Annotated in this window: 51 protein-coding genes (1 of these 51 running past the window's edge); 22 read left to right on the top strand and 29 right to left on the bottom strand. The window is 70.4% G+C overall.

Translation table 11 applies throughout. The features are described 5' to 3' along the window. Positions 1-786, bottom strand: partial view of a transcriptional regulator gene (locus tag AB0D57_RS17020; protein WP_362072485.1) — the 5' portion only. The gene continues 600 nt to the left of window position 1, outside the view; 786 of the gene's 1386 nt are visible here — the first part of the coding sequence; its start codon is at positions 784-786; the stop codon falls past the left edge of the window. 306 nt (positions 787-1092) lie between these two features. On the opposite strand from AB0D57_RS17020, the gene AB0D57_RS17015 reads away from it, so the two are divergent. From AB0D57_RS17015 to AB0D57_RS17005, 3 genes are all read left to right on the top strand, one after another. After that, on the top strand, positions 1093-1746 hold the full coding sequence (locus tag AB0D57_RS17015; RefSeq protein WP_362072483.1) for a bifunctional DNA primase/polymerase: 654 nt from the start codon (positions 1093-1095) through the stop codon (positions 1744-1746). A gap of 124 nt (positions 1747-1870) precedes the next feature. Beyond that, positions 1871-2662: an ABC transporter ATP-binding protein gene (locus AB0D57_RS17010; RefSeq protein WP_362072481.1), complete on the top strand. Its 792-nt coding sequence runs from the start codon at positions 1871-1873 to the stop codon at positions 2660-2662. Beyond that, the gene (locus AB0D57_RS17005) at positions 2659-4269 is read left to right on the top strand and encodes a transporter (RefSeq protein ID WP_362072479.1); all 1611 of its coding nucleotides are present in this window, start codon (positions 2659-2661) and stop codon (positions 4267-4269) included. The genes AB0D57_RS17010 and AB0D57_RS17005 overlap by 4 nt, the downstream gene beginning before the upstream one ends. A 269-nt stretch (positions 4270-4538) precedes the next feature. On the opposite strand, the gene AB0D57_RS17000 is transcribed toward AB0D57_RS17005, so the two are convergent. Next, complete coding sequence (locus tag AB0D57_RS17000; RefSeq protein WP_362072477.1) at positions 4539-5468, bottom strand: alpha/beta hydrolase; 930 nt, start codon at positions 5466-5468, stop codon at positions 4539-4541. A gap of 810 nt (positions 5469-6278) precedes the next feature. Beyond that, on the bottom strand, positions 6279-6971 hold the full coding sequence (locus AB0D57_RS16995; RefSeq protein WP_362072475.1) for a metal-dependent transcriptional regulator: 693 nt from the start codon (positions 6969-6971) through the stop codon (positions 6279-6281). A 341-nt stretch (positions 6972-7312) separates the two neighbouring features. Between AB0D57_RS16995 and AB0D57_RS16990 the strand changes: the two genes are divergently transcribed. Next, the gene (locus AB0D57_RS16990; protein WP_362072473.1) at positions 7313-8068 is read left to right on the top strand and encodes an SIS domain-containing protein; all 756 of its coding nucleotides are present in this window, start codon (positions 7313-7315) and stop codon (positions 8066-8068) included. Between the two features lie 29 nt (positions 8069-8097). On the opposite strand, the gene AB0D57_RS16985 is transcribed toward AB0D57_RS16990, so the two are convergent. Beyond that, positions 8098-9498: a PAS domain-containing protein gene (locus AB0D57_RS16985; protein WP_362072471.1), complete on the bottom strand. Its 1401-nt coding sequence runs from the start codon at positions 9496-9498 to the stop codon at positions 8098-8100. A 668-nt stretch (positions 9499-10166) separates the two neighbouring features. Here AB0D57_RS16985 and AB0D57_RS16980 point away from each other — a divergent pair. Next, complete coding sequence (locus AB0D57_RS16980) at positions 10167-11198, top strand: 2-oxoglutarate and iron-dependent oxygenase domain-containing protein (protein WP_362072469.1); 1032 nt, start codon at positions 10167-10169, stop codon at positions 11196-11198. 24 nt (positions 11199-11222) lie between these two features. On the opposite strand, the gene AB0D57_RS16975 is transcribed toward AB0D57_RS16980, so the two are convergent. Beyond that, the gene (locus AB0D57_RS16975; RefSeq protein WP_362072467.1) at positions 11223-12323 is read right to left on the bottom strand and encodes a citrate synthase 2; all 1101 of its coding nucleotides are present in this window, start codon (positions 12321-12323) and stop codon (positions 11223-11225) included. A 321-nt stretch (positions 12324-12644) separates the two neighbouring features. Here AB0D57_RS16975 and pdxH point away from each other — a divergent pair, with 321 nt between their 5' ends. Continuing rightward, positions 12645-13337, top strand: a complete 693-nt coding sequence (gene pdxH / locus AB0D57_RS16970; protein WP_362072603.1) for a pyridoxamine 5'-phosphate oxidase — start codon at positions 12645-12647, stop codon at positions 13335-13337. Between the two features lie 60 nt (positions 13338-13397). Here pdxH and AB0D57_RS16965 read toward each other — a convergent pair whose 3' ends face one another. From AB0D57_RS16965 to AB0D57_RS16895, 15 genes are all read right to left on the bottom strand, one after another. Beyond that, positions 13398-14069 (bottom strand): TetR/AcrR family transcriptional regulator, encoded by a 672-nt coding sequence (locus AB0D57_RS16965; RefSeq protein ID WP_362072465.1) that lies wholly within the window; start codon positions 14067-14069, stop codon positions 13398-13400. Then, complete coding sequence (locus AB0D57_RS16960) at positions 14057-14809, bottom strand: enoyl-CoA hydratase family protein (protein WP_362072463.1); 753 nt, start codon at positions 14807-14809, stop codon at positions 14057-14059. Before AB0D57_RS16960 ends, AB0D57_RS16965 begins: the two co-directional genes overlap by 13 nt. Next, complete coding sequence (locus AB0D57_RS16955; protein ID WP_362072461.1) at positions 14806-16380, bottom strand: 4-coumarate--CoA ligase family protein; 1575 nt, start codon at positions 16378-16380, stop codon at positions 14806-14808. Before AB0D57_RS16955 ends, AB0D57_RS16960 begins: the two co-directional genes overlap by 4 nt. 194 nt (positions 16381-16574) lie before the next feature. Then, complete coding sequence (locus AB0D57_RS16950; RefSeq protein WP_362072459.1) at positions 16575-17708, bottom strand: acyl-CoA dehydrogenase family protein; 1134 nt, start codon at positions 17706-17708, stop codon at positions 16575-16577. Positions 17709-17812: 104 nt separating this feature from the next. Continuing rightward, positions 17813-19663 (bottom strand): biotin carboxylase N-terminal domain-containing protein, encoded by a 1851-nt coding sequence (locus AB0D57_RS16945; RefSeq protein ID WP_362072457.1) that lies wholly within the window; start codon positions 19661-19663, stop codon positions 17813-17815. An 11-nt stretch (positions 19664-19674) separates the two neighbouring features. Continuing rightward, the gene (locus AB0D57_RS16940; RefSeq protein ID WP_362072455.1) at positions 19675-21282 is read right to left on the bottom strand and encodes a carboxyl transferase domain-containing protein; all 1608 of its coding nucleotides are present in this window, start codon (positions 21280-21282) and stop codon (positions 19675-19677) included. Then, positions 21279-23015, bottom strand: a complete 1737-nt coding sequence (locus AB0D57_RS16935; protein WP_362072453.1) for an acyclic terpene utilization AtuA family protein — start codon at positions 23013-23015, stop codon at positions 21279-21281. The genes AB0D57_RS16940 and AB0D57_RS16935 overlap by 4 nt, the downstream gene beginning before the upstream one ends. Then, the gene (locus AB0D57_RS16930; RefSeq protein ID WP_362072450.1) at positions 23012-23821 is read right to left on the bottom strand and encodes a TIGR03084 family metal-binding protein; all 810 of its coding nucleotides are present in this window, start codon (positions 23819-23821) and stop codon (positions 23012-23014) included. Before AB0D57_RS16930 ends, AB0D57_RS16935 begins: the two co-directional genes overlap by 4 nt. Before the next feature lie 224 nt (positions 23822-24045). After that, on the bottom strand, positions 24046-24306 hold the full coding sequence (locus tag AB0D57_RS16925; RefSeq protein WP_362072448.1) for a hypothetical protein: 261 nt from the start codon (positions 24304-24306) through the stop codon (positions 24046-24048). Next, on the bottom strand, positions 24303-24665 hold the full coding sequence (locus AB0D57_RS16920; protein ID WP_362072446.1) for a DUF6247 family protein: 363 nt from the start codon (positions 24663-24665) through the stop codon (positions 24303-24305). The genes AB0D57_RS16925 and AB0D57_RS16920 overlap by 4 nt, the downstream gene beginning before the upstream one ends. Before the next feature lie 168 nt (positions 24666-24833). Continuing rightward, positions 24834-25808 (bottom strand): EamA family transporter, encoded by a 975-nt coding sequence (locus tag AB0D57_RS16915; RefSeq protein ID WP_362072444.1) that lies wholly within the window; start codon positions 25806-25808, stop codon positions 24834-24836. Between the two features lie 112 nt (positions 25809-25920). Continuing rightward, positions 25921-28101: an ABC transporter ATP-binding protein gene (locus AB0D57_RS16910; protein ID WP_362072442.1), complete on the bottom strand. Its 2181-nt coding sequence runs from the start codon at positions 28099-28101 to the stop codon at positions 25921-25923. Between the two features lie 135 nt (positions 28102-28236). Beyond that, on the bottom strand, positions 28237-28368 hold the full coding sequence (locus tag AB0D57_RS16905) for a hypothetical protein (RefSeq protein ID WP_362072440.1): 132 nt from the start codon (positions 28366-28368) through the stop codon (positions 28237-28239). Between the two features lie 236 nt (positions 28369-28604). Further along, positions 28605-29738 carry a peptidoglycan bridge formation glycyltransferase FemA/FemB family protein gene (locus AB0D57_RS16900; protein WP_362072438.1) on the bottom strand — a complete coding sequence of 378 codons (1134 nt, stop codon included), beginning with the start codon at positions 29736-29738 and terminating at the stop codon, positions 28605-28607. A 72-nt stretch (positions 29739-29810) separates the two neighbouring features. Then, on the bottom strand, positions 29811-32663 hold the full coding sequence (locus AB0D57_RS16895; RefSeq protein ID WP_362072600.1) for an FAD-binding and (Fe-S)-binding domain-containing protein: 2853 nt from the start codon (positions 32661-32663) through the stop codon (positions 29811-29813). 420 nt (positions 32664-33083) lie between these two features. Here AB0D57_RS16895 and AB0D57_RS16890 point away from each other — a divergent pair, with 420 nt between their 5' ends. From AB0D57_RS16890 to serC, 7 genes are all read left to right on the top strand, one after another. After that, on the top strand, positions 33084-34811 hold the full coding sequence (locus AB0D57_RS16890) for an ATP-binding protein (RefSeq protein ID WP_362072436.1): 1728 nt from the start codon (positions 33084-33086) through the stop codon (positions 34809-34811). Then, entirely contained in the window at positions 34808-35215 is a 408-nt protein-coding gene (locus AB0D57_RS16885; RefSeq protein ID WP_362072434.1) for a roadblock/LC7 domain-containing protein, read from the top strand. Before AB0D57_RS16890 ends, AB0D57_RS16885 begins: the two co-directional genes overlap by 4 nt. Beyond that, positions 35212-35559, top strand: a complete 348-nt coding sequence (locus AB0D57_RS16880) for a DUF742 domain-containing protein (protein WP_362072432.1) — start codon at positions 35212-35214, stop codon at positions 35557-35559. Before AB0D57_RS16885 ends, AB0D57_RS16880 begins: the two co-directional genes overlap by 4 nt. Beyond that, positions 35540-36178, top strand: coding sequence for an ATP/GTP-binding protein (locus AB0D57_RS16875; RefSeq protein WP_362072430.1), 639 nt, complete (start codon positions 35540-35542; stop codon positions 36176-36178). The genes AB0D57_RS16880 and AB0D57_RS16875 overlap by 20 nt, the downstream gene beginning before the upstream one ends. Beyond that, on the top strand, positions 36175-37398 hold the full coding sequence (locus AB0D57_RS16870) for a cytochrome P450 (RefSeq protein ID WP_362072428.1): 1224 nt from the start codon (positions 36175-36177) through the stop codon (positions 37396-37398). Before AB0D57_RS16875 ends, AB0D57_RS16870 begins: the two co-directional genes overlap by 4 nt. Beyond that, positions 37395-38618, top strand: a complete 1224-nt coding sequence (locus AB0D57_RS16865; protein WP_362072426.1) for a cytochrome P450 — start codon at positions 37395-37397, stop codon at positions 38616-38618. The genes AB0D57_RS16870 and AB0D57_RS16865 overlap by 4 nt, the downstream gene beginning before the upstream one ends. A 345-nt stretch (positions 38619-38963) precedes the next feature. Further along, a complete protein-coding gene (serC, locus tag AB0D57_RS16860) occupies positions 38964-40082 on the top strand; it encodes a phosphoserine transaminase (protein WP_362072424.1) in 1119 nt (372 codons plus the stop codon). 87 nt (positions 40083-40169) lie between these two features. Here serC and AB0D57_RS16855 read toward each other — a convergent pair whose 3' ends face one another. Together AB0D57_RS16855 and AB0D57_RS16850 are read right to left on the bottom strand one after the other, a co-directional pair. Then, positions 40170-40991, bottom strand: coding sequence for an ABC transporter permease (locus AB0D57_RS16855; protein WP_362072422.1), 822 nt, complete (start codon positions 40989-40991; stop codon positions 40170-40172). Continuing rightward, entirely contained in the window at positions 40988-41971 is a 984-nt protein-coding gene (locus AB0D57_RS16850; RefSeq protein ID WP_362072420.1) for an ATP-binding cassette domain-containing protein, read from the bottom strand. The genes AB0D57_RS16855 and AB0D57_RS16850 overlap by 4 nt, the downstream gene beginning before the upstream one ends. Before the next feature lie 97 nt (positions 41972-42068). On the opposite strand from AB0D57_RS16850, the gene AB0D57_RS16845 reads away from it, so the two are divergent. Then, entirely contained in the window at positions 42069-42824 is a 756-nt protein-coding gene (locus AB0D57_RS16845) for a TetR/AcrR family transcriptional regulator (RefSeq protein WP_362072418.1), read from the top strand. A gap of 29 nt (positions 42825-42853) precedes the next feature. Here the strand turns inward: AB0D57_RS16845 and AB0D57_RS16840 are convergent, their stop codons facing one another. After that, positions 42854-43834 carry a WD40 repeat domain-containing protein gene (locus AB0D57_RS16840; RefSeq protein ID WP_362072416.1) on the bottom strand — a complete coding sequence of 327 codons (981 nt, stop codon included), beginning with the start codon at positions 43832-43834 and terminating at the stop codon, positions 42854-42856. A gap of 128 nt (positions 43835-43962) precedes the next feature. Here AB0D57_RS16840 and AB0D57_RS16835 point away from each other — a divergent pair, with 128 nt between their 5' ends. Next, positions 43963-44637 (top strand): SGNH/GDSL hydrolase family protein, encoded by a 675-nt coding sequence (locus AB0D57_RS16835; RefSeq protein ID WP_362072597.1) that lies wholly within the window; start codon positions 43963-43965, stop codon positions 44635-44637. On the opposite strand, the gene AB0D57_RS16830 is transcribed toward AB0D57_RS16835, so the two are convergent. Further along, on the bottom strand, positions 44625-45539 hold the full coding sequence (locus AB0D57_RS16830; protein WP_362072414.1) for a MerR family transcriptional regulator: 915 nt from the start codon (positions 45537-45539) through the stop codon (positions 44625-44627). The two genes, AB0D57_RS16835 and AB0D57_RS16830, sit on opposite strands and share 13 nt — an antisense overlap. Before the next feature lie 140 nt (positions 45540-45679). On the opposite strand from AB0D57_RS16830, the gene AB0D57_RS16825 reads away from it, so the two are divergent. Further along, a complete protein-coding gene (locus AB0D57_RS16825; RefSeq protein ID WP_362072412.1) occupies positions 45680-45916 on the top strand; it encodes a hypothetical protein in 237 nt (78 codons plus the stop codon). Positions 45917-45947: 31 nt separating this feature from the next. Here the strand turns inward: AB0D57_RS16825 and AB0D57_RS16820 are convergent, their stop codons facing one another. After that, positions 45948-47573 carry a protein kinase gene (locus AB0D57_RS16820; RefSeq protein WP_362072410.1) on the bottom strand — a complete coding sequence of 542 codons (1626 nt, stop codon included), beginning with the start codon at positions 47571-47573 and terminating at the stop codon, positions 45948-45950. 210 nt (positions 47574-47783) lie between these two features. On the opposite strand from AB0D57_RS16820, the gene AB0D57_RS16815 reads away from it, so the two are divergent. From AB0D57_RS16815 to AB0D57_RS16805, 3 genes are all read left to right on the top strand, one after another. Further along, complete coding sequence (locus tag AB0D57_RS16815; RefSeq protein ID WP_362072408.1) at positions 47784-48137, top strand: hypothetical protein; 354 nt, start codon at positions 47784-47786, stop codon at positions 48135-48137. A 138-nt stretch (positions 48138-48275) separates the two neighbouring features. Beyond that, the gene (locus tag AB0D57_RS16810) at positions 48276-48863 is read left to right on the top strand and encodes a Uma2 family endonuclease (protein WP_362072406.1); all 588 of its coding nucleotides are present in this window, start codon (positions 48276-48278) and stop codon (positions 48861-48863) included. Between the two features lie 60 nt (positions 48864-48923). Next, the gene (locus AB0D57_RS16805; RefSeq protein WP_362072404.1) at positions 48924-49916 is read left to right on the top strand and encodes an aldo/keto reductase; all 993 of its coding nucleotides are present in this window, start codon (positions 48924-48926) and stop codon (positions 49914-49916) included. Between the two features lie 155 nt (positions 49917-50071). On the opposite strand, the gene thpR is transcribed toward AB0D57_RS16805, so the two are convergent. The 3 genes from thpR to AB0D57_RS16790 form a co-directional block, all read right to left on the bottom strand. Continuing rightward, the gene (thpR, locus tag AB0D57_RS16800) at positions 50072-50641 is read right to left on the bottom strand and encodes an RNA 2',3'-cyclic phosphodiesterase (protein WP_362072402.1); all 570 of its coding nucleotides are present in this window, start codon (positions 50639-50641) and stop codon (positions 50072-50074) included. Between the two features lie 132 nt (positions 50642-50773). Further along, positions 50774-52141 carry an MFS transporter gene (locus AB0D57_RS16795; RefSeq protein WP_362072400.1) on the bottom strand — a complete coding sequence of 456 codons (1368 nt, stop codon included), beginning with the start codon at positions 52139-52141 and terminating at the stop codon, positions 50774-50776. Between the two features lie 91 nt (positions 52142-52232). Then, complete coding sequence (locus tag AB0D57_RS16790) at positions 52233-52670, bottom strand: MarR family transcriptional regulator (protein WP_362072398.1); 438 nt, start codon at positions 52668-52670, stop codon at positions 52233-52235. Positions 52671-52813: 143 nt separating this feature from the next. On the opposite strand from AB0D57_RS16790, the gene AB0D57_RS16785 reads away from it, so the two are divergent. Next, entirely contained in the window at positions 52814-52996 is a 183-nt protein-coding gene (locus tag AB0D57_RS16785) for a hypothetical protein (protein WP_054235178.1), read from the top strand. A gap of 9 nt (positions 52997-53005) precedes the next feature. On the opposite strand, the gene AB0D57_RS16780 is transcribed toward AB0D57_RS16785, so the two are convergent. Beyond that, entirely contained in the window at positions 53006-54457 is a 1452-nt protein-coding gene (locus AB0D57_RS16780) for an NCS2 family permease (protein WP_362072396.1), read from the bottom strand. Positions 54458-54733: 276 nt separating this feature from the next. Between AB0D57_RS16780 and AB0D57_RS16775 the strand changes: the two genes are divergently transcribed. After that, positions 54734-55030, top strand: a complete 297-nt coding sequence (locus AB0D57_RS16775; RefSeq protein WP_362072394.1) for a DUF2530 domain-containing protein — start codon at positions 54734-54736, stop codon at positions 55028-55030. A 112-nt stretch (positions 55031-55142) separates the two neighbouring features. Further along, positions 55143-57542, top strand: coding sequence for an HAD-IC family P-type ATPase (locus tag AB0D57_RS16770; RefSeq protein ID WP_362072392.1), 2400 nt, complete (start codon positions 55143-55145; stop codon positions 57540-57542). Positions 57543-57671: the final 129 nt, after the last annotated feature.

The raw sequence follows: 57671 nt of genomic DNA, 5'->3' as shown, positions 1-57671 counted from the left end.
CACATACGCGCCGTACCCCCGGTCCCCGGCCGCCTGGGCGAGCCGCAGCGCCTGGATGTAGTACCGCTGCGCGAGGCCTGGCTGCCCGGTGTCGATCGCCATATAGCCGGCGAGTTCCGTCAACCGGGACACCGCGGCGAACAGTTCGCGCCCGACCGCCTCCCGGTAGGAGCCCGCGAGCAGCCCGGAGACGACGCTGTTGAGGTAGTGCACGACGACCGGACGTACATGCCCGCTGCCGTACTGGTGGTCCAGATCCACGAGTGCCTGGGTCATCGCGCGGACCGCCGCCACGTCCGAGAGGCCCACCCGCGGCCCGGCCGCGCGCGCCACCTGCGAGTCCGGCCCGGAGATCAGCCAGTCGCGGCTGGGCTCGACGAGCGCGGAGGCGGCGACGGACGAGCCGGAGAGGAAGTCCCTGCGGCCGACGTCACTGCGCCACAGCTCACACACCTGCTCGATGGCACCGAGGACGGTCGGTGAGAACTGCAGCCCCACACCCGACGCCAGGTTCTTGCCGTTGGCCATGCCGATCTCGTCGATCGTGACCGTACGGCCCAGCTTGCGCCCGAGTGCCTCGGCGATGATCGCCGGAGCGCGTCCACGCGGCTGCTGACCGCGCAGCCAGCGCGCCACCGACGTCTTGTCGTAGCGCAGATCGAGACCGTGCTCCGCACCGCACATGTTGACCCGGCGGGCCAGCCCGGCGTTGGAACAGCCCGCTTCTTGGATGAGCGCCTGCAGCCGTTCGTTCGGCTGCCGCGCGACGAGAGGCCTTGCGGCCATGGCGTACCCCCTGTGGCTGCGGTGCCTGCCCACGCACCGAGTTGATGTGTCCTCATCGGCCGACCCCACCGAAAGAAGTCGGCCATGAAGATCAATGCCCCGCAGACATAACGAAGATGCGGGACATGTGAGGCTTGCCGGGGTAAAGGCGGTTGCCCGGCCCCTTCCTTGGTTACCCCGCCCCCGCTGCCGTTCCCCATGCGCGCCCCCGCCCATGCATCCATGCGCCCCAGGTGCGAAAACGATGCTCCTCCCCCGCGCATATGACGCCCGTAACCCAAGGTGGTCCCCAGAGTTGAGTTCTTCGTGGACAAGACCATCGCGAGGCCCGAGACCGCCCAGATCCCGAAGCAGCGCGGCGAATCGCTGCTGGACACCGCCGTGCGTTATGCCGAGGAGCGCCACTGGGACGTGTCCCCCGGCACCTGGCTGGAAGACGTCGACGGGGTGCAGTGCTGCTCCTGCGGCAAGGCCTCGTGCTCCACTCCCGGCGCACATCCGGCGCGCGAGGACTGGGCGACCCAGGCGACCGGCAGCGCGACCGTTGCGCGCCGCATGTGGTCGAAGCAGCCGACGGCGTCGATCCTGCTGCCCACGGGGCGTACGTTCGACGCGATCGACGTGCCCGAGACGGCCGGCTTCCTCGCGCTCGCCCGCATGGAGCGCATGGAGCTGACGCTCGGGCCGGTCACCTGCACCCCGGACCGGCGCATGCATTTCTTCGTGCTCCCCGGTGCGGCGGCGAAAGTCCCTGATCTCGTGCGCAAGCTGGGCTGGCCGCCGGCCTCGCTCGACCTCGTCACGCTCGGGGAGGGGTCGTATGTGGCGGCTCCGCCGACGCGGTTCGGATCTCGGGGTGCGGTGCAGTGGGCCTGCCGCCCGACTCCGGCGAATCGATGGCTGCCGGATGCGGAGGAATTGATCTCGCCGCTCGCCTATGCGTGCGGGCGGGATCGGTGACGGTGGCTCCGCGCCGTCTTCGTCCGCCGGTTCGCCGTGACTGATCGCGCCCACTCTGCGGTGCCGCAGAGTGCCGCAGTCCCGCACCCCTGAAGACCGGCCTGCTTGCCCTTAGGGTGCACACATGACCGAGCGAGCAGGGGCGGCTGCGCCCGCCGTACGCGTGCAGGGGCTCTGGAAGCGGTTCGGGGAGCAGGTTGCCGTCGCCGGGATCGATCTGGCGCTGCCCGCGGGGCGGTTCATCGGGCTCGTCGGTCCTAACGGGGCCGGAAAGACCACCACCCTCTCGATGGCGACCGGGCTGCTCAGGCCCAACCAGGGCACCGTCGAGGTCGTCGGCCACGACGTGTGGCGCGACCCCGCGGCGGTGAAGGCCCGGATCGGCGTCCTGCCCGAGGGCCTGAGGCTCTTCGAACGGCTCTCCGGACGTGAACTCCTCGCGTACACCGGCCGGTTGCGCGGCCTGCCCGGCGCCGAGGTCGACAAGCGCGCCACCCAGCTCCTCGACGTGCTCGACCTCGCGGGCGCCCAGCACAAGCTCGTCGTCGACTACTCGACGGGCATGCGCAAGAAGATCGGTCTCGCCGCCGCGCTCCTCCACAACCCCGAAGTTCTCTTCCTCGACGAGCCGTTCGAGGGCGTCGACCCCGTCTCCGCGCAGACCATCCGCGGTGTCCTGGAGCGCTACACGGGATCGGGCGCCACGGTCGTCTTCTCCTCCCATGTGATGGAGCTGGTCGAGTCGCTGTGCGACTGGGTCGCCGTCATGGTCGCCGGCCGCATCCGCGCCCACGGCCCGCTCGCGGACGTCCGCGGCAGCGCGCCCTCGCTCCAGCAGGCGTTCCTGGAACTGGTCGGCGCGCACGGCCGCGACGCCGGAGCCGACCTGGACTGGCTGGGCGGCGGGGCGCGATGAGCACCCCCGACGTCAGGGCTCCCGGCATCACACCGGTTGTCGTACGGCTGAAGCTGTCGCTCCTGCGCAACGGGCTGCGGCGGTCGGCCGGACGGCGGGCCGCGTACATCGCCTCGGCCGTCCTCGTCCTCCTCTTCGCCGCCCTCCAACTGCTCGGCCTGATCGCCCTGCGCGGCAACGCGCACGCCGCCTCCGTCACCGTCCTGCTCGTGGCGATCCTGGCGCTCGGCTGGGCCGTGATGCCGCTGTTCTTTCCCAGCGGTGACGAGACGCTCGACCCGACCCGGCTGGTGATGCTGCCGCTGCAACCCCGTGCGCTGGTCCGCGCACTGCTGGCTGCCTCGCTGGTGGGCATCGGGCCGCTGTTCACCTTGAGCCTGCTCGCCGGCTCCGTCATCTCCGTGGCGCACGGCGCGGCGGCGTACGTCACCGCCGTCGTCGCCCTGGTCCTGGCCCTGCTCGTCTGCGTGGCCCTCGCACGGGCCGTCGCGGCCGCCAACATCCGGCTGCTGTCCAGCCGCAAGGGCCGCGACCTGGCGGTGCTGAGCGGTCTCGGCATCGCGATCGGTGTGCAGTTGGTCAACTTCGGTGCGCAGCAGCTCGGTTCGTCGGGCGGACTCTCGCAGCTCGACCCGGCGGCGGACGTCCTGCGCTGGCTGCCGCCCGCGTCGGCGATCGGCGCGGTGGATTCCGTGAGCGAGGGGTCGTACGGGGTCGGAGTCGTCCAACTGGCCTTGAGCGTGGCCGCGCTGGTGGGACTGCTGGCGCTGTGGTCGCGGAGTCTGACCCGGTTGATGACCTCACCGGACGGGTCGACGCTGCAGGCGGCCGAGCCCGCGGCCCGGGAGAGGACGTCGACGGGCCTGAGCCGGCTTCTGCCCGCCGGGCGCACCGGGACCGTCATGGAGCGCAGCCTGCGGTACGTGTGGCGCGACCCGAAGACCAAGGCGGCGTGGGTGACCTCGCTGGCGATCGGTCTGATCGTGCCCGTCTTCAACGCACTGCAGGGCACCGGCTCGATCTACTTCGCGTGCTTCGCGGCCGGGATGCTCGGCATCCTGATGTACAACCAGTTCGGGCAGGACACGTCCGCGTTCTGGATGGTCGCGATGACGATCGCGTCCCCGCACGACGCGTACGTCGAACTGCGCGGGCGCGCACTGGCGCTGCTGGTGATAACCCTGCCGTACGCGACCCTCGTGACCGTCCTGACGACCGCGCTGCTCGGCGACTGGCCCAGGCTGCCCGAGGCGCTCGGCCTGTCCTTCGCGCTGCTCGGCGCGATGCTGGCCACCGGCGCGTGGTCCTCGGCCCGCTTCCCCTACTCGATCCCGCAGGAGGGCTACAAGAACGTGGCCCCGGGGCAGGCCGGACTCGCCTGGATCTCCGTCTTCGGCGGGATGGTCTCGGCGGCCCTGCTGTCCGCCCCCGTCATCGCGCTCACGATCTGGCTGAACGTGACGGCGGACGGGGACCGGTGGAGCTGGCTGCTGCTGCCGCTGGGAGCGGGGTACGGGGCTCTGCTGACGGTGCTCGGGCTGCGGCTGGCGGCGCCGCGAACGGCTCGGCGGCTGCCGGAGATCCTGGCGGCGGTGAGCAAGGGCTGAGCCGGGGTGTGCCCGGGTGAGCCTGGATGCGCCCGGGTGGGTCCGGCTAGGGCCTGTCCGGCGGATCATGCCGCAGACGCGGGGCCTGGCACGCCCACCTGCGGCGTTGTCGTCGGTTGCCGACTCCCCCACTCTCGGCTTCGCTCGAGCGGGGGGACCCCCATCGCGTCGACGCCCTCCTCCGCCTTGCAACTGCACGCACCAAGCCCCGCTCACCGGCGATTATCAGGCGCCGTTGCTTCCCTGCGACCTGATCCGCCGGACAGGCCCTAGCGGCTGGTGAAGACGCCGTCCAGGAACGGCTCGATCGCCGCGCGCCAGGCTTCCGGTTGGTCGTAGTGCACAAGGTGACCGGCGTCGGCCACCTCGGCGTACTGGCCGTTCGGCAGGACGCGGACCATCTCCTGGGACTCGGCCCGGCCGAGCTCGCCGTCGAGGCCCCGTACGACCAGCGCGGGGCACTGGACCTGCGCGAGCTCCTCCCAGTGGGCGTCGTACACCCAGGTCTGGCGGGACTTGAGCATCTCCTCGGGTTCGAAGACCGGGCGCCAGCCGTCGGCGGACTCGTGCATCACCTCGGCGTAGAACTCGCCTCGGGACGGGTTCGGGCGCTCCACCCAGGGGTCGTCCTCGCCGAACCACTTCCGTACGTCGGCGAGCGTGGCGAAGGGCATGGGCCAGGCCTTGAACCAGTCCTCCCACTCACGCTGAGACGCGGCGCCTAACGCCGAGGCCCGCATGTCGCAGATGATCAGGCCACGGACGAGGTCGGGGCGCTTGGCGGCGAGTTGCCAGGCGGTCAGCGCGCCCATGGCGTGACCGATGAGGACGGCCGGGCCGAGGCCGAGCTGTTCGAGGGCGGCCTCGGCGTCCTCGATGTACGCCTCGCGGGTGTACTCCGCCTCGGATGCCTTGTCGCTCTGGCCGTGACCGCGCTGGTCGAGCGCGACCGCGCGGTGCCGCTCGGAGAGCCAGCGGGCGGTGGACGCCCAGTGGGAGGCGCGGCCCATGAGGCCGTGCAGCAACAGCACGCCGGGGGGCGACGAGGTCCTGGAGAGTCCGTTCGTCGCGGGGTCGGTCCTGGAGGAATCAGCCTGGGAGGGATCAGCCTGGGAAGGAACAATCTTGGGAGCTTCCGCGAACTCCCACGCGGCCAGGCGAAGGCCCCCCGCGCCCGTCACTTCGATGCGCCGCACCATAGGTCTGGCACCCCCCTAGCTCGCTCGGACCGCTCGCTCCCGCTCGAGTCGACCGGTCCACTCGTACCGTTTCCTACCGCTGTCGTACCACTGCTCCTGCTGTTTGTTGCTCTACATGTAACCCGATATGCCCGTGCTTCGCCGCCACGTTATCGAATGGGCATTCGAAAATGGTCTTCTTGGCGAGAACACCCCTCGTACGAGTGACCACGCCCAAGGATTGACCGCCGCCGCCGAGGGGAGATCTTCAGCGGGAGGCGGACCGCTCGGGGAAACCGGTCCGAAGGGGATGACCCTGGGAGCTCGGGGCTCCGGGTCAGCACAGGGGAGGACAGGCCCCGGCGCCAGATGGCGCCGGGGCCCTCTCCATGTCTGCGGCACATCTTCCCGTCCCCCCAGCCCTAGGGTCATATGCCTCACGCGCCAGCCTCGCACGCAAACGGTCCCGGCGCTGCGATTCCGCACACTGTTTTTTGGTTTCGGTGACGTCGCGAAAACATCACAACTGCCAATGTGGTCACGGGAGTTGACGGAATTGAGATCGCCGGGTGACAGGTGAGCGACCTGGGGCTCCGGGCCGAACGCCGCGCCACGCGGCGGATGCCGAACGCCCCCCGCCCCGGCGGGCTCCCGGGAGCCGACCCCGGGGTTCGGCCGATGCCGGACCCCGCGGCCCGCCCCCGGGAGCTGCCCCTCGCGGGCCCAGGGCCGGATGCCGGCGCCGCGCGCCGAACACCGCTCGACACCACTCTTGTCCGTGCCTGCCGACCACCGGCCGTCCGCTCCCGCCCGGCGGCGATCAGCCGGACGTCAGCGCTTCGCGACGAACACGTGGGACGCGACCTCCGACTCCAGCTCCGCCGCCTCGCCACCGCTGCCGACGAGCACGCCGCCCGCCGACTCCGTCACGCTCACCACGGAGCCGGGCTGCACGCCCGCCCGCCGCAGTGTGTACATCAGCTGCGCATCCGTCTGGATCGGCTCGCCGATACGCCGTACGACCACGGTCTTGCCGTCCGAACCCGGGTCGAGCTCGGCCAGCGACACCATGCCCTCGTCCAGGAACGGGTCGGCGCCGTCCTTCTCGCCCAGCTCCTCCAGACCCGGGATCGGATTGCCGTACGGCGACTCGGTCGGGTGACGCAGCAGCTCCAGGACGCGCCGCTCGACCGCCTCGCTCATCACGTGCTCCCAGCGGCACGCCTCGGCGTGCACCTGCTCCCACTCCAGGCCGATCACGTCGACGAGCAGGCACTCCGCGAGTCGGTGCTTGCGCATCACGCGGGTGGCGAGGCGGCGCCCCTCCTCGGTGAACTCCAGATGCCGGTCGCTGGCGACCGCGACCAGACCGTCGCGCTCCATGCGCGCCACCGTCTGGCTGACCGTCGGCCCGCTCTGGTCGAGCCGCTCGGCGATCCGGGCGCGCATGGGGACCACACCTTCCTCCTCCAGCTCGAGGATGGTGCGGAGATACATCTCCGTGGTGTCGATCAGTCCGGACATACGTGCCCCTCGATTAGCTCTGCCGGAGGCTCGGTGGCTCACCGGCGTGTGCGCTGGCCCTGAACTCAATTCTGACGCATACCACCGACAACCGTGCCTCGCCGTCGAAACCACGCGGTGACAACTGCCGCCGCGGCGAGGCAGGCCCGGGGAAACCGCTCCCAGTGTCGCCCCTGCGGGCCGTATTGACACAGCACTGGTCCAGACCGCAACGTGATCCGCGACACGACGGACCACGGCTGTGCCGGACCGCCGGTTCAACCGCGAGACGCCGACAACAAGACACCGCCAAGACGACAGCGACAAGCCGACAGGACGCCGACCTCGAAGGGGCAGCACCGATGAGCGACAGCACGCCGGCCAGGCAGTTCCTGGACGCCGCGATCGACCTGCTGCAGCGGGTACGGGACGAGGACGCCGCGGCCGTCGAGGCGGCCGGAACCCTCATCGCCGACACCGTCGCGGCCGGCGGCCGACTCTTCGCCTTCGGCGCCGGGCACTCCTCGCTCGCCGCACAGGACGTCGTCTACCGCGCCGGCGGCCTCGCCCTGATGAACCTGCTCACCGTGCCGGGTGTGGTCGGCGTCGACGTCATGCCGGCGACGCTCGGCTCGGCCCTGGAGCGCGTCGACGGCCTGGCGAGCGCCGTCCTGGACTCCAGCCCGCTCCGCTCCGGCGACCTGCTCGTGATCGTCTCCCTCTCCGGCCGCAACGCGCTGCCCGTGGAAATGGCCATGAGCGCCCGCGCGCTGGGCGTACGCGTCATCGGTGTCACCTCGGTCGCGTACGCCACGGAGACGACGTCCCGGCACGTCTCGGGGACGTATCTGAAGGACCACTGCGACATCGTCCTCGACTCGAAGATCGCGGTCGGCGACGCGGAACTGACCCTCGACACCATCGAGGCCCCCTTCGCCCCCGCCTCCACGGTCGTCACGACGGCCCTCCTCCAGGCCGTCATGGCCACGGCGGCGGCCACACTGGCCGACCGCGGCATCGAGCCGCCCCTGCTGCGCTCGGGCAACGTCGACGGCGGCCACGAATGGAACGGCCGGGTGATGACGGAGTACGGGGACCGGATCTTCTACCGCCGCTGAGCCGACCGAGTCCTACGGCTGACCGAGCCTCACGTCTGCCCCGTCGGTCCCGCCGGCCCCGCCAACCCCTCCAGGTCCAGGGCCATGGCGATCCGCATGGCCACGTCCTCCGCGTACGTCGCGTCCGCACGCTCGAACTGGCTGCGCCCCGCCGCGCGCAGGAACGTCACGACGCCCAGCGTGCGCCCCCGGCTGCGCAGCACCGCGCACAGCGCGTGCACGGAGTCGGGCGGCCACTGGCGTGCCACGGCCCACTCCCGCGTCCGCTCGGGCGTGGACTCGGCGCAGCCGGCCCGCACGGACCCGGCCCGCTCCACGCACTGGAGGGCGGGATGCCCCTCGGCGTACCGCACGGGCAGTCCGGCCTTGCCGGTGAGCAGGCTCGGCCCCGGCGCCCCGGCGGGCGTGGCGGCGGCGCGTACGAGCCGTACGGGCCCCTCTCCGTCGACCACCGGTCCCCCCGCCACGCGGTCGATCAGCGCGTGATCGGCGAATCCGGCGAGCGAGAAGTCCAGGTGGACGGTGGCCGCCTCGCCCGGGTCCTCGCACTCGGCCGCGGCCCGCGCGGCCCGGTGCAGCTGGTTGGCCCGGAACCGCAGCAGCGCCGCCTCCTGCTCGGTCTGCTTGGCCTCGGTAACGTCCTGGAAGAGCCACCCGACACCCAGCGGAACCGGTTCCTCCGCAAGCGGCGAGGCAAGCCGCAGAAACCCGCTGCGCCAGCACCGGCGCTTCCCGCCCTCCGCCGACCGCACGGTCACCCACATCTCGGCGGGCGCGGGCGGCGCGCCCTCGGCCAGCACATGCGTCAGCGCGCCCTCCAGGTCCTCGACCCCCTGGGAGAGCAACTCCCCCAGGGGCCTCCCCAGAACCGCCGTACGCCCGCTCCCCAGGGCTCTGGCCGCGTGAGCGTTGACCACGGCGGGCCGCAGATCGGCGTCCACCAGCACCACGCCCCAGCTGGCGTCCTCGAACAGCGCCTCACTCAACGCAATGGACCGCTCGAGATCGATCTGCGCGTGCACCTCGCTGAAGGCGCAGTACACCCCCGCGGGCTTCCCGTCGGTCCCGCGCACGGCGGCGGACTGTGTCCGTACGAGCACCCGCCCGCCGTCCTTGGTGAGGAGGGCGAACTCATGCACCTGCCGCCCGGGCGCCTCCATGGCGGACAGCAGCCGCGCCTCGACCTCCTCGGCGTCCGCGGTCCGCACGGCCCACCCGGCGAACCCGTGCCGCCCCACCGCCTCGGCCGCGGTCCACCCGAGAATGCGCTCGGCCTCCCGATTCCAGTGGGTCACGACCCCATGGACATCGAAGGCGCACAACGCCGCGTCCATCCCGTCCAGCAGCGCGGCAAGAAGATCCGAACCATCCCGCTCGGGCTCATCCGGCCCCAGCTCGTCGGTGGTCCCACTACGCCGGGAAGCACTCACCTGGACCCCCTGCAGGCTGCGTCCGCACGTACGGCGCGACAGTTCGCTCACTCGCAATCATTCAACTCGAACGTGACCCAGCCCACACCAGGTTCCCCAAAGATTGGACGAAATCGTTGTACGCAGGAAAACCACTCCGACCCGATCCGGCGCTGCCACGACTATTTCGATAAATCGGTTGAGTCGCGTTCGATCGGTTCCTAGGCTGGGCCGCACGCTAGGAAAGGAGGTGATCCGGCAGATGTATGAGACCCGGACGAGCGAGGTGGCTGCGGGCTAGTAGCCCGTCACCACACGTAGTGCGGTGCCGGACCAGCGCGCGAGTTGAGCGCGCAGCCGGCCGAAATTCCACGCAGTCACCCGACCCGCGAGCTCGCCGGTACGTCCGGCCGGCTCCCCCGCCGTCAGGCGGGGGGACCCGAGCTCGCGGGTCGTCTGCGTTGTGCAGGGGTGTGAGGTGCGGCACCTGTGAATCGATGGACCCGCAGTACTCTGGAGCCATGCTTCCGCTGCTCGTTCGACGCCGTCACGTGGACTACGTCCGCGTCACGAGCATGGGCTGTCGGCCTTCCGTCTGACCCAGGCCCCCTCTTTCCCTTGGCTCCTGCTGGCGCCGCCCTCGTACCCGGCGGCTACCCGGGCAGCCGTACACCCTGCGGACGCACCCCATGACGAACACCTCGCTGCACACGCACGACTACCAGCAGCTTCCGATCATTGATCTCTCCGCGGCCGACCGCGGCCCCGAGGCCCGTGCGCTGCTTCACGCGCAGCTGCACAGCGCCGCCCACGACGTGGGGTTCTTCCAACTCGTCGGGCATGGGATCAGCGAGGGCGAGACCGCCGCCCTGCTCGACGCCATGCATCGGTTCTTCTCGCTTCCCGAGGCCGAACGGCTGGCTCTCGACAACGTCAACTCGCCCCATTTCCGCGGCTACACGCGGACGGGAGACGAGCTGACCGCCGGCAGCCGGGACTGGCGGGATCAGCTCGACATAGGGGCCGAGCGGGCTGCCCGGACACCCGGTGCCGGTGAGCCCGCCTATTGGTGGCTGCAGGGGCCGAACCAATGGCCCGACTCGCTGCCGGAGCTGCGGACCGCCGCGCTGGCGTGGATCGACCGGCTCAGTTCCGTCGCGGCGCGCCTGCTGCGTGAGCTGCTCACCGCCATCGGGGCGCCGGCCGACTTCTACGAGCCCGTCTTCGGGGAGCGGGCCCATCCGCATCTGAAGCTCGTACGGTATCCGGGCAGCGCGGGCGACGGCGCCGACCAGGGTGTCGGCGCGCACAAGGACTACGGGTTCCTGACACTGCTGCTCCAGGACCAGGTCGGGGGGCTTCAGGTGCAGCGGGAGGACGGAGTCTTCCATGATGTGCCGCCACTGCCGGGAGCCTTCGTGGTGAACCTGGGTGAACTGCTGGAGGTGGCCACCAATGGGTACCTTCTCGCCACGAATCACCGGGTCGTGAGTCCGCCCGGGGCCACCGAGCGGTTCTCCGTGCCCTTCTTCTACAACCCGCGCCTCGATGCCCGCGTCGAGCCGCTGCCCTTCCCGCACGCGTCCGCCGCGCCCGGAGTCACCGACGACCCGGCGAACCCGCTGTTCGCGGAGTACGGGTTCAACGAGCTCAAGGGCAAGCTGCGAGCCCATCCGCTGGTCGCCGCCCGGCATCACGCGGAGCTGCTCACACCCGCGTGAGCAGCTCCGGCAAGCACGTCGGTCTCAGTGTGCGATGTGCTCGTATCCCTTGACCTCCTGGGGCTTGCGCGGGCCGGGGCCCATATAGCGCGCGGACGGGCGTACGAGCCGTCCCGTGCGCTTCTGTTCCAGGATGTGCGCCGACCAGCCGGCCGTGCGGGCGCAGCTGAACATCGCCGTGAACATGTGTGCCGGGACCTCGGCGAAGTCGAGGACGATGGCCGCCCAGAACTCGACGTTCGTCGCCAGGACGCGGTCCGGGCGGCGGGCGTGCAGTTCCGCCAGGGCCGCTGTCTCCAGCGCCTCGGCGATCTCGTAGCGGGGGGCGCCGAGCTCGCGGACGGTGCGGCGCAGCACTCGCGCGCGCGGGTCCTCGGCGCGGTAGACCCGGTGGCCGAAGCCCATCAGGCGTTCGCCCTTGTCCAGTGCCTTCTTGACGTACGCCTCGGCGTCGCCGGTGCGTTCGATCTCCTCGATCATGCCGAGGACACGGGAGGGGGCGCCGCCGTGCAGTGGCCCCGACATCGCGCCCACGGCTCCGGAGAGCGCGGCCGCCACGTCCGCGCCCGTCGAGGCGATGACGCGGGCGGTGAAGGTGGAGGGGTTCATGCCGTGCTCCGCCGCGGAGGTCCAGTAGGCGTCCACCGCGGCGACGTGCCTGGGGTCCGGTTCGCCGCGCCAGCGGATCATGAAGCGTTCGGTGATCGAGTGCGCCTTGTCGATCTCGCGCTGCGGGACCATGGGCAGACTCTGACCGCGGGCGGACTGGGCGACGTAGGAGAGGGCCATGACGGCGGCCCGGGCAAGATCCTCGCGGGCCTGTGCCTCGTCGATGTCGAGCAGCGGCTTGAGCCCCCAGGCGGGGGCGAGCATGGCGAGCGCGGACTGGACGTCGACGCGGATGTCGCCGGAGTGCACGGGGATCGGGAACGGCTCGGCGGGCGGCAGGCCGGGGTTGAAGGCGCCGTCGACGAGGAGCCCCCAGACGTTTCCGAAGGTGACGTGGCCGACCAGATCCTCGATGTCGACGCCCCGGTACCGGAGGGCGCCGCCCTCCTTGTCCGGTTCGGCGATCTCCGTCTCGAACGCTACGACTCCTTCGAGTCCGGGTACGAAGTCGGACATCAGGCGGCTCCTCATGATGTGTGCGACAGGCGGTTTGCGGGGCGCTTGGCTGACCGGAGGTTGTCGGAGGTTGTCGAGGGGATTCGATGCAGTGGAATCACGCGTCGGTGATGGGTGGTCGACATCCGGTTCCACGGTCGGCTCGTGAACTCGCGGTCCGGTACGTCATCCCGGTGATGCCCCGTGTCGCAGCACCATATCCCCGAGTGCCATCGCTGAGGAGACTGTGCGGCACTCAGTGCCACTGGGTGATGAACCCCACCCCGCCGGTTGGGGGCCTTGATACGGCAGGATGACTGCGTGACCGACCGCGACCGCTTCCTGGATGAATCCGCAGCCGATTCCACCGCCTACCCCGCCGCCGACCTTGCCGCGATGCGCAAGCACTACCGCGCCGAGGGGCTCGCCGAGTCCGATCTGGCCGCGCATCCCATGGACCAGTTCGCCCGCTGGTTCAAGCAGGCCGCGCAGGCCGCCGCGCAGGGGATGGTGTACGAGCCGAACGCGATGGTCGTCTCCACGGCGGACGCGGAGGGGCGGCCCAGCTCACGCACGGTGCTGCTCAAGCAGTACGACGAACAGGGGTTCGTCTTCTACACCAACTACGACTCCCGCAAGGCCCGCGAGCTGGCCGAGAATCCGTACGTCTCGCTGCTCTTCCCCTGGCACCCGCTGGCCCGCCAGGTCATCGTCACCGGCACGGCGCGGCGCACCGGCCGTGACGAGACGGCCGCGTACTTCCGTACCCGCCCGCACGGCTCCCAGCTGGGCGCCTGGGCCAGCGCCCAGTCCTCGGTCATCTACTCCCGCGCCGAACTCGACGCCGCGTACGAGGAGCTCAGCGACCGCTACCCGGAGGGCGAGCAGGTCCCGGCCCCGCCGAACTGGGGCGGCTTCCGCATCGCCGCGCAGACGGTCGAGTTCTGGCAGGGCCGCGAGAACCGGCTGCACGACCGGCTGCGGTACGTGGCGGAACCGGACGGCAGCTGGCGGGTGGAGCGGCTCAGTCCGTGAGCGCCGGGGCGCTGAGCCCTTGTGCGCCGGGCGCTATCAGTCCGTGAGCGCCGAGTGCCCTCAGTCCAGTACCCCGTTCAGGATCTCCCCCCACTGCGCCACCACTCCCTCCCGTCGTCCCCCGTCGTCCGTGAGGAGGTTGGCGAGGCCGAGGCCGCGGGCCATGTCCAAAAGGCCCTGGACCGTTTCCCGTACGCCCGGCCGTGACTCGTCCGCGGCCAGCAGTACCACGGCTATCCGGTGGGTCTCGCGGCCGACGCGAGCCTCCAGCTCGGTGACCCTGGGGCGGAGCTGGTCCTCGTTGGAGGCGGCGACCCAGAGGTGGAGGGCGGCGCGGAAGAGGGGGCCGGTGTAGAGGTCGACCAGGGCCGCGACCACGGCGCGGCGGTCGGCGGCGCCCTCCGGGAAGAGCGCGCGCAGGGCCGTGGAGCGTTCCTCGGCCACGTACTCCACCGCCGCGGTGAACAGGTCCTCGCGGGTCGGGAAGTGGTGCTGGGCGGCGCCCCGGGAGACACCGGCGCGTTCGGCGACGACGGAGACCGTCGAGCCCGCCCAGCCGTGTTCGGCGAGACAGGCCACGGCGGCCGCCAGAAGCCGCTGCCGGGTGGCCCGGCTGCGGTCCTGCTTGGGAACGCGCTCAACGCGTTCGACGCGCTCGACGCGGTCAGCACGCTCAACACGGTCGACGCCGTCGGCGCGCTCGGCACCGTCGACCGTGGTCACACCACCCATGCGGGATCCCGTCGTTCGAGGAAGGCCGTCATCCCCTCGGCGGCCTGCGCGGAGGAGAACAACTCGGCCGAGAGCGCGGTCAGGGCGGCCGCGTCCCGGTCGAAGGCCTTGAGCACCCTAGCCGTGAGCAGCTTCTTCGTCTCGGCCAGGCCCTGCGGGGACGCCCGGCGCAGACCGGCCAGGACAGGGGCGAGACTCGCGTCGACATCGTCGCCCGCCGCCGTCAGCAGGCCCGTGCGTACCGCCTCCGCCGCGTCGAAGCGTTCGCCGGTGAGGTAGTAACGGGCGAGGGCGCGTGGGTCCGTACGGGACAGCAGGGGGAGGGAGATGACGGCGGGCGCGACGCCGATACGTACCTCCGTGAAGGCGAAAGTGGCCTCCCTGGAGGCGATCGCAATGTCGCACGCCCCCAGGAGACCCAGTCCGCCCGCCCGCACATGGCCCGTCACCCGGGCCACCACCGGCTTGTGCAGCTCGACGATCTGCCGCAGCAGGGCGACGAGCGAGTCCGGGTGCGGCGGGTCACGCAGGTCCGCGCCCGCGCAGAAGGTGTTCCCGGTGTGGGTGAGGACGATCGCGCGGACGTCGCGGTCCTTGTCGCACCGCGTGAGCGCGTCCGACAGTCCGCCCACGAGCGCGGCCGAGAGGGCGTTGCGGTTGTGGGGCGAGTCGAGGGTGAGGGTGGTGATGGCACGGTCGTGCGCCGAACGGACAACGGTGGGTGTGGGGGCGGCGGTCACCGGCGGGCCCGCAGTTCCCGGCGCAGGATCTTCCCGAAGGCGGCCCGTGGCACGCCCTCGACGAAGGTGACGCCGCGAACCCGCTTGTACGGGGCGACGCGCTCGGCAACGTACATCATGATGTCTCCTTCGGAGAGGTCGGAGGAACCGGTGGCGGACGGCTGACGCACCACGTAGGCGTGCGGGACTTCGTTGTTGTCGTCGTTGTAGACCCCGATGACGGCGGCGTCCGCGATGCCGGGGTGGGTCAGCAGCAGGGCTTCGAGTTCGGCGGGCGCAACCTGGAAGCCCTTGTACTTGATGAGCTCCTTGACGCGGTCGACGACGAACAGCCAGCCGTCGGCGTCCACATGGCCGACGTCCCCGGTGTGCAGCCAGCCGTCCGGGTCGATCATCGCGGCGGTGGCGTCTGGTTGTCCCAGGTAGCCCTTCATGACCTGGGGACCGCGGATGACGATCTCGCCGGCCTCTCCGACGCCCACGTCCTTGGAGGGGTCGTCCAGGGACACGATGCGCATCTCCGTGCCGGCGATGAGCTTGCCGACTGTCCCTGGGGGCGGGTTATCGGCGTCCAGGGGGACGACGTGCGTGCCGGGTGACAGCTCGGTCATGCCGTACGCCTGGCCGATCGGTGGCAGGCCGAGCCGCCGTGAGCAGGCGGCCGCCAAGGCGGCGTCCAGGGGGGCCGCGGAGCAGATGATGTACTTCAGCGACGACAGGTCGTACTGCGCGACAGCCGGGTGTTTGGCGAGGGCGAGGACGATCGGCGGGGCCACGTACAGGGCGTTGATGCGGTGCTGCTGGATGGCCGCGAGGAAGGTCTCGAGGTCGAAGCGGGGAAGGACGACGACGGTCGCGCCCTGCCGTAGCGGCGCGTTCATGAGGGCAGTGAGCCCGTAAATGTGGAAGAAGGGCAGCACGGCGAGGATGCGGTCGCCCGGGCCCATCGGCATGGTCGGCGAGAGCTGCGCCAGGTTCGTGGCGATGGACCGGTGGGTGAGCATCACGCCCTTGGGTATGCCGGTGGTCCCGGAGGAGTACGGGAGGGCCGCGATGTCCGTCACCGGGTCGATGTCGATCTGCGGTTCGGGTGCGGTGGAGCCGAGCAGGTCGATCAGCGAGCGGTGCCCCGGCGCGCTGTCGCAGACGAAGATCTCCCGTACGCCGCCCGCGAGTTCGGCGGCCTGCCGCGCCGCCTGCAGGAGCGGCGAGACGGTCACGATCCAGTTCGCGGCACTGTCGCGCAGCTGCTTGGCGAATTCCTCGGGCGTGGCGAGCGGGTGCACGGTCGTGACCGACGCCCCCGCGCGCGTGGCGGCGTAGAACGCCGTGGGGAAGGCGATCGTGTTCGGGCTGTGCAGGGCCAGTACGTCACCCTTGCGGACGCCCGCGTCGGCGAACGCGGCAGCCAGCCGGCGGTGAAAGTGGTCCAGTTGGGCGTAGGTGAGCGTGGTGCCGTCGACTCCGTCGACGAGTGCGGGCGTGTCGCCACGCTCGGCCGCGCGGCCGAGGACCGCCTCGTGGATGGGTTCCTCGACGGCCGGAACGTCTGCGTACTGGCTGCGGAACACGGTTCCTCCTAGAGCGGCTAGGTCCTGTCGTCAAATTCCCGTCGTCCGCCCGGAGGGCGGGCCTCGCGGCGTCAGGTGCGTGCCCTCGGCGTGCCGGGCACAGGCCCTCGTACTGGTTGTACGTGGGTCTGTGCCCGGTGCGGCGAGGGTGCGTGCATGGCGTCGCGAGGCAGGCGGGAATTTGACGACAGGGCCTAGTAGGACTTGGGCAGGCCCAGGGTTTGGTGGGAGACGTAGTTGAGAATCATCTCCCGGCTCACCGGGGCAATACGAGCCACGCGCGAGGCCGTTATCAATGAGGCGAGACCGAACTCACGCGTGAGGCCGTTGCCGCCGAGGGTGTGTACGGCCTGGTCGACCGCCTTCACGCAGGCCTCACCTGCCGCGTACTTGGCCATGTTCGCGGCCTCCCCGGCGCCGGCGTCGTCCCCGGAGTCGTACAGGAACGCCGCCTTCTGCATCATCAGTCGGGCGAGTTCGAGCTCGATGTGGGCCTGCGCGAGGGGATGGGCGACGGCCTGGTGGGCACCGATGGGGTCCTTCCAGACGGTGCGCTCGCGGGCGTACTCGATGGCCCTGGAGAGCGCGAAGCGGCCCATGCCGATGGCGAACGCGGCTGTCATCACGCGCTCCGGGTTGAGCCCGGCGAAGAGCTGGAGCAGGCCGGCGTCCTCGTCTCCGACGAGCGCGTCGGCGGGCAGCCGGACCTCGTCGAGGGTCAGCTCGAACTGCTTCTCCGCGCCGCGGAGTTCCATCTCGATCCGCCGCCGCCCGAAACCGTCCGCGTCGCGCGGGACGATGAACAGGCAGGGCTTGAGACGGCCCGTACGTGAGTCTTCCGTACGGCCCACGATGAGCGTGGCGTCGGCGATGTCGACGCCGGAGATGAACACCTTGCGGCCGTTCAGGATCCAGTCGTCGCCGTCCCGGCGGGCCGTGGTGGTGATCCGGTGGGAGTTGGAGCCGGCGTCGGGTTCGGTGATGCCGAAGGCCATGGTGCGGGTGCCGTCGGCTATGCCGGGCAGCCATTGTTGTTTTTGGGCGTCCGTGCCGAAGCGGGCGATCACCGTGCCGCAGATCGCGGGCGAGACGATCATCATCAGGAGGGGGCAGCCCGCGGCGCCCAGCTCTTCGAGGACGAGGGAGAGTTCGGAGATGCCGCCGCCTCCGCCGCCGTATGACTCCGGCAGGTTGACGCCCAGGTAGCCGAGCTTGGCCGCGTCGGACCAGAGGTCTTCGGCGTTGTAGTGGTGGCCGTGGCGTTTGCCCAGGGCGGCTACGGCGGTGCGGAGGGTGGCGTGTTCTTCGGTTTCTGTGACGGGAGGCATGGGGCTCCTGAGTGTGGACGGGTGCGGGCTGTATGTGGCTGGTCACGCCCACGCGGCAAAGCCGCATGACGTAACGGCGCCGCGCCCCTGAAGGGGCGGCTTTCTCACGGAGTTGGATCCACTACCGCCAGGAGCGCGCCTACCTCCACCTGTTGGCCGGGGGTCGCGTGCAGGGCACTGAGCGTGCCTGCGGTCGGCGCGGACACGCGGTGCTCCATCTTCATCGCCTCCAGCCACAGGAGGGGCTCTCCGGCCGTCACGGCGGCTCCGACGGCCAGGCCCTCGGCGACGCGGACGACCGTGCCGGGCATCGGGGCCAGTAGCGAGCCCGGCGCCTGCTGGGCCGTGGGGTCGGGGAAGCGGGGCAGGGCGGTGAGGGGGGTGGCGTTCACGAAGACCTGGCCGCCGTAGCGCGCCACCTCGAACTTCCTTCGTACGCCGTCCACTTCGAGTACGACGAGACGGGCGTCCGCGTGCAGGACGCGCACCCCGTCGGCCTCGGTGGTGGTCAGGCCGTCGCGGGTGTGGTGGTAGCGGACCTCGTACTCGGTGCCGGCCATGGCGTAGCGCTTGGTCTGCGGCTGGGAGGGAAGGTTGCGCCAGCCGCCGCCGAACCGGGAACGGCCGTGCGCGTCCGCGAGCGCGGCTGCGAGGGGGGCGTACGGGTCCGGGGCGGGCGTCGTGAGCGCAGCGAGGTGGCGGTCGTAGAAGCCGGTGTCCATGCGGGCGTCGGCGAACTCCGGGTGCCGCAGGGACCGTACGAGCAGCTCCCTGTTGGTGACCGGGCCGTGGATCGTCGCCCTCTCCAGGGCGCCCGCCAGTTTGCGCAGGGCCTCGGCGCGGGTGGGGGCGTGGGCGACGGCCTTGGCGAGCATCGGGTCGTAGTGGACGCCGATCGGGTCGCCGTCGGTGTAGCCGGTGTCCAGGCGCACGTCCGGCACCGCGAGCCGGTGGAGCGTGCCGGTCTGTGGGGCCCACGCGTTCGCCGGGTCCTCGGCGTACAGGCGGGCCTCGATCGCGTGACCACGCGCGCGTGGAGGGTCGTTTTCGAGGGCTGAGCCCTCCGCCACCTGGATCTGGAGTGCGACGAGGTCGATCCCGAAGACCGCTTCCGTCACGGGGTGTTCGACCTGGAGGCGGGTGTTCATCTCCAGGAAGTGGACTCTGCCGTCCGCGATCAGGAACTCGACCGTGCCGGCGCCCACGTAGTCGACGGCTCGGGCGGCGCGTACGGACAGGTCGTGGAGGGTCTGCGTGAGCTCTCCGAGCCCGGGGGCGGGAGCCTCCTCGATGACCTTCTGGTGGCGCCGCTGGAGCGAACAGTCGCGCGTGCCGAGCGCCCACACCGTGCCGTGCGTGTCGGCGAGGATCTGCACCTCGACGTGGCGCCCGCCCTCCACGTAGGGCTCGACGAAGACCTCGCCGTCGCCGAAGGCGCCGAGGGCCTCGGCGCGGGCGGCCGTCAGTTCGGCGTCGAGGTCGCCGAGTTCCCGTACGACGCGCATGCCGCGTCCGCCGCCGCCCGCGGCCGCCTTCACCAGCACGGGCAGGTCGTCCGCCGTGACCGTCGACAGGGGGGCGAGGCCCATCAGCTTCTTGGCGCGCGTCTTGGAGGCCATCGCCTCGATCGCCTCGGGCGGCGGCCCGATCCAGACGAGGCCCGCGTCGAGGACGGCGCGCGCGAAGTCGGCGTTCTCGGAGAGGAAGCCGTACCCCGGGTGCACGGCGTCCGCGCCCGCGCTCAGGGCCGCCTTCACGATCAGGTCGCCGCGCAGATACGTGTCGGAGGGCGCCGCGCCGGGCAGCCGTACCGCCTCGTCGGCCACGCGCGCGTGGAGGGCGTTTTCGTCGGCGTCGGAGTGCACGGCGACCGTCCGGATCCCCAACTCACGGCATGTACGGAAAACACGGCAGGCGATTTCGCCGCGGTTGGCGACGAGCACACTGGCGATCAACAGGACACTCCTCACATGCGAAAGACGCCGAAGCCACCGCGCGCGCCCTCGTAGGGCGCCGTGTGGATCGCGGACAGGCACAGGCCGAGGACGGTGCGGGTGTCGCGGGGGTCGATGACCCCGTCGTCGTACAGCCGCCCGGACAGGAACATCGGCAGGGACTCCGACTCGATCTGCTGCTCCACCATGGCGCGCAGCGCGGCGTCCGCGTCCGCAGCCTTGTCGTCGTATGGCTGTCCCTTGGCGGCGGCCGACTGCCGGGCGACGATGGACAGCACGCCCGCGAGCTGCTGGGGGCCCATGACGGCGGACTTGGCGCTGGGCCAGGCGAAGAGGAAACGCGGGTCGTAGGCCCGCCCGCACATGCCGTAGTGACCGGCTCCGTACGACGCCCCCATGAGCACGGACAGGTGCGGGACGCGGCTGTTGCTCACCGCGTTGATCATCATCGCGCCGTGCTTGATGATGCCGCCCTGCTCGTACTCCTTGCCGACCATGTAGCCGGTGGTGTTGTGCAGGAAGAGGAGGGGGATGTCGCGCTGGTTGGCCAGCTGGATGAACTGGGCCGCCTTCTGGGACTCGGCGCTGAAGAGCACCCCTTGGGCGTTGGCCAGCACGCCGACCGGGTAGCCGTGGAGCGACGCCCAGCCGGTGGTCAGGCTCGTCCCGTAGAGGGGCTTGAACTCGTCGAAGTCGGAGTCGTCGACGACTCGGGCGATGACCTCGCGCGGATCGAAGGGGTGTCTGAGATCGCCGGGGACGATGCCGAGCAGCTCGTCAGGGTCGTACTTGGGAGGGGACGCCGGGCCTGGATCGCCGTACGCCTTGCGGTGGTTGAGGCGGGCGATCACCCGTCGGGCCTGCCGGAGCGCGTCCTGCTCGTCGAGGGCGAAGTAGTCGGCGAGACCCGACACGCGCGCGTGCATCTCGGCGCCGCCCAGCGACTCGTCGTCGCTCTCCTCGCCGGTGGCCATCTTCACCAGCGGCGGCCCGCCCAGGAAGACCTTGGCGCGTTCCTTGACCATGATCACGTGGTCGGACATGCCTGGGATGTACGCGCCTCCGGCGGTGGAGTTCCCGAAGACGACGGCGACGGTCGGGATACCGGCCGCCGACAGCCGCGTGAGGTCGCGGAAGATCGCGCCCCCGGGGATGAAGATCTCCTTCTGGGACGGCAGGTCGGCGCCGCCCGACTCGACGAGGCTGATGCAGGGCAGCCGGTTGGCGAGGGCGATGTCATTGGCCCGCAGCGCCTTCTTCAGGCTCCAGGGGTTGCTGGCACCGCCGCGTACGGTGGGATCGTTGGCGGTGATCAGGCATTCGACCCCTTCGACCACGCCAATGCCGGTGACCAGCGAGGCGCCGACCGCGTAGTCGCTTCCCCAGGCCGCGAGCGGCGACAGTTCCAGGAACGGCGTGTCCGGGTCGACCAGCAGTTCGATGCGCTCGCGGGCGAGCAGCTTGCCTCGTGCGCGGTGCCGGGCGACGTACTTCTCGCCGCCGCCCGCCAGCGCCTTGGCGTGCTCGGCGTCCAACTCGGCGAGTTTCTCGAGCATGGCGGCGCGGTTCGCCGTGTACTCGGGGCTGTTGAGGTCCAGCGCGGAGGAAAGGACGGTCACAGGAGGCTCTCCGGGATGTCCAGGTGACGGGAGCGGAGCCATTCGCCTAGGCCCTTGGCCTGGGGATCGAAACGGTGCTGGGCGGCGACGCCCTCGCCGAGGATCCCTTCGACGACGAAGTTGAGGGCGCGAAGGTTGGGGAGAAGATGTCGGACAACTTTCAGATGACGGCTTTCAGTTATCAGATTCTGAAATCTGTCAACTGTCAGCTCATGGGCCAACCAACGCCAGGCATCGTCCGTACGAACCCAGACGCCGACATTCGCGTTGCCGCCCTTGTCGCCGCTGCGGGCGCCGGCGACCAGGCCGAGCGGGGCCCTGCGGGTCGGTGCGCCGGAAAGCGGGGGCTCGGGCAGAGACGGTTCCGGGGCGGACTCCAGTTCGAGGGTGCGGAGGGCCGGGGCCATCGGGATCCGGCGTCCGTCGTGCAGGACCGCCAGGTGATCCACGGCGCCTTGGTCGACGTACACGTCTTCGAAGACCCCGTAGGGCGCGCCCTTTCCGGGTGGTGACAGCACATGGAAGCCGGGGTAGCCGGCGAGGGCCAGTTCCACGGCGGCGCCGCTCAGTGCGCGGCCCACCGCGTCCTGGTCCCGATCCCGTACGACGAGGTGGAGCAGGGCGCTGGCCGTCTCCTCGGTGGGGGCGTCGGGGTGGTCGGTGCGGGCGAGGTCCCACCGCACGTCCGACGGGCGGGACTTGGCGGCGTCCAGCGCGGCTTCCATCTGGTCCCGTACGAGCGCGGCCTTCGCCTCGATGTCGAGCCCGGTCAGCACGAAGACGACTTCGTTGCGGAAGCCGCCGAGGCGGTTGAGGCCGACCTTGAGGGTGGGCGGCGGGGGCTCGCCCCGTACGCCGTCGATACGGACCCGGTCGGGGCCGTCGTCGGTGAGCCGGATCGTGTCGAGGCGGGCGGTGACGTCGGGGCCCGCGTACCGGGCGCCGGAGGTCTCGTAGAGGAGTTGCGCGGTGACCGTGCCGATGCTGACGAGGCCGCCGGTGCCGTCGTGTTTGGTGATCACGCTGGTGCCGTCCTCGTGGAGTTCGGCGAGCGGGAAGCCGGGGTGGCGCAGGGTCGCCGGGTCGTGCTCGGCGAAAAAGGCGTAGTTGCCGCCGGTCGCCTGGGTGCCGCATTCCAGGACGTGCCCGGCGACGACGGCGCCCGCGAGCCGGTCGTAGGCGTCCGGGGCCCAGCCGAAGTGAGCGACGGCCGGGCCGGTGACCAGCGCCGCGTCCGTGACGCGCCCGGTGACGACGATGTCCGCGCCCTCACGCAGGCAGGCGGTGATTCCGGCACCGCCGAGGTAGGCGTGGGCGGCGAGGCTCTCGGGGATGGGGGTCCCCCCTGCTCGAGCGAAGCCGAGAGCAGGGGGGCGGCGGGCGAGGTTGTCCCCCTCGACGTGGGCGACGCGTACGGGGATGCCGAGGCGGTCGGCCAGTTCCCGTACGGCGTCCGCGAGTCCGGCGGGGTTGAGGCCCCCGGCGTTGGCGACGATCCGGACGCGCCGCTCGTGCGCGAGGCCGAGGCACTCCTCCAGTTGGCGCAGGAAGGTGCGGGCGTATCCGGACGTGGGGTCCTTGAGCCGGTCGCGGCCCAGGATGAGCATGGTCAGCTCGGCGAGGTAGTCGCCGGTCAGGACGTCCAGCTCGCCGCCGGTGAGCATCTCGCGCATCGCGTCGAAGCGGTCGCCGTAGAAGCCGGAGGCGTTGGCTATGCGCAGGGGGCGGGTCACTCGGCCGTACCCTTCGGCTCCTGCCGCGCCGGCTTCCGCCCGGCGCCCGGCGGCCCGGCGAAGGCCTGCGCGATGTCCAGCCACCGGTCCGCGTCGTGGCCCTGCGCCCGTACGGCGAGATCGGCACGGTGGGCCCGCTGGGTGACCAGCAAACAGAAGTCGAGGGCGGGGCCGGTGACGCGCTGGGCGGCGCCCTCGGGGCCGTACGTCCACACTTCCCCTGCCGGACCGGTGACTTCGACGCGGAACTCCTCGTCGGGCGGCTCCAGCCCGCGTACCCCGAACGCGAAGTCCCGTGCCCGCACGCCGATGCGCACCACATGTCGGAGCCGGTCCGTGACTGGGCGCACCGCACCCAGCGCGTCCGCCACGTCCTGGCCGTGGGCCCAGGTCTCCATGAGGCGGCCGGTGGCCATGGAGACGGCCGACATGGGTGGGCCGTACCAGGGGAAGCGGGTTTCGGGTGAGGCCGCGCGGAGGGCGTCTTCCAGGGCCTTTCGTCCGGACCGCCAGTCGGCGAGCAGCGTGGCGGGCGGGAGTCCCGCGCCCTCCTGCGCACCCTCGTCCACGAATCCGTCCGGCGAGGCGAGCGCCTTCTCGACCTCCTTCGCGAAGGCCTCGACATCGGTCACCGCGAGCAGTGCGGAACGGTCGGTCCAGGCGAGATGGGCGATCTGGTGGGCGATGGTCCAGCCGGGGGCGGGGGTGGGCCGTACCCAGCCGCTCTCCTCCAAGTCCCGCACCAGCAGGTCGACTTCCTCGCTCTCCCGGTTCAGATCGTCGATCACGGGCGACGGGTCGGACACGATGGCGCTCCTGGGGGCACGACGGTGTGCGGTGCGGTGCGTTCTGGAGCATGGCAGGGGGCCAAGAAACAAGCAAGCAAGCCTGCTTGAAATAATGGCGAGAGAAAGTCGATCTCGGACAAAGCGAGTCGGTCGCGTATCTTCCCCACGCGAGCAGCCGCCCGTGACGCGGGCGATATCGAGCGAGGCCCTGCCGCATCAGGAGATCGGCGGCAGGGCCGGCCTCACGCGATGGGGTCGATGGTGATCTGCCAGATGGAGACGAGTTCCGTTCGCGGCGTGATCATGTAAACAAAGAAGCCGCCGTCCACGAACGCGTGCTTCGCACCCTCATCTGCTCCCTGATAGGAAGGCCCATGGAGATGAAGGGCTTGGGCTGCCCTGACCAGCTCCTCCGCCTTCTTCTCCACCTCGACGATGAACGCGGGTGGAGCACCGGCCGCCACCGTCTCCTCGTCCGGGACGTATTCCCACTGCCAGGTCACGCGTCGTGCACCGCTTTGGCCGCGTCGCGATAGATTCCACCGGCCGTAGCCAGGTGCCTACGCGCCTCGTCCGGCACGGTCGCCACGTGGGCCAGGTACTCGGCGCGGTGGTACGCCTTCGCCGTCTCCGGGTGCCGCTCGATCTCGATGAGTGCGGCCCAGTGGTCAAGATATGCATGGACGGGCTTGATGGAGCCGTGTTCCACGGCCTCCGCCAGGGCCTGATCCTTGGCCTGGTCGTAGGCAGCCAGGAGTTGTGGAGCGACTACATTGCAGGCGGCGCGGAGGGCTCCCGGAGTACGCTCCGGGCGGGGGATCAACGGTCCGTCGCCTGCCGCTTCGGCATGCTGCACGCTCACGCTGCCGTTCCCTTCGTCGCATCGGTGCCGGTGATGGACTTGCCCTTCCCCTGTTGCATCTGACGCAAGAGGTCCAAAGCATCAACCCGACTGTAGCGTTCACCGCCATCCCTTGCGGAACAGTTTGCGCTTTTCGCTCACCCGTCTCCGATATGCCCAGGCGTCGGTTCAACAGGCCTGTTCGGTATCCAGCCCCTTCGCACGCCCCCGCCCGACCTGCGTCCGTACCGCCCCCATGCTCGCCCCGATGACCAGGGCGATCGCGACGGCCTCCGTGGTGGAGAGGGCCTGGTCGAGGATCAGGAAGCCCGCCGTCGCGGCGATGGCCGGTTCCAGGCTCATCATGATCGCGAAGGTGGAGGCGGGCAGGCGGCGCAGGGCCAGCAGTTCAAGTGTGTACGGCAGGACCGAGGAGAGTACGGCGACGGCCGCGCCCAGGGCGACGGTGGTCGGGTCGAGCAGTCGGGTCCCCGACTCGATGATCCCCAGGGGCAGGAACAGCACCGCCGCGACCACCATGGCCAGCGCCAGCCCGTCGGCCTGCGGGAAGCGTCGCCCCGTACGGGCGCTGAAGACGATGTACGCCGCCCACATCGCGCCCGCGGACAGGGCGAAGGCGACGCCCGCCGGGTCGAGGCTGCTGAAGCCTCCGCCGCCGAGCAGGAAGACGCCGCCGAGGGCGAGGCCGGCCCAGACCAGGTTCACGGCGCGGCGGGAGGCGAGGACCGAGAGGATGAGGGGGCCGAGGACCTCGAGGGTGACGGCGGGGCCCAATGGGATGCGGGCGACCGATTGGTAGAAGAGCCCGTTCATCGCGGCCATGGTGATGCCGAAGACGACGACCGTGCCCCAGTCGGCCCGTGAGTGCCCGCGCACCTTGGGGCGGCAGACCACGAGCAGCACGATCGCGGCCACCAGCAGCCGCAGGGTCACGACACCCAGCGCCCCAGCGCGCGGCATGAGGGTCACGGCCAGCGCGCCGCCGAACTGTACGGAGATGCCTCCGGCGAGGACCAGGCCCACGGGGCCGAGAGCGCCTCGTCGGCCCGGGGCGCCGCCGCCTGTCGTGGACGCGGGTGCCGCGCCCGGGGCGGCCGAGGCCGCAGACGTCGAGGCGGTCGGGGCGGCGCTGGGGCTGTTCACGGGGCCTTCCAGGGGGCTTGTCTCAGGATTCGTACATCTCACTGCACTTTCCAGTCCAGGGTAATGGACTCGGTCAGGCGTGTGAACCCTTTATGGGCCTGTCCTGTCTATCTCAGGCGCCGTCCCAGCGCACCTCGTCGCGGAAGAGGGGGCGACCGTCGGGGAGGTAACCGGTCAAGGGGTCGTAGCTGAGGGCGTCGCAGCTCAGGGGGTCGTAGAGGGGATCGGGCACGGCGTTGGGGGCTTCGGTCGCGAACTCGGCCGGGAGCGCGTCCGGGAACCAGGCTCCCGTGAAGGCCTGGGGGGCCACGCCGGGCGCGTAACCGGAGGTTCCGTAGTCCATCGGAACGCCCGCGTACACCGCGCCCGGGACCGCAGGACCACCAGGAAAGACCCCAGGAACCCCAGGAACCCCAGAAGCCCCAGCCGCCTCCGTGAACAGCGGCAACCGCAGCTCCCCGGTGTCCATCGTCACGTTGTTCTGCGAGCGGTGCAGCCGGGAGTACGCGCCACCTCGGGCGAGGAGTTCGTCGTGGCGGCCCGTTTCGACCACCCGGCCGCGGTCGACGACCAGGATGCGGTCGGCGTCCGGGGCGAGGTTGAGGTCGTGGGTGATCATGATCGTCGTACGGCCTGTCATCAGGCGCCGCAGCGGTTTGATCACGCGGCGCGCGGCCATCGCGTCCAGGCCGGTCGTCGGCTCGTCGAGGACGAGGACCGGGGCGTCGCGCAGGATGGCGCGGGCGATGGCCAGCCGCTGGAGCTGGCCGCCGGACAGCCGGGCCGAGTTGGGGTCGATCTTGGTGTCGTACCCCTCGGGCAGCTTCATGATGAAGTCGTGCGCGTCGGCCGCCCGGGCCGCCTCGACGAGCGCCTCGTCGCTCGCGCCGGGCCGGCCGCAGCCGATGTTCGCGCGGACGGTGTCGTGCAGGACGAGGGTCTCCTGCGGCAGCAGCGTGACGTACTCGCGCAGCCGGGCCAGCGGGAAGTCGCGCACCGGGACGCCGTCGAGGAGGACGGATCCGGAGTCCGGGTCGTAGAAGCGCAGGAGGAGCTTGGAGACGGTGGACTTGCCCGCGCCGCTCGGGCCGGTGACGATCACCAGTTCGCCGGGGCTGACCGTGAAGGAGAGGCCCTGGAGGGCGACGGTGTCCGCGCCGGGGTAGCGGAAGGACGCGTCCCGTACCTCGACGGCACCGTCGGGTCGGCCGAGTCGGCTCTCCGCCTCGCGCGCCGGGTCGGCCACGGAGGGGCGGACGTCCAGGATCTCGATCAGCCGTTCGGCTCCGGCCGTGGCGGCGGCGATCGTGAGGCCGAGCTGGGCCAGGCCGCGGACGGGCGGGTACAGGTAGCCGAGGAACGCGGCGAAGGCGAGCAGCTGGCCGAGCGTCATCCGGCCGTGGGAGATCTCCCAGGCGCCGATGCCGATCACCGCCAGCACGCACACCGTTTCGATGACCTGGACGAGCTGCTCGTACAGTTCGTTCAGGCGGGCCGAGCGCACGGAGGCCTTGAACCAGGCGGTCGCCTCCTGGTTCAGCCGCCGCCGCTCGGCGTCCCGGCGGTCGTACGCCTGGGTGAGGACGATGTTGCCGAGCGACTCCTCGACGACGGAGATGATCGCGCCGTCGGCCACCCGGCCCTCGCGCGAGACGGACTTGATGCTGCCGGAGAAACGGCGGGCGGCCAGCCAGAACAGCGGTGCGAGGACGAAGGTCGCCGCCGCCAGGTCCCAGCGCAGCCAGAACGCGGCCGCCGCGTAGAAGAGCGCGCTGAACGCCGCCGACGCCGCGCCCACCAGGCCCGACATCACCATCTGCTCGATCGACTCGACGTCGCTGGTCATGCGGGACAGCAGGTCGCCCTGGCGGTGGCGTTGGAAGAAGTGCGGTGGCAACTTCTGTACGTGGTCGAAGACGTGCTCGCGCAGCCGCATCACGAAGCGCTCGGTCACCCAGGTGGCGAGGGAGTTGCCCGCGTAGGCGACGGCCGCGCCGAGCACGGCGACGGCCAGCCACTCGGCGGCCGGGCCCCAGAACGCCGACAGCGAGCCCTGTTGCAGCGCGTTGTCGGTCAGATCGCTGAAGATGAGGATGGCGGCGGTCTCGGCGAGCGCGGCGAGCACCGTGCACACCCAGACGACCAGCAGCCAGCCCCGCAGCCCCTTGGTCATGGGCCAGAAGCGGCGGAAGGCGGTACGGGCGGGAATGGTCGGGGTGTAGTAGTCGAGGCCGTCCTCGTCCTCGTACTCTTCGTCGCCGTCCGCGTATTCCTCGTGCCTCTGCTGGGCCATGGCCCTCCTCAATTAAATTGCAGGCCGTGCCGGGAGAATTCAGCCCACCGTCGGAATAACCAGCGGGCAGCTTCACGAAGTCACAAGAAAAAAAGGGCCGACGGTGTGCCGTCGACCCTTTTCCCTACCGCCGGATCAGCTGTCACCCTTGGGGAACGGCTTGGGGAGCGGCTTGTGCGCCTTCTTGCGCGGCTTGGGCGCCGGCGGGGGCGGGAGCTGCTTCGACTTGGGCTTGGCGGTCAGGGGGGCAAGCTTCTTGAAGCTCATGCCAACTCCTTGAGGATCTGAAGGCGCAAATGATGCAGTGGTGCGAGAATTCTCTACGGAAACGGGCGGGAATTCCCTGGTCGTCACCTCGGATTTCCCTGCCGCCCGACATGAAGAAACCTACACGCCACCACCCCAGGACACAGCACAAGTCGACTGTGAATCCCCTTATGAAACCTGAGAGTTGACTAAAAAGCCTGGGTATTGGTTGTCCGTCGGCCCGCGGTGCGTGGCCGTCAGCGGCGGGACATGTACAGGTCGAGCGCCTTGTGCAGCACGCGGTTGAGGGGGAAGTCCCACTCGCCGAGGTACTCGATGGCCTCGCCGCCCGCGCCGGACTTGAAGCGGAGCAGGCCGAGGAGGTGGTTGCTCTCCTCCAGGGTGTCGGTGATGCCGCGGAAGTCGTAGACGGCGGCGCCGAGTTCGTAGGCGTCGGTCATCATGCGCCACTGGATGGCGTTGTTGGGCTGGACCTCGCGCTTGCGGCTGGTGGACGCGCCGTAGGAGTACCAGACGTGTTCGCCGACGGTCAGCATCGTGGCCGCGGCGAGGACGTCGCCGTCGTGGTGGGCGAGGTAGAGCCGCATGCGGTCGGGGTCCTCGGCGGTCAACGCGGTCCACATCCGCTGGAAGTAGGGCAGCGGGCGGGGGATGAAGCGGTCCCGCTCGGCGGTCTCCGCATACAGCTCGTAGAAGGCGGGCAGGTCGTCGTAGCCGCCCCGCACCACCTTCACGCCCGCCTTCTCGGCCTTCTTGATGTTGCGCCGCCACTGCTGGTTGAGGCCGCGCTGAATCTCTTCCAACGACCGTCCGGCGAACGGCACTTGGAAGACGTAGCGCGGCTGACCGGCCGCGAACCCGTCCTCGCCGCCCGCCTCGGTCTGCTGCCACCCCATGCCTCGCAGCCGCTCGGCGACGTCGAAGGCCCGCGACTCGTACGTCGTCGGCTCCGCGTCCCGCAGCCGCCGCGCGGCCGGATCGGCGATCGCCGCCTTGACCGCGTCCGCGCTCCATCGTCGTACGACCACGGGTGGCCCCATCTTCACCGTGAACGCGCCGCGCGCCTTGAGGTACGCCAGCATCGGATCGAGCCACCGCTCGACGAGATCCGCGGCATACCAGTCGATGACCGGCCCCTCCGGCAGATAGGCCAGATACCGCTTCACCTTCGGCAACGGCCGCAACAACACCAGCCCCGTTCCGACGAGCCGCCCCTCCTCGTCGAACCACCCCAGACTCTCCGCCCGCCAGTCCGGCTTCACCTCACCCCACGACGGCACCTGCATATGGCTGGCCGACGGCCGTGTCCTGACGAACGCCAGATGCTCTTCACGGCTGATGGCCTGGAGACGCAGGCTCCGGACACTCATACGCGGCACTCCTCATGAGGGGGCGGGTGGCTTCGCCAGCGTACTTACGGGGCTTCGGCACCCCAGGCGCGCTCAGGTACGGTCCCCCTCCCCCAGCCCCTCCGCCAGCACCTCCGCCAGATGCCGCCCTCTGCGGCCCGCCAGTTGGTCCAGTTGGGTGCGGCAGGAGAAGCCGTCCGCCAGGATCACCGTGTCGTCGGTCGCCGACCGTACCGCCGGGAGGAGCTGCTCCTCCGCGCACGCGGTGGACACCTCGTAGTGGCCTTTCTCGAAACCGAAGTTGCCCGCGAGGCCGCAGCAGCCGCCGGACAGGGTGCCGGTGAGGCCCGCCGCCTCGCGCAGGCGGCGGTCCGCCGCGTCGCCGAGGACGGCGTGCTGGTGGCAGTGGGTCTGGCCGGCTGCCGGGCGGCCGATGGACGGGGGTGACCAGTCCGGGGCGAGCCGTTCCAGCGCTTCGGCGAACGTCAGCACCGCCGACGCCAGGCGCGCCGCGCGCGGGTCGTCGTGGAGGAGCTCCGGGAGGTCCGTGCGCAGGGTGGCGGCGCAGCTCGGTTCCAGGACGACGACGGCGGGGGTCTTCGGGTGGATGTCGGGGTCCAGGAAGACGCCCATCAGGTCGAGCGTGCGGCGCATCACCGTGCGGGCGCGGTCCAGCTGGCCCGTGGAGACGTAGGTCAGACCGCAGCAGACCCGGCCCCGGTGGCCCACCGACCATGGGGTGGCGGAGGCGGACACACCCGCGCCGGCCCGCGACTTCCGCATCGCCACCGTCGGCGTCAGCATCACGTCCACCCCCGCCGCCTCCAGCACCCGTACGGCCGCCTGCCCCACGGACGGCGAGAGGTGCTCCGTGAAGGTGTCCGGCCAGAGGAAGGCCACCTCACCAGGACCCGCCTCGGCGCCCTGACACTCGTACGCCCCCTCTCGCATCATGCGCCGCACCCGCTCCTTGAACCGCCGCCGCCACCATCGGCTGAACGTCTCCGCCGCCACCCGCGGAATCTCCCGCTCGGGCGCGATCCCGCCCAGCCGCTTGGCCACGGCGGCCAACGGGCGTACGGAGGCGAGGGCGTTGACGAATCGGGCCGTTCTCGTGCGGGCCACCAGGCCCAGCCACACCGGCAGCCACCCCATCGCGTAGTGCGCGGCCGGGCGCCGCCGCCCCTCGTAATGGTGGTGCAGGAACTCCGCCTTGTACGTGGCCATGTCGACGCCCACCGGGCAGTCGGACCGGCATCCCTTGCAGGACAGGCACAGATCCAGCGCGTCACGGACCTCGGTCGACCGCCACCCGTCCGTCACCACCTCGCCCGCGAGCATCTCGTGCAGCAGCCGCGCCCGCCCCCGTGTGGAGTGCTCCTCCTCGCCCGTCGCCCGGAAGGACGGGCACATCACCCCCGGACCAGCAGCGGCCGTCGTACGGCATTTGGCGATGCCCACGCATCTGCGCACCGCCGCCGAGAAGTCCCCGCCGTCCGCCGGATAGCCGAACGCGCCGTCGACCGGCTGCCGGGGCAGCACCGCGAACCGCAGGTTCTCGTCCAGCCGGTGGGGCCGCACGAGCATCCCGGGGTTGAGGAGGCCGTCCGGGTCCCAGAGGTCCTTCGCCCGCTCGAAGAGCCCGACCAGCTCCCTCCCGTACATCCTCGGCAGCAGCTCGGCCCGCGCCTGTCCGTCGCCGTGCTCGCCCGAGAGCGAGCCTCCGTGGGACACCACCAGCTCCGCCAGCTCCTCCGAGAAGCGGCGGAAGCGGCCGAGTCCTTCGCTCGTCATCAGGTCGAAGTCGATACGGACGTGGATGCAGCCGTCACCGAAGTGCCCGTACGGCGTGCCGCGCAGGCCGTGGGCCGTCAGCAGGCCCCGGAAGTCACGGAGATACGGCCCGAGCCGGGCCGGCGGCACCGCGCAGTCCTCCCAGCCCGGCCACGCCTCACTCCCGTCCGGCATCCGCGTCGCCGTACCGCTCGCGTCCTCCCGCAGCCGCCACAGGGCGCGCTGTCCCGCGGGGTCGGTGACGACCAGGGAGTCGATGACGTCGGCGGCCCGCACGATCGCGTCCGCACGCGCGCGTGCCTCGGCCCCAAAGTCACCGCCGGTCTCCACGAACAGCCAGGCACCGCCCCGCGGCAGCCCCGCGTCGGGCGGTACGAGGTCTGCGGCCATCCCCTCCACGGTGAGCGGCCCGAGCGGCAGCAGGCCCGCCGCCGCTTCCGCCGCCGCGCTCTCGTCCACGTACGCCAGCACGGCCAGCGCCCGCGCGCGCGGGGCCTCGACCAGGCGTACGACCGCCTCGGTCAGCACCCCGAGCGTGCCCTCGGAGCCGCAGAAGGACCGGGCGACGTCCGCGCCCTTCTCGGGGAGCAGCGCATCCAGCGCGTAACCGGAGATACGGCGGGGCAGCTCCGGGAATCCGGTGCGCAGGCGGGCCAGGTCGCCCTCCACCAGGGCCCGGAGGCCGGGCGGGGCACCCTGCCAGTCCCGGCCGAGCGTGCGCGGCTCCCCCCGGCCGTCGAGCACGGTCAGCTGCCGCACGCTGTCCGCCGTCGTGCCCCAGGCGACCGAGTGCGAGCCGCACGAGTTGTTCCCGATCATCCCGCCGAGGGTGCAGCGGCTGTGGGTGGACGGGTCGGGGCCGAAGCGCAGGCCGTGCGGGGCGGCGGCCTCCTGGAGGCGGTCCAGGACGACGCCGGGCTGGACGACGGCCGTCCGCGCGTCGGGGTCGAGCGCGACGATCCGGTTCATGTGACGCGTGAAGTCGAGGACGACGCCGGTGCCGGTCGCCTGTCCGGCGATCGACGTGCCGCCGCCGCGCGGCACGACCGGCACGCCGTGCGCGCGGCACACGGACAGGGCCGCCGCCACGTCGTCGGCGTCGCGCGGGGCGACGACGCCGAGCGGGACGCGCCGGTAATTGGACGCGTCCATGGTGGTCAGCGCCCGCGCGGTCACGTCGAAGGCGACCTCGCCGCGGACCTCCGCCGCAAGCCGTGCCGCAAGCGCGGCACGCAGTCCCGCCTCGCCCGGCCCACCCCTCGCCCCGAGATCCGTCATGCCCCCAGGATGCCCCCGCCCACTGACAACGACCGGAGCCGTCACCCTCGAATCGCCGGACACGGTCAGCGGAAGCGACCAGCGGACGTGATCATGCGAGGCAATCGCCGGACGCGATCACTGGTTACACGTGTATTGCGAGTCGATTATCGGCCCAGATCCGGAACCTTCCCAATGCGATCAGGAAGTCTCATATAGTGACCACAAGTTGAGCATCAGGTGTCTCCTCTCGCCCCAGACACGACCCAAGGCACGACCGAGGACACGACCGAGGACACGACCGAGGACACGATCATGACCGCGCCCACCCCCTCCGGCGAACGCCCCGCCCTCCGCGCCGTCGCGCCCGCCCCCCTGATCACCGCCGTCCTGGCGGCGCTCGCGGTCGTCATCGCGGTCGCGCAGTCCCCGAACTCCGTCCGCGTCCCCCTCGCCTGGGGCGCGGGCGCCGCTGCCGTAGTGCTGTGTGTCGCCGTCACGGTCGCCGCCCGCGCCGTCCAGGCGGGAAAGCTGGTACGCCGCCGCCTCGACGCCGTGACCCAGGACGCCGGACGGCTCCTCCAGGAACGGGCCCGGCTCGCCGAGGAGCTCAACCAGGAGCGGTCCCGGCTGGCGCAGGAGTCCGCCCGGGACCGGGCCCGCGTCGCGGACGCCGCGGCACGCGAACGCGCTCTCCTCACCCAGGAGTTCGAGGCCGAGCACCGGCGCCTGGCCACCGAAGCGGAAGCGGAAGAGCGGCGGTTCGCCGAACTCACGGCCGACAAGGAACGCCTGGCCGCACAGATCCGGCAAGCCGCGAACGACCGGGCGGCCGCCATCTCGGCCACCGCCAACGCGGCCGGCCGCATGCAGGCCCTGGCCACCGGCATGCTCGCCGACCTGCGCGCCATGGAAGAGCGGCACTCCGACGAGGAAGTCCTCGCCGACCTGCTGTACCTCGACCACCGCACCGCGCAGGCGGGCCGTCTCGCCGACTCCGTCGCCGTCCTCGCGGGCGCACGCTCCGGCCGCCGCTGGGCCCGTCCCATCGTCATGGAGTCGATCCTGCGCGGCGCGATGGGCCGCATCGGCGGCTACCAGCGTGTACGCGTCCACTCCTCCAGCGACGCCGCCGTCGCCGGACACGCCGCCGAGGGCGTGATGCACGCGCTCGCCGAACTCCTCGACAACGCCGCGAACTTCTCGCCGCCGACCGCCGAGGTCCACGTGTACGTCGAGGAGGTCCCGGCCGGCGTCATCGTCTCCGTCGAGGACAGCGGTCTGGTGATGGGCGACGTCCAGTTGCGCCGCGCCGAGCGCGCCGTCTCCGGCGACGGTGCCGACCTGGGCGGCCTCACCGGCACCCGGCTCGGCCTCGCGGTGGTCGGCCGGCTCGCCCGCAAACACGGCCTGAAGGTGTCCTTCCGGCCCTCCGCGCGCGGCGGCACCGGCGTCCTGGTGCTCATCCCCCAGGACCTCCTGGCACCGCAGACCGCCCCGGCACCGGCGGCCCCCGAGGCGACGCCCACCGCAGCAGCCACCGCGACGCCCACCGTGGCGCCCCCGGCCGCCGCCGAGGCGCTCCCACCGGCCTCGTACGCCGCCGCCCACGCCACCGCGGACCTCGACCCGGACCCGGTCCCCACCCACGAATCCCCCCGGCACGACACCCTCGCCGACACCGTCGCGCCGTCGACCGACAGCCTCCCCAAGCGCCGCCGTGGCCGCACCCTCGCGCACGCCGAGCGCAGCCGCGCCCGCCTCACGGGCCGGACCGACCCCGAACCCCGCACCGCCGAGACCGCCAAGGCCGCCGCCGCCCGCTTCAGCAGCTTCCGCCAGGCCGTCCGCGGCACGGCACCGGACCAGGCGGCGGTCCAGGGCACGGCCCACGAAGACACCGGACTCAGCACGTCGTACGACCCCGAGAGCACCCTGCGCACCACGGCGTACGCCCCCGAAGACGCCGTACGAGAAGAAGAAGCCGTACGGGACACCATCCCCGCCACCACCCCGCACCCGGAAGGCGACACCACTTCATGACCGGCACCACCACCGCCGACGAGAAGCTCTCCTGGCTCATCGAAGGCCTTCTCGAACGCACTCCGGGCGCCCGGCACGCTCTTGTGCTCTCCCGCGACGGCCTGAAGCTGTGTCGCACACCGGAGCTCACGGTCGACCGGGCCGACCAGCTCGCGGCGATCGCCGCCGGAATCCAGTCGCTGTCCCACGGAGCGTCCGTGGAGTTCGGCGACGGGACCGGGGGCGTGCGCTCGGCCATGGCCGAGTTCTACGGCGGAGTCCTGTTCATCGTGGAGGCGGGCGACGGTGCCCACCTCGCGGTGGTCACCGCCGAGGACGCGGACGCCGGGCTGGTCGGCCACAACATGAGCGAACTCGTGGAGCAACTCGGCGAGCACCTCAGCGCGCAGCCCCGGTCGTCATGAGCCGTCCGGGCAGGGACGACGCGCCCGACCGGCTGTACACCCTCACCGGGGGGCGCAGCCGGTCCGGGCCCGATACCCCGTTCGACCTGGTGACGCTCGTGGTCGCCGAGTGCGATCCGGTGGTGGGCATGCAGTCGGAGCACGCCGCGATCCTGCGGCTGTGCGAACGGCCCACGGCGGTCGTGGAGATCGCCGCCGAGCTGAAGCTGCCGGTGTCCATCACCCGGGTCCTGCTCTCCGACCTCCTCGCCCTGGGGCGCGTCAGCGCCCGTCACCCACGACCGTCCGCTGTTCCCGACCCCGACATCCTGGAGCAGGTGCTCGTTGGACTCCGTAACCTCTGACGCTCGTACGCCGCTGGAGGCGTCGGCCGACAACGGCCTGAAGATCGTGGTCGTCGGCGGCTTCGGCGTCGGCAAGACGACCCTGGTCCGCTCGGTGAGCGAGATACGTCCGCTCAACACCGAGGAGACGATGACCCGGGCCGGCGAGGCGATCGACGACATCAGCGAGGTGCGCGGCAAGTCCGCGACCACCGTCGCCTTCGACTTCGGCCGCATCACGCTCGACGCCCGCAATGTGCTGTACCTCTTCGGCGCGCCGGGGCAGGAACGCTTCTGGTTCCTCTGGGACCGCCTGTTCTCCGGCACCCTCGGCGCGGTCGTCCTCGTCGACACCCGCCGTATCGACGACTCCTGGTACGCGATCGACCGCCTGGAGCACCACGGCACACCGTTCATCGTCGCCTGCAACGACTTCGGCGGCCCCACGCACACCCCCGCCCAGCTCCGCGAGGCCCTCGACCTCGACCCGCACGTCCCGCTGATCGACTGCGACGCCCGCTCGCGGGAGTCCAGCAAGCGGGTGCTGATCACGCTGGTGGAACACCTGCAGACGACGTACGCCGCCGAAGCCGCCGCACTCGCCGACAGCCCCTCTAAATCCCCGGAGTTGGCCCTGTGACCCCCGCCCCCGTGCCCCTCAGCGGGCCCCGGTTCCAGACCGAACCCGCCGAGTTGTACCGGGAGATGCGGCGCGATCACGGTGCCGTGACGCCGGTCGTGCTGGACGGCGACATCCCCGCCTGGCTGGTGCTCGGCTACCGCGAACTGCACCAGGTCACCGGCGATCCCGTGCTGTTCAGCCGCGACTCCGACCTGTGGAACCAGTGGCCGAACATCCCGGACGACTGGCCGCTGCTGCCCATGATCGGCCGCAAGCAGCCCTCGATCCTCTACACCGTCGGCGAGCGCCACCGTGAGCGCGCCGCGATGATCAGCGAGGCGCTCGAGGCCGTCGACCCCTTCGAACTGCGCGCCCACGCCGAGAAGTTCGCCGACGAACTGATCGATGCGGTGTGCGCCAAGGGCGAGACGGACATCATCGGGGACTACGCCGCTCTGCTGCCCGTCCGCGTCCTCGCCACGCTCTACGGCTTCTCCGAGGAACAGGGACCCGGCCTGGTCACCGCCCTGAACGACATGATCAACAGCCGCGAGAACGCCCTCGAGGGCCAGCAGCACCTGGCCGGCTCCATGGCGCGGCTGCTGGCCGACCGGAAGGCCGAGCCCGCGAACGACGTGGTGTCCCGGATGCTCGAGAACACCAGCGGCTTCACCGACGAAGAGATCATGCAGGACCTGATGGTCATGATGGCCGCCGGCCACCAGCCGACCGCCGACTGGATCGGCAACTCGCTGCGCCTGATGCTGACCGACGACCGTTTCGCGGCCTCCCTCTTCGGCGGCCGCCACAGCGTCGCCGAGGCCATGAACGAGGTCCTGTGGGAGGACACTCCCTCCCAGAACATCGCCGGCCGCTGGACCTCCCGCGACACCCAGCTTGGCGGCCGCCGCATCCGCGCGGGTGACCTCCTCGTCCTCGGCCTCCAGGGCGCCAACTCCGACCCCCAGGTCCGCACCGACGGCTCCGCCCTCACCGGCGGCAACAACGCCCACTTCTCCTTCGGCCACGGCGAGCACCGCTGCCCGTTCCCGGCGCAGGAGGTCGCGGAGGTCATCGCCCGGACGGGCATCGAGGTCGTACTGGACCGGCTGCCGGACATCGACCTGGCCGTACCCGCCGAGTCACTGACCCGGCGCCCCTCCCCGTGGCTGCGGGGCCTGACCGAACTTCCTGTGCGCTTCGCTCCGACGCCGGCCTTGGGAGGCACCTCCGCATGACCGCTCCTACCGCTCCTCGTATCGTGCTCGACCCGTTAGTGTCCGACCTGGAGGGCGAGAGCGCCCGGCTCCGGGAAGCGGGACCCCTCGCCGCCGTGGAGCTGCCCGGCGGCGTCCCCGTGTGGGCGGTCACCCACCACGCCGAGGCCCGCGCGCTGCTCACGGACCCCCGGCTGGTGAAGGACATCAACGTGTGGGGCGCCTGGCAGCGCGGGGAAATACCCCCCGACTGGCCGCTGATCGGACTCGCCAACCCCGGCCGCTCCATGCTCACCGTGGACGGCGCGGACCACCGCCGGATGCGCACGCTCGTCGCCCAGGCGCTCACTCCGCGCCGGGTGGAGCAGATGCGGGAGCGCATCAGCAAACTGACGGAGGGCCTGCTGGACAACCTGGCGGGTGAGGTCGCCGTCGACCTCAAGGCCGACTTCGCCTACCCCCTCCCCATGTACGTCATCGCCGACCTCATGGGCATAGCCGAATCCCGGCTCCCCCGCCTCAAGGAACTGTTCGAGAAGTTCTTCTCCACGCAGACCCCGCCCGCCGAAGTCATCGCCACCCTCACCGAGCTGGCCGGAATCATGGCCGACACGGTCGCGGCCAAGCGTGCCGAGCCGGGCGACGACCTCACGTCCGCGCTGATCCTGGCCTCCGAGGACGGCGACCACCTCACCGACGAGGAGATCGTCTCCACCCTCCAGCTGATGGTCGCGGCGGGCCACGAGACGACGATCTCCCTCATCGTCAACGCCGTGGTCAACCTCTCCACCCACCCCGAACAGCGCGCCCTCGTGCTCTCCGGCGAGGCGGACTGGTCGTCGGTGGTCGAGGAGACCCTGCGCCACTCCACCCCCACCTCCCACGTCCTGATCCGCTTCGCGACGCAGGACGTCCCGGTCGGGGACAAGGTCATCCCGGCGGGTGACGCGCTGATCGTGTCGTACGCCGCGATCGGCCGTGACGAGAAGGCGCACGGCCCCACCGCCGGGGACTTCGACATCACCCGTACGATCGAGAACCGGCACATCTCCTTCGGTCACGGCCCACATGTCTGCCCCGGCGCGGCGCTGTCCCGCCTGGAGGCGGGGGTCGCTCTGCCCGCGCTGTACGAGCGGTTCCCCTCACTCGACCTGGCGGTCCCGGCGTCCGAGCTCCGCAACAAGCCGGTGGTGACGCAGAACGACCTGTTCGAGCTTCCGGTGCGGCTGATCGCGGACTGAGGGATTTCCGCCCCCGCCGCCCCTACCCATTCCCGTCCCCTGGGGGCTCCGCCCCAGACCCCCGCTTCGGCCTGAACGGCCTCGTCCTCAAACGCCGGACGGGCCGAGATGCCCAGGGGCGCGGGGCTGTGACATGGTGCGGCTCCGCCGCGTGGGCGCGCCCAGCCCCCACCCTCCCGCAGCAAAAGAACCACCTGGCGGGGTCTGGGGGCGGAGCCCCCAGGAACGGGATGGGACGGGTAGGGGCGGCGGGGGCGCAAAACCCCACCACAGCCACCCCACCCCCCCGTCTCACCCGACGGACGAAGTTTCACCCCCGTTTCCGGAAACGGCTAGGCTCCCACCGTGGCTGATATCCAGATCCCCGCTGACATCAAGCCCGCCGACGGACGATTCGGCGCGGGCCCCTCCAAGGTGCGTACGGAGGCGCTCGACGCACTCGCCGCGACCGGCAGTTCCCTCCTCGGCACCTCCCACCGCCAAGCCCCGGTCAAGAACCTGGTCGGCAAGGTGCGCGAAGGCGTACGCGACCTGTTCTCCCTGCCCGAGGGCTACGAGGTGATCCTCGGCAACGGCGGCTCCACCGCCTTCTGGGACATCGCGACCCACGGCCTCATCGACAACAAGTCGCAGCACCTCACCTTCGGCGAGTTCAGCTCGAAGTTCGCGAAGGCGGCCAAGCTCGCCCCCTGGCTGGCCGAGCCCACCGTCATCTCCTCCGACCCGGGCACGCACCCGCAGCCGGCCGCCGAGGCGGGCGTCGACGTCTACGCCTTCACGCACAACGAGACGTCCACCGGTGTCGCCGCCCCCCTCAAGCGGGTCGCGGGCGCCGACGAGGGCGCGCTCGTCCTCGTGGACGCGACGAGCGGCGCCGGCGGTCTGCCCGTCGACATCGCCGAGACCGACGTCTACTACTTCGCCCCGCAGAAGTCCTTCGCCTCCGACGGCGGCCTGTGGATCGGCGTCTTCTCCCCGGCCGCGATCGAGCGCGCCGAGCGCATCCACGCGTCCGGCCGCCACATCCCGGAGTTCTTCAGCCTCCCCACGGCGATCGACAACTCCCGCAAGAACCAGACGTACAACACCCCGGCGCTGGCCACCCTCTTCCTGCTCAACGAGCAGCTGGAGTGGATCAACGGCCAGGGTGGTCTCGCCTGGTCCGCGGGCCGTACGAAGGACTCCTCGACCCGCCTGTACTCCTGGGCGGAGGACTCCAAGCACGCGACGCCGTTCGTCACCGACCCGGCCAAGCGCTCCCAGGTCATCGGCACGATCGACTTCGCCGACGAGATCGACGCCGCCGCGATCGCCAAGGTGCTGCGCGCCAACGGCATCGTCGACACCGAGCCCTACCGCAAGCTCGGCCGCAACCAGCTCCGTGTCGCGATGTTCCCGGCGATCGACCCGGCGGACGTCGAGGCGCTGACGAAGTGCATCGACTACGTGATCGAGAAGCTGTAAAAGCTCCTTCCGATACATCTGATACGTCGACGGGGGCGCCCGGCACCACACAAGGTGCCGGGCGCCGCCGTTCCCGTACCGCAAAGATCAGCGGCTGAGTTTCCGGAACCGCCGCACAGCGAGCGGCAGGAACACGGCCGTGAGGATCAGCGGCCACACCCCCGACATCAGCAGGGCGTGCTGTTCGACCCACGAGTCGCCGCTGCCGACCGGGGTTCCGAACAGCTCCCGGGTGGCCGCGGCGGTGGAGGAGATCGGGTTCCAGGCCGCCACGAAGCCCAGCCAGTCCGGCATCAGCTGGGGCGCGACGAAGATGCTGGAGATCATGGTCAGCGGGAAGGCGACCGCGAACAGGCCGCCCGCCGCCTCCGGGTTGGGCACGAGAAGCCCGAGCCACACCCCGAGCCAGATCAGTGCGAACCGCAGCCACAGCAGCAGTCCGAAGGCGGCCACGAAGCCTAGCCCGCCGTCCGGCCGCCAGCCCATCACGAACGCCGTGAGCATCAGGATCGTCAACTCCGCGCAGGCGACGATCAGATCGGTGACGCCACGCCCGGCCACAACGGCGGACGGCGCCATCGGCATGGAACGGAACCGGTCGATGACACCCTTCGTGGCGTCGTACACGACGACCGTCGCGGTGTTGATGAACCCGAAGGCCATCGTCATCACGAACATGCCCGGCATCAGGAAGTCCTGGTAGTCCCCGCCGCCCGGCACCTTCATCGCGCTACCGAACACATATCCGTACAGCAGCACGGACAGGATCGGGAAGCCCAACTGCCAGGCGATGTTGATGGGCTGGCGCTGGTAGTGGGTGAGCCCGCGGCGCACGATGTTCCAGCAGTCGGCGAGCGCCCAATAGGCGCGGCCGTGCGTGGGCCGCTCGGCCAGGTCCACGGCGCTCATGCCGCGACTCCCTTCGTGTCGGCGGCGGCGGAAACCGTCTCCGTGCGATGCCCGGTCAGGCTCAGGAACACATCGTCCAGACTCGGCCTGCGCAGCCCGATGTCCTCGACCGCGATGCCCTCGTCCTGGAGGGTCCGCGCCACGTCGGTGAGCGCGGCCACCCGGTCGGTCACCGGCGCGTGCACCCTCAACTCGGCCTCGTCCGTCTCCGGTTCACCGTCCGCCACCCGGGCCACGACCTTGACCGCCCGCGGGATGTCCGCGCGCTCCGTGACGACGACCTCGATACGGTCACCGCCGATCGTGTTCTTCAGCCCGTCCGGGGTGTCGTCGGCGATGGCGCGCCCCTGGTCGATCACGGTGATGCGCGAGGCCAGCTTGTCGGCCTCCTCCAGGTACTGCGTGGTCAGCAGCACGGTCGTACCGCCCGCCACCAACGCCCGTACGGAATCCCAGACTTCACCCCGGCTGCGGGGATCGAGCCCGGTCGTCGGCTCGTCGAGGAAGAGAACGCTCGGGGCGAGGATCATGGAGGCGGCGAGGTCGAGACGCCGCCGCATGCCCCCGCTGTACTGCCCGACCCCCTTGTCCGCCGCGTCCACGAGATCGAACTGCTCCAGCAGCTCCCCGGCTCGCAGCCGCGCCCCCCTGCCGCCCAGGTGGAACAACCGCCCGAACATCTCCAGGTTCTGCCGTCCGGTGAGGACCTCGTCCACGGCCGCGTACTGCCCGGTGAGCCCGATGCGCTCCCGCACCTCGCGCGGTCGGCGCGCCACGTCGAGGCCCGCGACCCGCGCATGTCCCCCGTCGAGCTTCACGAGCGTGGACAGGATGCGGACGGCGGTGGTCTTGCCCGCGCCGTTCGGACCCAGCAGCCCGTGCACCGTCCGCTCCCTGACGCCGAGGTCGAACCCGTCCAGCGCGCGCTTCTCCCCGTACCGCTTCTCCAGCCCTTCGGCCCACACCGCGTAACCGTCCACGCCACCCCTCCTGCCCGTCGACCACCAAACTGAGTACGCCGTACTCTAAAGAGAGTACACCGTACCCAATTCTTCCGCGGGGATTATTCTGAGGACCATGACGAGCGGTACGGAGACCAGCGGCAGCGGCGACATCGTCCGCACCCTCGCCCTGCTGTGGGACACCGGCAAACGCCCCAGCCGCGGCCCCAAACCGGGCCTGAGCCTCGACGCGATCGTGGAAGCGGCCATCCGGGTCGCGGACGCGGACGGCCTGGACGCGGTCTCGATGCGCCGCCTGTCCACCGAGCTCGGCACCGGCACCATGTCGCTGTACCGCTACGTCCCCGGCAAGGCCGAGCTGCTCGACCTGATGCTGGACCGCGTCCAGCGCCCCTCCGAGGACCCGGAGGTCTTCGGTGAGGGCTGGCGGGCGGCCCTGGAAGCCCTGGGCCGCGCGACCCTCGCCCTCTACCGGCGCCACCCCTGGCTGCTCCAGGTCAACCAGACCCGTCCGATCCTCGGCCCGAGCGCACTCGACGGCATGGAGAAGATGCTCTCCCGCATCAAGCCGATGGGCCTGTCCGATCCGGAGCTGGTCTCGGCGATCATCATGATCGACGGATATGTCTTCGGGGCCGCCCGCACGCAGGTGTACCAAAAGGAGGCGGAACGCAGAACCGGACTGACGGACGCCGAGTTCTGGCAGGCCCACATCCCCGTCTTCGAGAAGGTCATGGCCGACGGCCGGCACCCTTTCCTCGCCTCCCTCAGCGAGGACGCCTTCGGCGCCGACTTCGACCACTTCGAGTTCGGCCTGCAGCGGATGCTGGACGGGCTGGAAGCGCTGGTCGCCCGGCGCGCCGAAAGCTGACAGCCAAGGGCTGACAGCCGGGGGACGCCTCAGCCCTTGCGCAGCAGCCGCTTGATCCCGAACACCGCGGCCAGGCCGACGGCGAGGGCAAGCGCTCCGACCTTGAAGTCGGCGTTCATATCGCCGCCGCCCCCGTCGGCGGCCGCCGAACCGCCGCTCTTCGAAGGTGACGCGGAGCTCTCACCGCCGCCCGGGACGCTCTCCGCCGCCACGCCACTGCCCGCCCCCTCGCTCCCGTACAAGAGCTTCGCCCCGTCGGCCGAATAGGTGACGGACTCCCCCTGCCCCTGCAACGGCACGCTCAGCCGCCCCTGCCGCTTGATCTTCCCGCCGTTCCAGTCGTACGAGATCCCGCCGAAGTACCCGCGTACGGCAAGCTGCTTGCCATCGGGAGAGAAGGCGCCGTCGGTGGTCCAGAGGTCGATGGCGGGCCCGCGCCGGAAGACGTTCGTACCGGAGGCGGAGAGCTGGGCGGGGCCCTCGTACAGGTGCCCGCCGTCCTCGTTCTTGTCGACGATGTAGACCCGCCCGGTCTTCGGGTGCACCATCATCGCCTCCGCGTCGCGGGCCCCGTCCGCGTACTTCACCACGTACTGCGTGGCGCGGATCGTCTGGTCCTTCAGCACCTTCGGCTCGGGCAGCTCGTAGATCCACACGTACGACCAGGTGCCGCCGAGGTTGTCGCCGATGTCGCCGACGTAGAGGTGGCCGTCGGGCCCGATGGAGATGGCCTCGACATCCCGGGGCGCGCCGACCCCGCTCATGGTGATGGTGGCGACGGTCTCACCCGTCTTGCTGTCGACGGCGTACAAGTAGGCCCCGTCGTCGCTGTCGTTGTGGGTCCAGTAGACGCCGGGGTGGAGGTGCGAGGCGGCGAGTCCGCTGGACTCGGTGATCCGGGGGTCCTTGATCGTGAACCCGCCGTCCCCGTCGTCGGCCACGGCCGGTGCCGACAGTACGAGGACGAGGGCGAGGGCGGTTCCGGCGAAGAACGGAAGCGATCGGCGCATGACCCCAAGACTGCCATCCCGCACGAGCGGAGTCCGGGCATGTCCCCCACGGATGCACGCCCCAGGGCGTGTCCAGCCTCACACGCTCACGGCCCATGACGCCCGTACCGATCGTCCATGATGAGCGGATGCTCAGGTTCATGCCCGTCGGCGACTCCATGACGATCGGAAGCGCGGGCGAACACACGTGGCGTTACCGGATGTGGCAGCACCTGCGCGCGACGTACGGAGGCCCGTTCAAGATCGTCGGTCCGCGCGAGACGCTGTACGACAAAGCGACGGAGTCCCCCGACTCGTACGAGTACGCCGATCCGGACTTCCCCAGGTCCCACCTGGCCGGCTGGGGCGAGGGCTGGCTGCACATGGCCCCGCTGATCGGCGAGGCGGTCCGGGCACAGCGGGCGGACGTGCTGCTGGTGTCACTGGGCCTGATCGACCTGGGCTTCTACACGAACGCGGCCCAGACCGCGGAGAACGCCCACACCTTCATCGAGGAGGCCCGCGCCGCGAACGCCCGGATCCGCATGGTCCTGCTCCCGGTGATCCCCAACGTCCGCGCCGAGTCCGACGCCCCCTTCGCCACCGAGGTCTCCGCCTTCAACGAACTCCTCGCGAAGACGGTCGCCGACCTCGACGAACCCCGCTCCCCCCTCCTCCTCGCCTCCCCACCCCCCTCCTACGACATCACCCTCGACACCTACGACGGCACCCACCCCAACGCGAGCGGCGAGCACAAGATCGCGGAGGGTTTCGCGGAGGCGATGTATCAGGCGTGGGACCTGGGCGATCCCTACGCCCCCTGACCGGCCGTCCGCATACGCAGCGCCTGGACGGACCAGTCGAGTACGGACGCCAGGCTCTCCGGGGCCGACCAGCCGTTGATCACCGCGAGCAGCTCCAAGTACCGCTCCCTGCGCGGGTCGTTGATGGTCTCGAGGCGGGTGAGAACATCCGCCGACCAAGCGGTGAGCGCCTCGACGATCGGCTCGGCCTCGGACGACCCCGGTTCGATCCCCGCCGCCAGGGCCGGCCCGACCCGGTCACGCACCACGGCGACGAGGTCACGAAGCGGTCCGGCGCCACCACGGCCCCGAGCCACCCGCTCGGCCCCCAGATCCGCAACCAACTCCCGCACGACGGCACGGAACTCCAGGTCCCGTGACAACTCGGCCAACTCCACCCAGGCCTCGACCTGTTCGGCCTCGGGGTGGTCGGGCAACTCAGGCGTGAACGACCGCCTGATGCCCAGGAGCGCGCCGGAACGACCAAAGACGGCGTCGAGGAAGTCATCGATCAGATGCCGGCGTTCGTCCTCGGAGAGCATGGCCAGGTGCTGCATAAGTTCCATCTCCTCAGGTGTGGACCCACGCCTGACCACCGCCGTCAACACCGCGTGCCGCAAGCGCAGGACGCGAATCTGCACCGCCAGCGCGTCCGCGTGCGCCGCCGCGACCTCGACGAGCGAGAGCTCGCGGTCCAGCACGCTCCGGATGGCGGGCAGGCCCACTCCCAGGTCCCGCAAGGTCCGCACGAGGCCCAGGCGGGCGGCGGCGTCGATGTCGTAGAGGCGATAACCAGCCGGGCTACGGCCGGTCGGCGGCACGATCCCCTGATCGGAGTAGAACCGAATGGCCTTGACCGTCAGCCCGGTCCGCCGGGCCAGGTCGCCGATCGAGTAGAGCGAGTCGATTGTGCCGCCGTCCATGCCCCCACCCTGACGCCTCCCCCTACGGGAGACACAAGCCCCAGCCGCAAAGTGACCGTCGGTGCGCCCACGTAGGCCAGTCCCCGGTCACCGCGCGTCAGGGGGCGCACACCGGGAGGCCAGGTGTAAGGGGACACGGTTTGCGGGGGCAACAGGAAGTAGTGGTTCCGCTCACCGGTCAGTTCACGGACGCTCGGCCCGGCGTCGAAGTCCGTACAGAGCATGAGTTCGGAGGCGACCCGTTCGGCGAGCGGTGCGCCGATGCGTACGGCGTCGAAGTGGATGCCTGCGAGCTCTCCATCTCCTACGGGGGAGACGTCGACTTGACCACCACCCTCGGCCTCACTCTCAAGACCGACGAGTTCCCCCGGGACTAGGGGCGACGTGGAGTCCGGCCAGGTAGACGGCCTAGGCCGCCCGCCAGACCGTCATGTCCGCCAACACGAAGCTGTCCCCGCTCTTCGGCAGCGCGGTCGACTTCACCTGGATCACGAGCAGCGCGATGTCTCCGGAGGGGTGCTTGATGCAGATCTCGCTTCCGGCAGCCGCCGCGGCCAGCGGGAGGCGGTGTTCTTTGGAGTCGGCGAGGGCGATACGGCACGAATCAAGGGGAGCCCCCGGCTTGCTGTAGTAGAGCATCTCGATCACGCTCGTGTCGCTCTCCAGCGCGCAGGTCTCCTCACAGACGAAGCGGATGTCCCCCTTGCTGTCCTTGCGGTCGACCGGCTCCTCGATGTCCACTGAGTTCTTCGCGTCCAGCCACCGTTGGGGGTAAGCGACGGCTTGCGGCGACTTGGGCGCGGTCGAGGAGGGGCGCGACGCCCCTGGTGTCCCGTCACCAGCCCTTGAGGCCGGCGCGGATGCCGATGAGGACGCCGTCGGACCGGGCGTCGAGGATGCGGCAGCGTCCCAGTCGCGGAGCCGGTTCGCCGCCTCCATGACCGTCCACGCCAGGCCCGTCAGCAGCAGCACACCCGCGGTCACGGCGGTGGTCGTGATCAGCGCGGTGCGTCGTCGGCGGGCCCGCCGCTCGTCCGGCGTCATCGTCCGCATCGGCTGCATCGGTCGCATCGGCTGCATCGGCTGCATCGGCGCGATCAACGGCAGTGGGTGCACCGGGGTGGGCGCGGGGACCGGAGCCGGAACCATCACCTCCGGCCCCGTGACCTCCCGCCAGACGGCCGGCCCCGCGCCCGCGTCGGCGTCCCGGCCCAGTCCCTGCCGGCACCACTCGATGACCTCCGCCGGGGTGGCCCGCTCTTCCGGATCGGCCGCGAGGCACCGGGCTATCAGTGGACGGAGCTGCTCGGGCAGAAGGGACAGGTCAGGTTTGGAGTGCACGATCCGGTACAGCACGCCGGCCGAGGGGCCGTCCCCGTACAGCGGCTCGCCCAGCGCTGCGAACGCCGCTGTCTGGCCGAGCGCGAAGACGTCGGTCGCCGCCGTGACTTCACCCGCGGACGCCTGCTCGGGAGCCATGAACTGGGGCGTGCCGACGGCGGCGCCCGTGGCTGTGTGCGAGGTGGTGTCAGAGGCCAGCGAGATGCCGAAGTCGATCACCCGGGGCCCGTCGGCGGCCAGCAGCACGTTCGACGGCTTCAGGTCCCGGTGCACGATTCCCGCACCGTGGATGGCCTGCAGCGCCTCGGCCACCCCCGCCATCAGCCACAACACCGCCGGCACCGGCAGTGGTCCGCGCCGGGCGACGGCCTCCGCCAGGGAGGGCCCGGGCACGTACAGCGTGGCCAGCCAGGGCGGTACGCCGTCCGCGTCGGCGTCGATCAGTTCGGCGGTGTACGCGCCCCGGACCCGCTGGGCCGCCTTTATCTCCCGGCGGAACCGCCGCCGGAAGACCGGGTCGTCGGCGAGCTCCGGCCGCACCACCTTGATCGCCACCGGTCGGCCACCCTGCGTGTGCGACAGGTAGACCCGGCCCATGCCTCCCGCACCGAGCCGCGCGGCGAGGCGGTAGCCGGCCACCACGGGCGGATCCTCCACCTGCAGTGGCTGGAACACCTCAGTCGCGTTGTTCATCGATCGTCGTCCCCCTGATCCCCTGAACTTCCCCTGATCCCCTGATCTGATGAACTGACCAACAACAGCAGCCTAAAGGTTCTCCCGTGACCGCTGTTCGGAACCGGGGCGCAAGGTTCGAAACCCTGTGGCTGCCGTACCGGGGCTGTCGATACGGTCGGGGCCCAGGCCAGCCGCACCGGCGGTTGCCCCGTCCAGAGAGCGATACCCGTGGCCGGCCAGCGATCGACAACGACCCTGTGGCGTCCCACCGGCCCCAAGGAACTGGAGTTGGTTCGGGAGCTGGACTGGCGTGCCTGGCCGCCCCGATTGCCGGAGCAACCGATCTTCTACCCGGTCCTCAACGAGGACTACGCCACCAAGATCGCACGGGACTGGAACGTCAAGCACGACGGCGCCGGCTTCGTCACCCGGTTCGAGGTCGAGTCGGAGTTCTTGCGCAGGTATCCGGTCCAGCAGGCAGGCGGACAGACGATCCTCGAGCTGTGGGTACCTGCCGAGGAACTCGACGAGTTCAACGCCCATATCGTCGGCAAGATCAAGGTGGTTCACGAGTTCCGCTGAACTGGCAACGCTCGTTGGCGGGGCGGGCCGGACCACCTTCCTCTCCGCACTCATCTGACCCCGTGTCCCGGTCACCGTGCGTATCGTTGTACCGCGCGGCTGCGCTCGACCGGGTTGCGGCCGGGGAGGAGCGCCACGATGACCGTCCTTGAAGACAGGATCGAGATGGCCGAGGAAAGCGGCGAACTGACTCTGGACGTCATGTTCGAGTGTCTCGAGAAGATGCCCATCCCCGAGGGAACGAAGGTCGAGATCGTCGGGGGGAACATCTTCATGTCACCGCAGCGGCAGCACCACTGGGAGATTATCGCCGACATCTACGAGCAACTGCGTGGCAAGTACCCGCGCAAGCGGCTGGCGTCGGACGTACGCATCGACTTCCCCGGACACCTGAACGGTTTCGCCTGCGACGTGGCCGCGATGGCCGAGCGATCGGTGAAGGACAGCAAGGGCCGTTGGCGCTACCAGGACGTCGAGTTCGTGGCCGAGGTGATCTCCAAGGACACCGCCGCCAACGACTACGGCCCCAAGAAGCTCACCTACGCCCTCGCCGAAGTCCCTGTCTACCTCATCGCCGACCCCTACCAGGGCAGGTGTCACCTCTTCACCGAGCCCAAGCGCGGCGACTACACAGTCGAGGCGAAGATCGTCTTCGGTGACCCCGTGGACCTCGCCACCACCGTGGTCGGCCTCACCCTCCAAACCGAAGAGTTCCCCCGCGACTGACCCGCCACACGGGGGTTCTCCCTTGCCTAGAGCGCACTCCACCCCGTTGGCTAAGGGCTCATGAAGTACACGCAGCTCGGACGCACGGGACTCAAGGTCAGCCGGCTCGTCCTCGGCACCATGAACTTCGGACCGCAGACAGACGAGGCCGACAGCCACGCCATCATGGACGCGGCGCTGGACGCGGGCATCAATTTCTTCGACACGGCGAACGTGTACGGCTGGGGCGAGAACAAGGGCCGTACGGAATCGATCATCGGCAACTGGTTCGCGAAGGGCGGCGAGCGGCGCGACAAAGTCGTGCTCGCCACCAAGGTGTACGGGAACATGGCCGCCGACGGCGACGCCTGGCCCAACCACGACAAGCTCTCCGCGCTCAACATCCGCCGGGCGGTCGACGCCAGTCTCCAACGGCTTCAGACCGACTACATCGACATCTACCAGTTCCACCACGTCGACCGCAGCACTCCCTTCGAGGAGATCTGGCAGGCGATCGACGTCCTGGTGCAGCAGGGGAAGATCCTTTACGTCGGGTCCTCCAACTTCCCCGGCTACAAGATCGCCCAGGCCAACGAGATCGCCGCCCGGCGCGGCGGCACCATCGGCCTCGTCAGCGAGCAGTGCCTCTACAACCTCGCCGAGCGCCGCGCCGAGATGGAGGTCATCCCGGCCGCGCAGGAGTACGGGCTCGGAGTCATCCCCTGGTCGCCGCTGAACGGCGGAATGCTCGGCGGGATCATCAAGAAGGAGGTCGGGGGCGGACGCAGGGCGAGCGGCCGGGCCGCCGACACCCTCGCCAACCCCTCCGCACGCGCGCAGATCCAGTCGTACGAGGATCTGCTCGACAAGCACGGGATCGAGCCCGGCGAGGCCGCACTGGCCTGGCTGCTGACCCGGCCCGGCGTCACCGGCCCCATCGTCGGCCCGCGCACGGCGCAGCAGCTCGAGTCGGCGTTGCGGGCCGTCGAGCTGGAGTTGAGCGAGGAGCTGCTGGCCGGGCTCGACGAGATCTTCCCGGGGACGGGGCCGTCCCCGGAGGCGTTCGCCTGGTAGAGCACTCGTAGTGCGGCGCGGCGGGGGCGGTCGGCTACTTGACCGCCCCCGCCAGCGCCACCACGACGAACATCAGCACGAGCACACTGGCCATGATGCGGTTTCGGGTCTTCGGGTTCACGTCATCGAGGTTAACCGGCCGCCGGAAACCATCCTCAGGCGCCCGCCTCCAGTGGCCACCGCGCCACCGTCTCGTACCGCGGCTGCTCCCCCGGCACCCCCGACTTCGGCAGGTTGCTGCGGACGAGACACAGGTCCGCCACCGTCCACTCCCGCCCGGCGAAGGCGAACAGGGTGGTGACGTACGTCTCGAAGTCCGCGGTGGTGCGGCTGCGGGCGACCGTCAGATGGGGGCGGTAGCGGCGGTGCTCGCCCATCGGGACGCCCGCCTTGCGGGCCGCCGCCTCCGCGCGGTCGGCCAACAGGCGCATCGCGCGGACGTCTCCCGAGACCCCGGCCCACAGCGCCCGGCCGCCGAAGTGGCCGCCGCCGTGGAGGGCGAGCGGGAAGGGGGCGGTGCGGTGGGCCGCGCGGGCCAGGCGGTCGGAGAGGTCCGGGATCGTCTCCTCGTCCACCTCGCCGTAGAAGGCCAGGGTGAAGTGCCAGCCGGGGCGGCCCGTCCACCTCAGGCCGTCCGCGCCCGGCAGGCGGTGCAACTCGTCCACCATCGCGGCGAGTTCACGTACCGCATCCTCCGGTGGCAGCACGGCCGCAAAGAGTCTCATGTCGTCACCCTTCCAGGGAATGGATCAGCGGGCGAGCGTCCCCGCACCATGGATCGAATACGTCGATCGAGGGGGACGGGCGTCCGCACGCCTGTGCTCGCCGGATACAGGCCCCTGGGGCGGCCGTCGTACTCACGCCACAGCGGTCAGCTGCTCTCTCGGCACGAAGCGGACCTGGGGGTGGCCGTGGTGCCAGCCGACCGAGACGCGCAGGTTGCCCATGCGGGCCAGGACCAGGCCGATGGTGGTCGCCGCGGCGGCCGAGACCAGTCCGCCGAGGGCGAAGCCGACGCGCGGGCCGTAGGTGTCGGTGACCCAGCCGACGAGGGGCGCCCCGAGCGGCGAACCGCCCATGAAGACCATCATGAACAGCGCCATGACGCGGCCGCGCATCGCGGGGTCGGTGGCCATCTGGACCGCGGTGTTCGCCGTGACGTTGACCGTCAGGCCGAAGATTCCGATCGGCACCATGAGGAGCGAGAACAGCCAGAGGGAGGGGGCCGCGGCCGCCACCACTTCCAGGATGCCGAAGGCCACGGCCGCCGCGATCAGGACGCGCAGCCGGGCCGTGCCGCGGCGGGCGGCGAGCAGCGCGCCGGTCACCGAGCCGAGTGCCATCAGCGTGTTGAAGAGGCTGTACGCGCCGGCGCCCGCATGGAAGATGTCGTCCGCGTACGCCGAGAGGAAGACCGGGAAGTTGAAGCCGAAGGTGCCGATGAAGCCGACGAGGACGATCGGCCAGATCAGCTCGGGGCGGCCGGCGACATAGCGCAGGCCCTCCCGGAGCTGGCCCTTGCCGCGGGGCGCCCGCTCGATCGCGTGCAGGTCGCGGGTGCGCATCAGCAGCAGTCCGGCGATGGGGGCCACGAAGGACAGGCCGTTGAAGAGGAACGCCCAGCCCGTGCCCACACCGGTGATCAGCACACCGGCGACGGCGGGGCCGATGAGACGGGCGGACTGGAAGTTGGCGGAGTTGAGGCTGACCGCGTTCTGGAGCTGGTCCGGGCCGACCATCTCGGAGACGAAGGACTGGCGGGCCGGGTTGTCGACGACCGTGACGAGGCCTGCGGCGAAGGCCGCGAGGTACACGTGCCAGACCTGGACATGGCCGGAGAGGGTCAGGAGGGCGAGCGCGAGGCCGGTGACACCCATGGCGGTCTGGGTGGCCAGGAGGGTCGGGCGCTTGGGGAGGCGGTCGACGAGGACGCCGCCGTACAGCCCGAAGAGCAGCATCGGCAGGAACTGCAGCGCGGTGGTGATGCCGACCGCGGCGGAGGAGCCCGTGAGGCTCAGTACCAGCCAGTCCTGGGCGATGCGCTGCATCCAGGTGCCGGTGTTGGAGACGACCTGGCCCATGAAGAACAGGCGGTAGTTCCTGATCTTCAGGGAGCTGAACATCGAGGAGGAGCGCGATGAGCGCTCGGAGGTGGGGTCGGGGGTGGGCAGGGTGTCGGGGGTGGCTGGTCCGGGGGCGGAGTCTGCTCCGGGTCCCGTACTCAAAAGGGCTCGCCTCCTCGGCTTCGCTGGCGTCGGCGTCCGGGGGGCGTCGGCGTCATGGGTGCGGCCCTCGTGCGGGAGGGCCGCCGGGGTGTCACAGATGCGCGAGTTTCTCCAGGACGGGAGCGGCCTCGCGGAGCTTTGCCCACTCGTCGTCGTCGAGGGCCTCGACCAGGCCGGCCAGCCACGCGTTCCGCTTGCGGCGGCTCTCTTCGAGCATCACTTCCGCCTCGTCGGTCTGTGTGACGACCTTCTGGCGCCGGTCCTCGGGGTGCGGTTCCAGCCTGACCAGGCCCTTGGCTTCGAGCAGCGCCACGATGCGGGTCATCGAGGGCGGCTGCACATGCTCCTTGCGGGCGAGCTCGCCCGGCGTGGCGGTGCCACAGCGGGAGAGGGTGCCGAGCACCGAGATTTCGGTGGGGCTCAGCGATTCGTCGACTCGCTGATGCTTGAGTCGACGCGACAACCGCATCACTGCGGAGCGCAGAGCGTTCACGGCGGCAGCGTCGTCGCCATGGGTGAGGTCAGCCATGTCCTTAGGGTAACTCATTACTCTCCCTAAGGAGCCACCGAGTGCCCGTGATCCAGGCCACCGAAGCCCTACATCACTCATACGAGTGAGGCGGGTCCAGAAAGTGACCCCTCCCCCACTCGTGTCCGGCGACCCTCGACTCCATGGGGACCAGCGTGCTCAGCCTGCGGATAGACGGGGAGCTGCTCGACCGGCTCCGGCACCATGCCGCCAAACGCGGAATGAGCGTCCAGGACTATGTGGTCCGGACGCTCATTCGCGACGACTTCGACGAGCGGTTCCAGACCGCGGTCGAGGAGACGGAGAAGTTCTACGGGGTCACGTGACCCTGGCTGTCAGGTCAGACCCAGCGCCGGCATCAGGTAGTAGAAGGCGAACACCGCCGCGACGCCGTACATCGCGACCGGGATCTCGCGGCCGCGACCCGCCGCCAGGCGCAGCACCACGAAGGTGATGAAGCCCATGCCGATGCCATTCGTGATCGAGTAGGTGAACGGCATCATCATCATCGTCACGAAGGCGGGGATGGCGATCGTGTAGTCCGCCCAGTCGATCTCCTTGACCGAGTGGGACATGATCAGGAAGCCGACCGCGAGGAGCGCGGGGGTGGCGGCCTGGGACGGGACCATCGTGGCGATGGGGGTCAGGAAGAGGGCCACGGCGAAGAGCGAGCCGGTGATGACGTTGGCGAAGCCGGTGCGGGCACCCTCGCCGACGCCCGCCGTGGACTCCACGAAGCAGGTGGTGGCCGAGGAGGAGGTGGCACCGCCCGCGGCGACGGCGATGCCGTCGATGAAGAGGACCTTGTTGACGCCGGGCATGTTGCCCTGGCCGTCGGTCAGCTTGGCCTCGTCACCGATGCCCATGATCGTGCCCATCGCGTCGAAGAAGCACGACAGCAGCACGGTGAAGACGAAGAGGGTGCCGGTCAGCAGGCCGACCTTGTCGAAGCCGCCGAACAGGCTGACCTGGCCGACGAGGCCGAAGTCCGGGGTGGCGACCGGGTTTCCGGGCCACGTCGGGGTGGTCAGGCCCCAGGACGGGATCGTCGCGACGGCGTTGACGATCACCGCGACGACCGTCATCACGACGATCGAGATCAGGATCGCGCCCGGCACCTTGCGCACCATCAGCGCGAGGGTGAGCAGCGTGCCCAGGACGAAGATCAGGACGGGCCAGCCGTTGAGGTGGCCGTCGGCGCCGAGCTGGAGCGGGACCGTGGTCTGGGCGATGTCCGGGATACGCGTGACGAAGCCGGAGTCGACCAGGCCGATCAGCATGATGAACAGGCCGATGCCGATCGCGATGCCCTTGCGCAGACCCAGCGGCACGGCGCTCATGACCCGCTCACGCAGACCGGTGGCGACCAGCAGCATCACGACGAAGCCGGCCAGCACCACCATGCCCATGGCGTCCGGCCAGGACATCCGCGGGGCGAGCTGGAGGGCGACGACCGTGTTCACGCCGAGGCCGGCGGCCAGGGCGATCGGCACATTGCCGATGACGCCCATGAGCAGCGTCGTGAAGGCGGCGGTCAGAGCGGTCGCGGTGACCAGCTGGCCGTTGTCCAGCTGGTTCCCGTACATGTCCTTCGCGCTGCCCAGGATGATCGGGTTCAGCACGATGATGTAGGCCATCGCGAAGAAGGTGGCGAAACCGCCGCGGATCTCGCGCGACAGCGTGCTGCCCCGCTCCGAGATCTTGAAGTAGCGGTCCAGGGCACCCTGTCCGGGGCCGGGCTCCGGCTGCTCCGGGGTGGGGGCCTTGGTGAGGGCCGAGGTGGACATGCATGACCTCATACGTGCGGGGCCGTGGTGGCCAGAGGGCGCCGGGCGGGACGGCGCGCGGCTGGGAACTTGATCGAGTCTGGCTGTCGAGTGATCACCAGGAGATTTCTTGAATGTTTCCATTGGTGTTTCGTACGAACAGAAAGAGCCAGACTCAGGCCGTTTCAGTATGAACATATGAGTCCGAAATCGCCATCTCCGCGCGTAGACCCTTGGTATACAAGGGCGCCGACAGGGTCGGACGAAGCCCGGGCCGGCGCCTCGTAAGCTGTGCTCATGGCGAAGTGGACCCCCAAGCACGAGGCGCCGGAGCCCCTGGAGGGGCCCGTCGTCGCCACCATCACGGGCGGCACGATCCTCTGGTTCGTCCTCTTCCTGGCGCAGCTGCCGTTCTACGGCTGGTTCGACGACCACGGACACCTCTGGTGGGTGTGGACCCCGCTGGCCGGCACGGGCCTCGGACTGATCGGCATCTGGTACGTCCGCAAGCGGGACGCGGCTCTCAAGCGGGCCGCGGCGGCCGACGCGAGTGCCGCGAGCAACCCGGAGCAGTCGGCCACTTCCGCCGAGTAACCAGCCCCGCCTACAACCACGGCATCACTGTCCGCCGCCCCCGTCCTCCCCTGGTCGGATCTTTGGGTCACTCGGCATGTGAAGCCCTATTTCCGCACGTACCGTCGAATGCATGACCCACATCGACGCGGGCGCCGAACTCGATCCTGTGCACCCCGTGCCCCTGCCCGCCCCCGCGCGGGCGCACGGACTGTCCGCCGCCGAAGTGGCCGAACGGGTCGCGCGCGGCGAGGTCAACGACGTCCCGGTGCGCAGCAGTCGCTCCATGGGCGAGATCATCCGCGCCAACGTCTTCACCCGGTTCAACGCGATCATCGGCGTGCTCTGGCTGATCATGCTGGTCGTGGCGCCGTTCCAGGACAGCCTCTTCGGATACGTGATCATCGCCAACACCGGGATCGGCATCATCCAGGAGTGGCGGGCCAAGAAGACCCTGGACTCGCTCGCGGTGATCGGCGAGGCGAAACCGACGGTCCGCAGGGACGGAGTCGCCGCCGAGGTCAGTACGTCCCAGATCGTGCTCGGGGACCTGATCGAGATCGGGCCCGGGGACAAGATCGTCGTCGATGGCAGGTGCGTCGAGGCCGACGGGCTCGAGATCGACGAGTCGCTGCTCACCGGTGAGGCCGACCCGGTGATCAAGCAGCGCGGCGACGAGGTGATGTCGGGCAGCTTCGTGGTCGCGGGCGGCGGCGCGTTCACGGCGACGAAGGTGGGCCGGGAGGCCTACGCGGCACAGCTCGCCGAGGAGGCGTCACGGTTCACGCTGGTCCAGTCCGAGCTGCGGTCCGGTATCTCCACGATCCTCAAGTACGTGACGTGGATGATGATCCCGACCGCGATCGGCCTGGTCATCAGCCAGCTCGTGGTCAAGGAGCACGGCTTCAAGGAGGCCATCGCGCGGACGGTCGGCGGGATAGTGCCGATGGTCCCGGAGGGCCTGGTCCTGCTCACCTCCGTCGCCTTCGCGATCGGCGTCATCAGACTTGGCCGGAAACAGTGCCTCGTGCAGGAACTTCCCGCCATCGAGGGGCTCGCCCGCGTCGACACCGTCTGCCTCGACAAGACCGGCACGCTCACCGAGGGCGGCATGGACGTCACCGAGCTGCGGCCGCTCCAGGGCGCCGACGAGACATACGTACGACGCGTCCTCGGAGCGCTCGGCGAGTCGGATCCGCGGCCGAACGCCTCCCTCCAGGCGATCATCAACGCCTACCCCGACAGCGAGGAGTGGCGCTGCACCGAGTCGCTGCCCTTTTCCTCCGTCCGCAAGTACAGCGGCGCGACCTTCAGCGAGGGGAACGGGGAGACGAGTACGTGGCTGCTCGGCGCCCCCGACGTCCTGCTGCCCGCCGCGGACCCGGCGCTCGGCGAGACCGAGCGGCTGAACGAGGAGGGGCTGCGGGTGCTGCTGCTCGCCCGGGCGTCGAAGGACCTCGACCATCCCGGGGTGGCGGAAGGCGCGCGGCCCGCCGCCCTGGTCGTACTGGAGCAGCGGCTGCGCCCGGACGCGGCGGACACCCTGCGCTACTTCGCCGAGCAGAACGTCAAGGCGAAGGTCATCTCCGGCGACAACGCGGTCTCGGTCGGCGCGGTGGCCGGCAAGCTCGGGCTGAGCGGCGCGGTCGTGGACGCGCGTCACCTCCCCGACGAGAAGGAGGAGATGGCGAAGTCGCTGGACAAGGGCACGGTGTTCGGGCGGGTCACTCCACAGCAGAAGCGCGACATGGTGGGCGCGCTGCAGTCGCGCGGTCACACGGTGGCGATGACCGGCGACGGTGTGAACGACGTGCTGGCCCTGAAGGACGCCGACATCGGCGTCAGCATGGGCTCGGGGTCGGAGGCGACCCGGGCGGTGGCGCAGATCGTGCTGCTCAACAACAGCTTCTCGACGCTGCCCTCGGTGGTCGCGGAGGGCCGCAGGGTCATCGGCAACATCACGCGGGTCGCGACCCTGTTCCTGGTGAAGACGGTCTATTCCGTACTGCTGGGCGTGCTCGTGGTGTGCTGGCGGGTCGAATACCCCTTCCTGCCACGGCACCTGACCCTGCTGTCCACCCTGACGATCGGCGTTCCGGCGTTCTTCCTCGCGCTCGCCCCCAACAAGGAGCGGGCGAAACCCCACTTCGTGCGGCGGGTCATGCGGTACTCGATCCCGGGCGGCCTCATCGCGGGCACGGCCACCTTCGTGACCTATCTGGTGGCCCGCCACTACTACACCGGGGAAGGGCAGTTGGAAGCGGAGACGAGCGCCGCGACACTGACCCTGTTCCTGATCTCGATGTGGGTGCTGGCGATCGTCGCCCGGCCGTACACCTGGTGGCGGATCGCCCTGGTCGCCACGATGGGCGCGGCGTTCCTGCTGGTGCTCGTGGTGCCGGGGCTGCAGCACTTCTTCGCGCTGAAGCTGGTGGGCACGACGATGCCGTGGATCGCGGTGGGTATCGCCGCGGTGGCGGCGGCCACCCTGGAGTTCCTGTGGAATTGGGTCGACCGCCGCTTTCCCGCGTAGTTCTCTTGGACCGACCGGCAAATGGGGGGTGGGAGAAGGAGCGGGGTCTGGTGCGTGCAGCTGCAAGGCGGAGGAGGGAGTGATGGCGGAGCCATCGCGACCGACGACGGGGCGAGCCTCGCCGAGCGG

Source organism: Streptomyces sp. NPDC048275, from assembly GCF_040652275.1.
Lineage (GTDB): Bacteria > Actinomycetota > Actinomycetes > Streptomycetales > Streptomycetaceae > Streptomyces.
Note: the sequence above shows the minus strand (reverse complement) of the source record. Positions and strands in the feature narration are given on the sequence as shown.

What these genes read in the sequence shown, in the direction of transcription:
- AB0D57_RS17010 (WP_362072481.1), top strand. Translation starts at nt 1,871, where the DNA reads ATGACCGAGCGAGCAGGGGCGGCTGCGCCCGCCGTACGCGTGCAGGGG.
- AB0D57_RS17005 (WP_362072479.1), top strand. Translation starts at nt 2,659, where the DNA reads ATGAGCACCCCCGACGTCAGGGCTCCCGGCATCACACCGGTTGTCGTA.
- AB0D57_RS17000 (WP_362072477.1), bottom strand. Translation starts at nt 5,468, where the DNA reads ATGGTGCGGCGCATCGAAGTGACGGGCGCGGGGGGCCTTCGCCTGGCC.
- AB0D57_RS16995 (WP_362072475.1), bottom strand. Translation starts at nt 6,971, where the DNA reads ATGTCCGGACTGATCGACACCACGGAGATGTATCTCCGCACCATCCTC.
- AB0D57_RS16990 (WP_362072473.1), top strand. Translation starts at nt 7,313, where the DNA reads ATGAGCGACAGCACGCCGGCCAGGCAGTTCCTGGACGCCGCGATCGAC.
- AB0D57_RS16980 (WP_362072469.1), top strand. Translation starts at nt 10,167, where the DNA reads ATGACGAACACCTCGCTGCACACGCACGACTACCAGCAGCTTCCGATC.
- AB0D57_RS16975 (WP_362072467.1), bottom strand. Translation starts at nt 12,323, where the DNA reads ATGTCCGACTTCGTACCCGGACTCGAAGGAGTCGTAGCGTTCGAGACG.
- AB0D57_RS16965 (WP_362072465.1), bottom strand. Translation starts at nt 14,069, where the DNA reads ATGGGTGGTGTGACCACGGTCGACGGTGCCGAGCGCGCCGACGGCGTC.
- AB0D57_RS16950 (WP_362072459.1), bottom strand. Translation starts at nt 17,708, where the DNA reads ATGCCTCCCGTCACAGAAACCGAAGAACACGCCACCCTCCGCACCGCC.
- AB0D57_RS16910 (WP_362072442.1), bottom strand. Translation starts at nt 28,101, where the DNA reads ATGGCCCAGCAGAGGCACGAGGAATACGCGGACGGCGACGAAGAGTAC.
- AB0D57_RS16905 (WP_362072440.1), bottom strand. Translation starts at nt 28,368, where the DNA reads ATGAGCTTCAAGAAGCTTGCCCCCCTGACCGCCAAGCCCAAGTCGAAG.
- AB0D57_RS16900 (WP_362072438.1), bottom strand. Translation starts at nt 29,738, where the DNA reads ATGAGTGTCCGGAGCCTGCGTCTCCAGGCCATCAGCCGTGAAGAGCAT.
- AB0D57_RS16895 (WP_362072600.1), bottom strand. Translation starts at nt 32,663, where the DNA reads ATGGACGCGTCCAATTACCGGCGCGTCCCGCTCGGCGTCGTCGCCCCG.
- AB0D57_RS16890 (WP_362072436.1), top strand. Translation starts at nt 33,084, where the DNA reads ATGACCGCGCCCACCCCCTCCGGCGAACGCCCCGCCCTCCGCGCCGTC.
- AB0D57_RS16885 (WP_362072434.1), top strand. Translation starts at nt 34,808, where the DNA reads ATGACCGGCACCACCACCGCCGACGAGAAGCTCTCCTGGCTCATCGAA.
- AB0D57_RS16880 (WP_362072432.1), top strand. Translation starts at nt 35,212, where the DNA reads ATGAGCCGTCCGGGCAGGGACGACGCGCCCGACCGGCTGTACACCCTC.
- AB0D57_RS16865 (WP_362072426.1), top strand. Translation starts at nt 37,395, where the DNA reads ATGACCGCTCCTACCGCTCCTCGTATCGTGCTCGACCCGTTAGTGTCC.
- AB0D57_RS16855 (WP_362072422.1), bottom strand. Translation starts at nt 40,991, where the DNA reads ATGAGCGCCGTGGACCTGGCCGAGCGGCCCACGCACGGCCGCGCCTAT.
- AB0D57_RS16845 (WP_362072418.1), top strand. Translation starts at nt 42,069, where the DNA reads ATGACGAGCGGTACGGAGACCAGCGGCAGCGGCGACATCGTCCGCACC.
- AB0D57_RS16840 (WP_362072416.1), bottom strand. Translation starts at nt 43,834, where the DNA reads ATGCGCCGATCGCTTCCGTTCTTCGCCGGAACCGCCCTCGCCCTCGTC.
- AB0D57_RS16835 (WP_362072597.1), top strand. Translation starts at nt 43,963, where the DNA reads ATGCTCAGGTTCATGCCCGTCGGCGACTCCATGACGATCGGAAGCGCG.
- AB0D57_RS16830 (WP_362072414.1), bottom strand. Translation starts at nt 45,539, where the DNA reads ATGGACGGCGGCACAATCGACTCGCTCTACTCGATCGGCGACCTGGCC.
- AB0D57_RS16820 (WP_362072410.1), bottom strand. Translation starts at nt 47,573, where the DNA reads ATGAACAACGCGACTGAGGTGTTCCAGCCACTGCAGGTGGAGGATCCG.
- AB0D57_RS16810 (WP_362072406.1), top strand. Translation starts at nt 48,276, where the DNA reads ATGACCGTCCTTGAAGACAGGATCGAGATGGCCGAGGAAAGCGGCGAA.
- AB0D57_RS16805 (WP_362072404.1), top strand. Translation starts at nt 48,924, where the DNA reads ATGAAGTACACGCAGCTCGGACGCACGGGACTCAAGGTCAGCCGGCTC.
- thpR (WP_362072402.1), bottom strand. Translation starts at nt 50,641, where the DNA reads ATGAGACTCTTTGCGGCCGTGCTGCCACCGGAGGATGCGGTACGTGAA.
- AB0D57_RS16790 (WP_362072398.1), bottom strand. Translation starts at nt 52,670, where the DNA reads ATGGCTGACCTCACCCATGGCGACGACGCTGCCGCCGTGAACGCTCTG.
- AB0D57_RS16785 (WP_054235178.1), top strand. Translation starts at nt 52,814, where the DNA reads ATGGGGACCAGCGTGCTCAGCCTGCGGATAGACGGGGAGCTGCTCGAC.
- AB0D57_RS16780 (WP_362072396.1), bottom strand. Translation starts at nt 54,457, where the DNA reads ATGTCCACCTCGGCCCTCACCAAGGCCCCCACCCCGGAGCAGCCGGAG.
- AB0D57_RS16775 (WP_362072394.1), top strand. Translation starts at nt 54,734, where the DNA reads ATGGCGAAGTGGACCCCCAAGCACGAGGCGCCGGAGCCCCTGGAGGGG.
- AB0D57_RS16770 (WP_362072392.1), top strand. Translation starts at nt 55,143, where the DNA reads ATGACCCACATCGACGCGGGCGCCGAACTCGATCCTGTGCACCCCGTG.